The following is a 43463-nucleotide window of genomic DNA, read 5'->3' as shown; positions in this document are numbered from 1 at the left end:
GAAACCGCTCAGCGCCGATGGTAGTGTGGGAGTTCCCATGTGAGAGTAGGTCATCGTCAGGCACTTATCCCGGAAAAGCCCCGGCCTCATCAGAGGTCGGGGCTTTTCTCATTGGGGCGAGAAACGCTGGCGACGACCAGGCCTCGCGTGAAGGGACACTGAACCTCGCCCCTCGCCCCTCGCCCCTCGCCCCTCGCCCCTCGCCCCTCGCATCGCGCCTTGTCTCCACAAGGCGACAAAGAACCCTAGCGATCTGAACATCGATGCTGGTCGAGCACTTTCAGGGCGGCTAGGCTGGTGGGGCACGCAATCGGAAGGCGAATATCTCAGGAGGAGAGTTCCATGATGACCCAGCAGATTCTGCGCAAGCTCGCCATCGCCGGCTTTATCGGCATGACCGCCCTTGGCCTGGCGGCCTGTGAAGACGAGGGCCCGGCGGAGCAGGCCGGTGAGAACATCGACGAGGCCGTGGATCAGGCGGGGGAGTCGGTCGAGGAAATGGGTGATAGCGTCGAAGATGCCGCCGACGAGGCCGATTCGAACTACTAGGTTCGTCTCTCCCACGCGCATGACGCAAAAAAGGCCGGGCCGTTGCCCGGCCTTTTTGCGTTGTGGGCACTGCCAAGGTCGTGGCGTCTGGATTTCCGGCGCGGAGACAGTTCCGCTAGAATGGCCCTTTTTCCCGGCAGGGGCGCGTGCATGACCATTGGTGACCTGATCCGCCTGTTGAGTGATGGCGAATTCCATTCCGGCGAGCAGCTTGGCGAGCGGCTGGGGGTGTCCCGTGCCGCGGTCTGGAAGCAGCTGCGCAAGCTGGAGTCTTTAGGAATCCCCATGGAGGCGGTGAAGGGGCAGGGCTATCGCCTGGCCGAGCCGCTGGAGCTGCTCGATGGCGCCACCATTGTGGCCGGTCTCTCGCGCGAGGTGCGCCAGTATGTGAGCCGCCTGTTCGTCGAGGAGACGCTGCCGTCGAGCAACTCGTTTCTGCGCGAGCGATTCGGGCAGGGCGCGGGGCACGGTGAGATCTGCCTGGTGGAACAGCAGAGTGCCGGCAAGGGGCGTCGGGGGCGGACCTGGGTAACGCCCTGGGGGCGGACCCTGATGTTCTCGATCGGTTGGCGGGTGGAGTCCGGCGTGGCGGCCCTCGAGGGGCTCAGCCTGGCCGTCGGCGTCGTCCTTGCGCGAGTCCTGGAGCGCCACGGCGTTAGCCCTCGACTCAAGTGGCCCAATGACGTGCTGCTGGAGACGGCCTCGGGCGAGCTGGGCAAGCTGGCGGGCATCCTGGTCGAGGTCAGCGGGGATGCTGCGGGGCCCTGCGAACTGGTGGTCGGCATGGGTATCAACGTCGATCTGCCCAGGGACTTCCGGGCTGGCATCGAGCAGCCGGTGGCCGCGGTGCGCGATCAGGCCCCTGGACTGTCGCGCAATCAGCTGGCCGTGGAGCTTCTCAGCGATCTGATGCCGCTGCTGGCGAACTTCGAGTGCCAGGGGTTTGGTGCCTGGCAGGAGGCTTGGAACGCCAGGCACGCCTTCGCCGGCCGTGAGGTGGATATCATCCGCGGCGAGCGTCGCGAGCCGGCGATCGCCGAGGGCGTCGATGCCGCGGGCAACCTCTGGGTGCAAGGGGAGGGCGGACGCGAGCGTCTCGCCGGGGGCGAGATCAGCGTGCGGGGGCGTTAATGATCCTGGACCTGGACATCGGCAACACCCTGTCCAAGTGGCGGTTGAAGGATGCCGAGAGCAGCGAGATTCGCTCGCGCGGGGCGGTTTGGACCCGCGAGGAGTGGCGCCCCGGGGCCGATATTCCCGACCTGGACGTCGTGGAGGCGGTGAGAATCTCCAGCGTGGCGCGCAAGGCGGTGCTGGCCCAGACCGTGTCGCTGCTGCAGAAGCGGGTGAGCAACGTGCATGTGGCGCGTTCCGAGCCCGAGGCGCTGGGTGTCAGCAACGGCTATCGGGAGCCCGGCAAGCTGGGGGTGGACCGCTGGCTGGGCGTGCTGGCGGGCTATCAGCTGGCCGGCGGCTGTTGCTCGGTCGACTGCGGCAGCGCCATCACGGTGGATTTCGTGCTGCCGGGAGGGCGTCACTTGGGCGGCTACATCCTGCCGGGGCTGAGGCTGATGAAGGAAAGCCTCAAGCTCGGCACCCGAAACGTGTCGATCGACCCGGACAGCGAGGCCGATGCGCTCCTGGTACCCGGGACGCGAACGGTGGAGGCCGTCAATCACGGGATCTACATGGCGGCGGTGAGTGCGGTGAATCGCATCTACAGCGAGGTGTGTGATCGCGAGGGCGTGTCGCTGCCGCTGTTGCTGACCGGTGGGGATGCGCGGGTGGTGTCGCGGGGCGTACAGGTACCCCATGCGGTCTGGCCGGACATGGTCTATGGCGGCCTCGAGGCCTGCTTTCCGCTGACGGCCGCTGAGCGCGCCGGGCGGATGTCTGGGGCCCCGCTGGTGCCGCGCCGAGTACCGCTGGAAAAGATTCGTGCAGGGCTTGCGTTCTCCATGCTGCTTTGACACAATGCGTCGCGTTCTAGGGGAGCAGGCGTGCCGAGGCCGTTGCGTCTGCGTCGAGAAGATTGATAAAACAATCACTTGACACCAAGAACAGGGGCGGTAAAATGCTCCGCCAGTTGGAGGGGTTCCCGAGTGGCCAAAGGGAGCAGACTGTAAATCTGCCGCGAAAGCTTCGAAGGTTCGAATCCTTCCCCCTCCACCAGGTTTGGCCGCACTTGTCTAGGCAGGTGGTGGCAGCAAGAGCGGGCAGGCGGGCATAGTTCAATGGTAGAACCTCAGCCTTCCAAGCTGATGATGCGGGTTCGATCCCCGCTGCCCGCTCCAAGCTAGGTTTTGCTCATGTAGCTCAGGGGTAGAGCACACCCTTGGTAAGGGTGAGGTCGACGGTTCAAATCCGTCCATGAGCTCCACATTGAAAAGGCGAGCCAAGGCTCGCCTTTTCTCTTTCCCGAGTCGGCGTAGTCAAGGGTCGGCGAGGGGTTGTCAGGCAGGGCGGCATTCGCTATGATGGCGCCCGCTGTCGCTGAGGCCTCCCGCAAAGGGTGGTCGCGGAAGCAACAGGCCAGTAGCTCAATTGGCAGAGCAGCGGTCTCCAAAACCGCAGGTTGGGGGTTCGATTCCCTCCTGGCCTGCCAGTCTTCCCCAGGCTGGTAGGATTTCTTGTATCTTTCATGTTTCGATTGCCGCACCTTGAGGAGTCTCGTTTTCATGAAACATAACGCCGAGGTGCAGGAGACGCGCCACGACGGGCTCAAGTGGGCGGTTGTCGTCACTCTGCTGGTTCTTGCCGTGGTTGGTAATACTTACTTTGCCGACCAGGCGCTGCTGTATCGTGTGCTTGGTGTCGTCGTCCTGAGCGTGGCGGCGGCGCTGGTGGCGCTGACCACCACCAAGGGGCGTGAGCTGCTAGAGCTGGCTCGCAGCGCCAAGAAGGAAATTCAGCGCGTCGTCTGGCCGTCTCGTCAGGAGACCGTTCAGACCACCGCCATCGTGCTGGTGGCCGTGCTGGTCGTGGGCCTGGTCCTGTGGCTCATCGACACCCTTCTTGGCTGGGCCATGTCCAGCGTCATCGGTTAGGAGTCTTCATGTCCAAGCGTTGGTACGTCGTTCACGCCTACTCCGGCTTCGAGAAGCATGTCATGCGCTCGCTTATCGAGCGTGTGAAGATGTATGGCATGGAGGATCGCTTTGGCGAAATCCTGGTGCCGACCGAAGAAGTCGTCGAGATGCGTGACGGCAAGCGCCGCAAGAGCGAGCGCAAGTTCTATCCCGGCTACGTGCTTGTCGAGATGGAAATGGATGACGAGACCTGGCATCTGGTCAACGAGACCCCGCGCGTCATGGGGTTTATCGGCGGCACCAAGGAAAAGCCGGCGCCGATCACCCAGCGGGAGGCCGATGCCATCCTGAGCCGGGTCAAGGATGGCACCGACAAGCCGCGCCCCAAGACGATGTTCGAGCCGGGGCAGTCCGTGCGCGTCATCGACGGCCCGTTCGCCGACTTCAACGGCGTGGTCGAGGAAGTCAACTACGACAAGAGCCGTCTGCAGGTCAGCGTGCTGATCTTCGGTCGCGCCACGCCGGTCGAGCTGGAGTTCTCCCAGGTCGAGAAGGAATAGAGTTTCGCGTCAGACGATTTTTCATGACGGCCGCCGAGAGCGGCCGTCTTAACCGGGGAGCCGCAAGGCGCTATCACCCATCTGGAGTAAATCATGGCCAAGAAAGTACAGGCTTACATCAAGCTGCAGGTTGCAGCCGGTAAGGCCAACCCGAGCCCCCCCGTGGGCCCCGCGCTGGGTCAGCACGGTGTGAACATCATGGAGTTCTGCAAGGCGTTCAACGCCGAGACCCAGAACATCGAGCCGGGTCTGCCGACTCCCGTGGTCATCACCGTCTACTCCGACCGCAGCTTCACCTTCGTCACCAAGACGCCGCCCGCCGCCGTCCTGCTGAAGAAGGCCGCTGGCATCAAGTCCGGCTCTGGTGAGCCGAACAAGAACAAGGTCGGTACCGTGACCCGTGCGCAGCTCGAAGAGATCGCTCAGGCCAAGGAGCCGGATCTGACCGCTGCCGATCTCGACGCCGCGGTGCGTACCATTGCCGGTAGTGCCCGCAGCATGGGCCTCAACGTGGAGGGCCTCTGATCATGGCTAAGCTTACCAAGCGCGCTCAGCAGATTCGCGAGAAGGTCGACCCGAACAAGGCGTACTCCCTCGATGAGGCCGTGGCCCTGCTCTCCGAGCTGTCCACCGTCAAGTTCAAGGAGTCGCTGGACGTCGCCGTCAATCTGGGCGTCGATCCGCGTAAATCCGACCAGGTCGTGCGTGGCGCCACCGTCATGCCGAACGGTACCGGCAAGGACGTGCGCGTAGCCGTCTTCACCCAGGGTGCCAACGAGGAAGCCGCCAAGGAAGCCGGTGCCGACATCGTCGGCATGGACGACCTGGCCGAGCAGGTCAAGAAAGGTCAGCTCGACTTCGACGTGGTCATCGCCTCGCCGGACGCCATGCGCGTCGTCGGCCAGCTGGGTCAGATCCTCGGTCCGCGCGGCCTGATGCCGAACCCGAAGGTCGGCACCGTGACCCCGGACGTGGCCACCGCCGTCAAGAACGCCAAGGCCGGTCAGGTGCGTTTCCGTACCGACAAGAACGGCATCATCCACGCCACCCTCGGCAAGGTCGACTTCGACGCTGACGCGATCCGCGGCAACCTCGAAGCCCTGATCGCCGACCTGAAGAAGCTCAAGCCGAGCACTTCCAAGGGCGTGTATTTCAAGAAGATCAGCCTGTCCACCACCATGGGCCCGGGGCTGACCGTCGACCACGCGGCGTTCGTGTAACGCCTCGCTCGACACCGAGCAAGAACTTTGCGGTCCCCGTGCGCGGTTTCAACGCCGGCGGGGCACCGTCAAAGACCGCAGGCGCCGCCTCGTTGCCGAGGCGGCTTAATCGTCCCTCGGGGCCGCCTGCGCAGATGGTGTGGCCGCCAGATTTCTGGTGAGCACCATCACCCAGGACCCCCGGCAAGCGGCCTTCCGGCCCGCCGGGGGAGATGGTAACCACCGGAACTCTCTGCGGAGATTCCGGCACGAAGGAGTGATCACCGTGCCACTAGCACTCGAAGGCAAGAAGGCCATTGTTGCCGAGGTCAGTGAAGCGGCCAAGGATGCTCTCTCCGTCGTCGTTGCCGACTCTCGTGGCGTCTCGGTCAGCAAGATGACCGACCTGCGCAAGCAGGCCCGCGAGAATGGCGTGCAGATCCGTGTTGTCCGCAACACCCTGGCACGCCGCGCCCTCGAAGGCACCCAGTGGGAGTGCCTGAACGAGTCTTTCGTGGGTCCGACTCTGCTGGCCTTCTCCACCGAGCACCCGGGCGCTGCCGCCCGTCTGTTCAAGGAGTTCGGCAAGACCGAAGAAGACTTCGAAGTCAAGGCGCTGGCATACGAAGGCGAGTTCATCCCGGCGAGCGATCTCGACCGCCTGGCAACCCTGCCGACTTATGACGAGGCCATCGCGAAACTGATGTCCGTCATGAAGGAGGCTTCTGCCGGCAAGCTGGTTCGTACTCTCGCCGCGCTGCGTGACCAGAAGGAAGGCGAGGCCGCCTGAACGGCGAACTCGACCTCCTCTCGCGAATCGAATATTGAATCACCGAGTCATCGGTCCGCCGAGGCTCCCGCAAAGTTAGGAACGTGAAAATGGCACTGACCAAAGAAGACATCATCAACGCCGTCGCCGACATGTCCGTGATGGAAGTCGCCGAGCTGATCGAAGCGATGGAAGAGAAGTTCGGCGTGACCGCCGCGGCTGCCGTCGTCGCTGGCCCGGGTGGCGGTGAAGCCGCTGCCGCCGAAGAGCAGACCGAGTTCGACCTGGTCCTGACCGCTGCCGGCGACAAGAAGGTCAACGTGATCAAGGCCGTCCGCGAGATCACCGGTCTGGGCCTGAAGGAAGCCAAGGGTGCCGTCGACGGCGCACCGGCTACCCTGAAGGAAGGCATGTCCAAGGAAGATGCCGAAGAAGCCAAGACCAAGCTGGAAGAAGCCGGCGCGAGCGTGGAGCTCAAGTAATCCTTGTGCCCACGGCTTCACGCGCTGCGTAAGCTTCCATGGCTGGTGGCGGGACACCCGCTGCCGGCCTTTTTCTGTTGTCGCTAGGCGGTACGCCCTCCGGGCCTCCGCCAGCCGAATTCCGACGGCGAGCCTCCCTCCGGGGGCTTGCCGTCAGCGCCTGACGGAGCCGCGTCCGTCGGGTGGCGCCGACACGCATCGGTCACCCATGGTGAACAAGCTGGGGAATACAGATGGCTTACTCATACACTGAGAAAAAACGCATCCGCAAGGATTTCGGCAAACTGCCCCAAGTGATGGATGTGCCTTACCTGCTGGCCATCCAGCTTGATTCCTATTACGACTTTCTCCAGCAGGATCGCTCACCCGAGGAACGCCTCGACCTCGGCCTGCATGCCGCCTTCCGGTCGGTCTTTCCGATCGAGAGCTTCTCCGGCAATGCTGCGCTGGAATATGTCAGCTACCGTTTCGGGACTCCGGCCTTCGACGTCAAGGAGTGCCAGCTGCGTGGCGTCACCTATTCGGCTCCCCTGCGCGTCAAGGTCCGTCTGATCATCTACGACAAGGATTCGTCGAACAAGGCGATCAAGGACATCAAGGAGCAGGAAGTCTACATGGGGGAAATCCCCCTGATGACCGAGAACGGCACCTTCGTGGTGAACGGTACCGAGCGCGTCATCGTTTCCCAGCTGCACCGCTCCCCGGGCGTGTTCTTCGATCACGACAAGGGCAAGAGCCACTCCTCCGGCAAGCTCCTGTATTCCGCCCGGGTGATTCCCTACCGCGGTTCCTGGCTGGACTTCGAGTTCGATCCCAAGGACAACGTCTTCGTTCGCATCGACCGTCGCCGCAAGCTGCCGGCCACGGTGCTGCTGCGCGCGCTGGGCATGAGCGCCGAGGAGATCCTCGACGAGTTCTTCGATACCAGCACCTTCCACATCGAGAAGCGCGGCTTTTCCGTGGAGCTGGTGCCGTCGCGGCTGCGCGGCGAGACCGCGACCTTCGACATCAAGGATGGTGACGGCAACGTCATCGTCGAGGAAGGTCGTCGCGTCACCCAGAAGCACATCCGCCAGCTGGAGAAGGCCGGCCTCGAGCGTCTCGAAGTGCCGATGGACTACCTGTTCGGCAAGGTCCTGGCCAAGGATCAGATCGATCCGAACACCGGCGAGCTGATCTGCGCCTGCAACACCGCGATCACCCCGGAAGTGCTGGAGGCCGTGGGTCAGGCCGGCCTGACGCGTCTGGAAACGCTGTACACCAACGATCTGGACTGCGGCCCGTTCGTCTCCGACACCCTCAGGCTGGATACCACCGGTTCCCAGCTCGAGGCGCTGGTCGAGATCTACCGCATGATGCGCCCCGGCGAGCCGCCCACCAAGGAAGCCGCCGAGACGCTGTTCAACAACCTGTTCTTCACCGAAGACCGCTACGACCTGTCCGGCGTCGGTCGCATGAAGTTCAACCGTCGCCTGCGTCGCGAGCAGGACGAGGGCGCCGGCGTCCTCGATCAGCGCGACATCCTCGACGTGCTCGGCGAGCTGATCAACATCCGTAACGGCTTCGGCGACGTCGACGACATCGACCACCTGGGCAACCGCCGCATCCGTTGCGTCGGTGAGATGGCCGAGAACCAGTTCCGTGTGGGTCTGGTGCGCGTCGAGCGTGCGGTCAAGGAGCGTCTCTCCATGGCGGAGAGCGAAGGCCTGATGCCGCAGGATCTGATCAACGCCAAGCCGGTGGCCGCGGCGGTGAAGGAGTTCTTCGGCTCCTCCCAGCTGTCGCAGTTCATGGACCAGAACAACCCGCTGTCCGAGGTGACGCACAAGCGCCGCGTCTCCGCCCTCGGCCCGGGCGGCCTGACCCGCGAGCGTGCCGGCTTCGAGGTGCGTGACGTTCACGCCACCCACTACGGCCGCCTGTGCCCGATCGAGACCCCGGAAGGTCCGAACATCGGCCTGATCAACTCGCTGGCCACCTACAGCCACACCAACAGCTACGGCTTCCTCGAGACGCCGTACCGCAAGGTCGTGGACGGCCAGGTGACCGACGACGTGGTGCATCTCTCCGCGATCGAGGAGGGCGACTTCGTCATCGCCCAGGCCTCGGCCACCGTGGACGAAGGCGGCAAGCTGGTCGACGACCTGGTGCAGGTCCGTCACCGCGGCGAGACCACCTTCATGCGCCCCGAGCAGGTCACCCTGATGGACGTCTCGCCGCGTCAGGTGGTGTCCGTCGCCGCGGCCCTGATCCCGTTCCTCGAGCACGATGACGCCAACCGCGCCCTGATGGGGGCGAACATGCAGCGTCAGGCCGTGCCGACCCTGCGCGCCGAGAAGCCGCTGGTCGGTACCGGCATGGAGCGTTTCGTGGCCCGTGACTCCGGCGTCTGTGCCGTGGCGCGTCGCGGCGGCGTGATCGACTCCGTCGATGCCAAGCGCATCGTGGTGCGGGTCAACGAGGACGAGATCATCGGCGGCGAAGCCGGCGTCGATATCTACAACCTGACCAAGTATCTGCGCTCGAACCAGAACACCTGCCAGAACCAGCGCCCGATCGTGCGCCCCGGTGACCGCGTGGCGGGTGGCGACATCCTGGCCGACGGCCCGTCCGTCGACATGGGCGACCTGGCCCTGGGCCAGAACATGCGCATCGCCTTCATGCCGTGGAACGGCTACAACTTCGAGGACTCCATCCTGCTCTCCGAGCGGGCCGTCCAGGAAGACCGTTTCACCACCATCCACATCCAGGAGCTGACCTGCGTCTCCCGCGACACCAAGCTGGGCGCCGAGGAGATCACCTCCGATATTCCGAACGTCGGCGAGTCCGCGCTCGGCAAGCTGGATGAGGCCGGCGTCGTCTACATCGGTGCCGAGGTCGGCGCGGGCGACATCCTGGTCGGCAAGGTCACGCCCAAGGGCGAGACCCAGCTGACGCCGGAGGAGAAGCTGCTGCGTGCGATCTTCGGCGAGAAGGCGTCCGACGTGAAGGACACCTCCCTGCGTGCCCCGACCGGCATGAAGGGCACCGTCATCGACGTGCAGGTGTTCACCCGCGACGGCGTGGAGAAGGACTCCCGCGCGCTCTCCATCGAGCAGCAGCAGCTCGACGAGGTGCGCAAGGATCTCCAGGAGACCTACCGCATCGCCGAGGACGCGACCTTCGAGCGCCTGCAGCGCACCCTGGCCGGCCAACCGGTCAACGGCGGGCCCAAGCTCAAGAAGGGCGACGTGCTCAGCGACGAGTACCTTGAGGAGCTGCCGCGTCAGCAGTGGTTCAAGCTGCGCATGCAGGACGAGAGCCTCAACGAGCTGCTGGCCCAGGCCGACGAGCAGCTGGAGACCCGTCGCAAGGAGATGGACGAGCGCTTCGAGGACAAGAAGCGCAAGCTCACCCAGGGCGACGACCTCGCGCCGGGCGTGCTGAAGATCGTCAAGGTCTACCTCGCCATCAAGCGTCGCCTGCAGCCGGGCGACAAGATGGCCGGCCGTCACGGTAACAAGGGTGTCATCTCGGCGATCATGCCGATCGAGGACATGCCGTTCGACGACAACGGCGAGCCGATCGACGTGGTGCTGAACCCGCTGGGTGTGCCGTCGCGGATGAACGTCGGTCAGATCCTCGAGACCCACCTGGGCATGGCCGCGCGCGGCCTCGGGGTGAAGATCGAGCACATGCTGCGCGACGCCCGCGACCAGCAGGTGGCGCAGATCCGTGAATTCCTGGGCAAGGTCTACAATACCGAGTCGAGCACTCGGGTCGAGGATCTCGACTCGCTGTCCGACGACGAGGTGATCGCGCTGGCCAAGAACCTCAAGGCGGGCGTGCCGATGGCCACGCCGGTCTTCGACGGCGCTCGCGAGCAGGAGATCAAGCACCTGCTGACCCTGGCCGACCTGCCGGATTCCGGTCAGATGACCCTCTACGACGGTCGTACCGGCGACGCCTTCGATCGCCCGGTCACCGTGGGTTACATGTACATGCTGAAGCTCAACCACCTGGTGGATGACAAGATGCACGCGCGTTCCACCGGCTCCTACTCCCTGGTGACCCAGCAGCCGCTGGGCGGCAAGGCGCAGTTCGGTGGTCAGCGCTTCGGGGAAATGGAGGTCTGGGCCCTGGAAGCCTATGGCGCCGCCTACACCCTTCAGGAAATGCTCACCGTCAAGTCCGATGACGTGGAAGGCCGCACCAAGATGTACAAGAGCATCGTGGATGGCGACCACACCATGCAGGCGGGCATGCCGGAATCCTTCAACGTGCTGGTGAAGGAAATCCGTTCGCTGGGCATCGATATCGAACTGGAGAGCTGAGGCTGCCGCTAGGCGCTTCGCAGTAATGACGGTCCGCGGGGGCGTGCGCGCCCCCGCCCATGACAACTCCGCAACGGAGCCGACCCATGAAAGATTTGGTGAAAGTCCTCAAATCGCAGTCTCAGTCCGACGAGTTCGACGCGATCAAGATCACGCTGGCGTCGCCGGACATGATTCGCAGCTGGTCCTTCGGCGAGGTCAAGAAGCCCGAGACCATCAACTATCGTACCTTCAAGCCGGAACGTGACGGCCTGTTCTGCGCCAAGATCTTCGGCCCGGTGAAGGATTACGAGTGCCTGTGCGGCAAGTACAAGCGGATGAAGCATCGCGGCATCATCTGCGAGAAGTGCGGCGTGGAGGTCACCAAGGCCGCCGTGCGCCGCGAGCGCATGGGTCACATCGAGCTGGCCAGCCCGGTCGCGCACATCTGGTTCCTGAAGTCGCTGCCGTCCCGCATCGGCATGTTCCTGGACATGACCCTGCGCGACATCGAGCGCGTGCTGTACTTCGAGAGCTTCATGGTCGTCGACCCGGGCATGACCACCCTCGAGCGCGGCCAGCTGCTCAACGACGAGCAGTACTTCGAGGCCCTCGAGGAGTTCGGCGACGACTTCGACGCCCGCATGGGTGCCGAGGCCGTCCAGGCCATGCTCAAGGACATCGATCTCGAGGAAGAGATCGAGCGTCTGCGCGAGGAGATCCCGCAGACCAACTCCGAGACCAAGATCAAGAAGCTGTCCAAGCGCCTGAAGCTGCTGGAGGCCTTCCAGGGCTCCGGCAACGATCCGGCGTGGATGGTCATGGAAGTGCTGCCGGTGCTGCCGCCGGACCTGCGTCCGCTGGTGCCGCTGGACGGCGGTCGCTTCGCGACCTCCGACCTGAACGACCTGTACCGTCGCGTGATCAACCGCAACAACCGCCTCAAGCGGCTGCTCGATCTCAATGCGCCGGACATCATCGTGCGCAACGAGAAGCGCATGTTGCAGGAAGCGGTCGACGCCCTGCTCGACAACGGCCGTCGCGGCCGGGCCATCACCGGCTCCAACAAGCGTCCGCTGAAGTCGCTGGCCGACATGATCAAGGGCAAGCAGGGTCGTTTCCGTCAGAACCTGCTGGGCAAGCGTGTCGACTACTCCGGCCGCTCGGTCATCACCGTGGGTCCGACCCTGCGTCTGCACCAGTGCGGCCTGCCGAAGAAGATGGCGCTCGAGCTGTTCAAGCCGTTCATCTACTCCAAGCTGCAGGCCAGCGGCCAGGCGTCCACCATCAAGGCCGCCAAGAAGATGGTCGAGCGCGAGCTACCGGAAGTGTGGGACATCCTCGCCGATGTCATCCGCGAGCATCCGGTGCTGCTCAACCGCGCCCCGACCCTGCACCGTCTCGGCATCCAGGCCTTCGAGCCGCTGCTGATCGAGGGCAAGGCGATCCAGCTGCACCCGCTGGTGTGTGCCGCCTACAACGCCGACTTCGACGGCGACCAGATGGCCGTGCACGTGCCGCTGACCCTGGAGGCGCAGCTCGAAGCCCGTGCGCTGATGATGGCCACCAACAATGTGCTGTCACCGGCCAACGGCGAGCCGATCATCGTGCCGTCCCAGGACGTGGTGCTGGGTCTGTATTACATGACCCGCGAGAAGATCAATGCCAAGGGTGAAGGCATGGTGTTCTCCGACCTCAACGAGGTCGAGCGCGCCTTCGGTACCCAGAGCGTCGACCTGCACGCCCGCGTCAAGGTTCGCCTCGACGAGGTGGTCGTGGACGAGGAGACCGGCGAGAAGAGCGAGACCCGCAAGATCTACGACACCACCGTGGGTCGTGCGCTGCTGTTCCGCATCCTGCCCGAGGGCGTGTCCTTCGAGCTGATCGATCAGCCGATGAAGAAGAAGGCGATCTCCCAGCTGATCAACGAGGTGTATCGCTGCGCCGGCCTCAAGCCCGCGGTGATCTTCGCCGACCAGCTGATGTACACCGGCTTCCGCATGGCCACCTGGTCCGGCGCCTCCATCGGCGTCAACGACTTCGTCATTCCGGACGCCAAGGCCGAGATCGTCGAGGCGGCCGAGGAAGAGGTCAAGGAGATCGAGGACCAGTTCTCCTCCGGTCTGGTGACCGCGGGCGAGAAGTACAACAAGGTCATCGACATCTGGGCCCGTGCCAACGACCAGGTCGCCAAGGCGATGATGACCGGCATCTCCAAGGAGAGCGTGATCGACCGCGAAGGTAACGAGGTCGAGCAGGACTCCTTCAACAGCGTCTTCATCATGGCCGACTCCGGCGCCCGTGGTAGCGCCGCCCAGATCCGCCAGCTGGCGGGCATGCGTGGCCTGATGGCCAAGCCGGACGGCTCGATCATCGAGACCCCGATCGTCGCCAACTTCCGTGAAGGCCTGAACGTTCTCCAGTACTTCATCTCGACCCACGGCGCGCGTAAGGGTCTGGCGGATACCGCCCTGAAGACCGCCAACTCCGGTTACCTGACCCGTCGCCTGGTCGACGTGGCCCAGGACATGGTCATCACCGAGGCCGACTGCGGCACCGAGAACGGCCTGACCCTGCACCCGGTCATCGAAGGCGGCGACATCATCGTCTCGCTGGCCCAGCGCGTGCTCGGCCGCGTGGTCGCCCAGGACGTCATCGACCCCGAGAGCGAGGACGTGCTGATCCCGCGCGGCACGCTGCTCGACGAGGCCTGGTGCGCCGAGCTCGACACCATGGGCGTCGACGAGATCGTGGTGCGTTCCGCGATCAGCTGTGACACCAGCCACGGCGTGTGCTCGACCTGCTACGGTCGCGATCTGGCGCGTGGCCACCAGGTCAACGTCGGCGAGTCCGTGGGCGTCATCGCCGCCCAGTCGATCGGTGAGCCGGGTACCCAGCTGACCATGCGGACCTTCCACATCGGTGGTGCGGCTTCTCGTGCCTCCGCGGTGGATAGCGTTCAGGTCAAGCACGGCGGCAAGGTGCGCCTGCACAACATCAAGCACGTGGAGCGCGGCGACGGCAAGCTGGTCGTGGTCTCCCGCTCCAGCGCCCTGGCCGTCGCCGACGAGCACGGCCGCGAGCGCGAGTACTACAAGCTGCCCTATGGTGCCGAGCTGTCCGTCAAGGACGGCGAGACCGTCGACGCCGGCCAGACCGTGGCCAAGTGGGATCCGCACACCCACCCGATCATCGCCGAGGCCGAGGGCAAGGTGCAGTACGCGGACATGGACGAGGGGCTCACCATCCACCGCAGTGTGGACGAGATGACCGGCCTGTCCTCCATCGAGGTGATCGAGTCCGCGGCGCGCCCGATGGCCGGCCGCGACAAGCGCCCGATGATCCTGCTGTCCGACGAGGCCGGCAAGCCGGTGACCCTGGCCAACTCCGACACCCCGGTGCAGTATCTGCTGCCCGGCAACGCGATCGTGACCGTCGATGACGGTTCCAAGATCGGCGTCGGCGAGGTGGTGGCCCGTATCCCGGTGGAAGCGACCGGTAACAAGGACATCACCGGTGGTCTGCCGCGCGTGGCCGATCTGTTCGAGGCGCGCAAGCCGAAGGAGCCGGCGATCCTGGCCGAGATCAGCGGTACCGTCAGCTTCGGCAAGGAGACCAAGGGCAAGCGCCGTCTGGCGATCACCCCGGAAGCCGGCGATCCGTTCGAGATGCTGATCCCGAAATGGCGTCAGATCGCGGTGTTCGAAGGCGAGAACGTCGAGAAGGGCGAGGTGATCTCCGACGGTCCGAGCAACCCGCACGATATCCTGCGTCTGCTCGGCATCGCCGAACTGGCCAAGTACATCGTCGCCGAGGTGCAGGACGTCTATCGTCTGCAGGGCGTGGGCATCAACGACAAGCACATCGAAGTGATCGTGCGTCAGATGCTGCGCAAGGTCGAGATCACCGACGCCGGCGATTCCGACTTCATCCCGGGCGATCAGGTCGAGCTGGTGCGGGTGCTGGAACAGAACGCCGCCCTCGAGGCCAGCGACAAGTTCCCGGCCAAGTATCAGCGTCTGCTGCTGGGTATCACCAAGGCCAGCCTGGCCACCGAGTCGTTCATCTCCGCGGCCTCCTTCCAGGAGACCACGCGGGTGCTGACCGAGGCGGCGGTCACCGGCAAGCGTGACTACCTGCGCGGCCTGAAGGAAAACGTGGTGGTGGGACGTCTGATCCCGGCCGGTACCGGCCTGACCCATCACGCGGAGCGCCGCCGCAAGCGTGAAGACGCCGAACGCGTGCTCCAGCCGTCGGCCTACGACGTCGAGCAGGAACTGGGCGCCCAGCTCACCGCGCTCGATTCGGACGACGACGAGATCTGACGTCGATCGTCGGCGCGGCGCCTCTCGGGGCGCCGCGCTTGACGGTGGATGGCGTCAGCCATTAGAATGCGCAGCCTTTAACAGTGGGGCGGGTGCGCCCGCGCCGCTGTAGAAGGAGCGCAAGTCAGGAAGCGAACGGCTACTCGCTTCCGCCAAGGCAACCCATTTGGAGCGATAAATGGCTACCATCAATCAGCTCGTGCGCAAGCCGCGCAAGCGCCAGGCCGCCCAGAGCGACGTGCCTGCGCTGCAGGCCTGCCCGCAGAAGCGCGGCGTCTGCACCCGCGTTTACACCACCACCCCGAAGAAGCCGAACTCGGCTCTCCGTAAGGTCTGCCGCGTGCGCCTGACCAACGGCTTCGAGGTCTCTTCCTACATCGGCGGTGAAGGCCACAACCTCCAGGAGCACTCCGTGGTCCTGATCCGTGGCGGCCGAGTGAAGGACCTTCCGGGTGTCCGTTACCACACCGTCCGCGGTGCTCTGGATACCTCCGGCGTCCAGAACCGTAAGCAGGGTCGTTCCAAGTACGGTACCAAGCGCCCGAAGGCCTAAGCCTCCGCGCAGCGTTACCGGCTACGGCCACACCAGAACATCGATATTGACACGGTCTGATAAGAGTAAGGTCGAGCGCCCCAAGCGTCGTCTCGGGTTTACCTGAAGGACCCTTCGGAAGAGGGCTTATCATGCCTAGAAGAAGAGTTGCGGCCAAGCGCGAGATCCTCCCGGATCCCAAGTTCGGATCCGAGCGCCTGGCGAAGTTCATGAACCACCTGATGATCAGCGGCAAGAAGTCCGTAGCTGAGCGCATCGTCTATGGTGCGCTGGACCGGGTTGCCGATCGCTCCAACGAAGAGCCGCTGGAAATCTTCGACAAGGCGCTGGAAACCATCCAGCCGATGGTCGAGGTGAAGTCTCGCCGCGTTGGCGGTGCGACCTATCAGGTGCCGGTCGAAGTGCGTCCGTCTCGCCGTCAGGCGCTGGCCATGCGTTGGCTGGTGGACGCCGCACGTCGTCGCGGTGAGAAGACCATGGTGCAGCGTCTGGCTGGCGAAATGCTGGATGCCGCCGAAGGCAAGGGTTCGGCCGTCAAGAAGCGTGAAGACGTGCATCGCATGGCAGAGGCCAACAAGGCCTTCTCTCACTACCGCTTCTAAACCGCACCGCCAACCAACGGGAGTTACATCGTGGCTCGCAAGACTCCGCTCAAGCGTTACCGCAACATCGGTATCGTGGCCCACGTCGACGCCGGTAAGACTACCACTACCGAGCGTATCCTGTTCTACACCGGTCTGTCCCACAAGGTCGGCGAGGTCCATGAGGGCGCCGCCACCATGGACTGGATGCAGCAGGAGCAGGAGCGTGGCATCACGATCACCTCCGCGGCGACCACCTGCTTCTGGCAGGGCATGAACAAGCAGTTCGATGAGCACCGCATCAACATCATCGACACCCCCGGACACGTCGACTTCACCATCGAAGTCGAGCGTTCGCTGCGTGTGCTCGACGGTGCGGTCGTCGTGCTGTGCGGTTCTTCCGGTGTGCAGCCGCAGACCGAGACCGTCTGGCGTCAGGCCAACAAGTACGAAGTTCCGCGCATGGTGTTCGTCAACAAGATGGACCGCGCCGGTGCCGACTACTTCATGGTCGTCGATCAGCTGAAAGACAAGCTGGGCGCCAACGTCGTGCCGATCCAGATCAACTGGGGCGCCGAGGACGACTTCAAGGGCGTGATCGACCTCATCCAGATGAAGGCCATCCTGTGGGATGAAGCCAACTACGGGATGAACTACGACCTGGTCGACATTCCCGCCGAGCTCCAGGCCAAGGCCGAAGAGTATCGCGAGCACATGGTCGAGTCCGCCGCCGAGGCCTCCGAAGAACTGATGGAGAAGTACCTCGAGGAAGGCGACCTGTCCGCAGAGGACATCAAGGCCGGCCTGCGTCGTCGTACCCTCGACAACGAGATCGTGCTGGTCACCTGTGGCTCCGCGTTCAAGAACAAGGGCGTGCAGGCGGTCCTGGACGGCGTGATCGAGTACATGCCGTCTCCGACCGAGGTCAAGGCCATCGAGGGCGAGCTGGACGACAAGGACGGCACCATCGCGACTCGTGAAGCCGACGATAGCGCGCCGTTCGCCGCTCTGGCGTTCAAGATCGCCACCGACCCGTTCGTCGGTACCCTGACCTTCATCCGCGTCTACTCCGGCGTGCTGAAGTCAGGCGACAGCGTCTACAACTCCGTCAAGCAGAAGAAGGAGCGCGTCGGCCGTATCGTGCAGATGCACTCCAACTCCCGCGAGGAGATCAAGGAAGTTCTGGCCGGCGACATCGCCGCCTGTATCGGCCTGAAGGACGTCACCACCGGTGACACCCTGTGCGATCTGAACGACAAGATCGTGCTGGAGCGCATGGAGTTCCCGGATCCGGTGATCTCCGTGGCCGTCGAGCCGAAGTCCAAGGCCGACCAAGAGAAGATGGGCGTCGCCCTCGGCAAGCTGGCCCAGGAGGATCCGTCCTTCCAGGTCAAGACCGACGAGGAAACCGGCCAGACCATCATCTCCGGCATGGGCGAGCTGCACCTGGACATCATCGTTGACCGCATGCGTCGCGAGTTCAAGGTGGAGGCCAACATCGGCAAGCCGCAGGTGGCCTACCGCGAAACCATCCGACAGAGCGTCGAGCAGGAAGGCAAGTTCGTTCGCCAGTCCGGTGGTCGCGGTCAGTACGGTCACGTCGTCCTGCGCATCGAGCCGTTGACGGCCGAGGACAAGGGCGAAGATGAAGAAATGAACTTCAAATTCGCGTCCGAGATCGTCGGTGGCGTGGTTCCGAAGGAATACGTGCCGGCCGTCGAGAAAGGGGCCTATGAGCAGCTCCAGAACGGTGTCATCGCGGGCTACCCGATGATTGACGTCAAGGTTACGCTGTTCGACGGTTCCTACCATGACGTGGACTCTAACGAGACCGCGTTCAAGGTCGCCTCTTCCATGGCGATCAAGGAAGGCGCACCCAAGGCCAAGGCCGTGCTGCTCGAGCCGGTGATGAAGGTCGAAGTCGTGACTCCCGAAGAATTCATGGGGGATGTCATGGGCGACCTGAACCGTCGCCGTGGTCTGGTCCAGGGGATGGATGACTCGCCCGCCGGCAAGGTCATCCGCGCCACCGTTCCGCTGGCTGAGATGTTCGGTTACGCAACCGACCTCCGTTCTCAGACCCAGGGTCGCGCAAGCTACACCATGGAGTTTGCGGATTACGAAGAGGCGCCGTCCAGCGTCGTTGAAGCCGTCATCAACCAGAACGGTTAACCGTTAGCTAACGTAAAGAGGTCATAGCAGTGGCTAAGGAAAAATTCGAACGTTCCAAACCGCACGTCAACGTCGGCACCATCGGTCACGTCGACCACGGCAAGACCACGCTGACTGCGGCCCTGACTCGCGTGTCTGCAGAAGTTTTCGGTGGCGACGCTCGTGCGTTCGACTCCATCGATAACGCCCCGGAAGAGCGTGAGCGCGGCATCACCATCGCCACCGCTCACGTCGAGTATCAGTCCGAAGATCGTCACTACGCTCACGTCGACTGCCCGGGTCACGCCGACTACGTCAAGAACATGATCACCGGTGCCGCCCAGATGGACGGCGCTATCCTGGTCTGCTCTGCCGCCGACGGCCCCATGCCGCAGACTCGCGAGCACATCCTGCTGTCTCGTCAGGTCGGCGTGCCGTACATCGTCGTGTTCCTGAACAAGGCCGATATGGTCGACGACGAAGAGCTGCTCGAGCTGGTCGAGATGGAAGTTCGCGAGCTCCTGAACGAGTACGACTTCCCGGGTGACGACACCCCGATCATCACCGGTTCCGCCCTGATGGCCCTGGAAGGCAAGGACGACAACGGCATGGGTACCACCGCCGTTGCCAACCTGATCAAGGCCCTGGACGCGTACATTCCGGAGCCGGAGCGTGCCATCGACCAGCCGTTCCTGATGCCGATCGAGGACGTGTTCTCCATCTCCGGTCGCGGTACCGTTGTGACCGGTCGTGTCGAGCGCGGCATCATCAAGTCCGGCGAAGAAGTCGAGATCGTCGGCATCAAGGACACCACCAAGACTACCGTCACCGGTGTCGAGATGTTCCGCAAGCTGCTCGACGAAGGTCGTGCCGGCGAGAACATCGGCGCCCTGCTGCGCGGCACCAAGCGTGACGACGTCGAGCGTGGCCAGGTCCTGGCCAAGCCGGGCACCATCACCCCGCACACCAAGTTCGAGGCCGAGGTGTACGTGCTGTCCAAGGACGAGGGTGGTCGTCACACTCCGTTCTTCAAGGGCTATCGTCCGCAGTTCTACTTCCGTACCACCGACATCACCGGTACCTGTGAACTGCCGGAAGGCGTCGAGATGGTCATGCCGGGCGACAACGTCAAGATGGTCGTCAGCCTGATCGCTCCGGTCGCCATGGACGAAGGTCTGCGTTTCGCCGTTCGTGAAGGCGGTCGTACCGTCGGCGCCGGCGTCGTGGCCAAGATCGTCGAGTAAGCTTTTCGCTGATCGAGCGATCGAAGGGGGCTCCTTGCGGAGCCCCCTTTCTGCGCACCGTCACGAGGGGTTTGACTCTCGCTGGCGGCGCGCCTATAATGCGCATCCTTTGAATGCGTGGGTTGACGGCTCGCGCCGTCAAGATCCATTGGAGTTTAGGGCAAATGCAGAACCAGAAGATTCGCATTCGGTTGAAGGCCTTCGACCACCGCCTGATCGACCAGTCCGCCGCGGAGATCGTTGATACCGCCAAGCGTACCGGCGCCCAGGTGCGAGGTCCGATTCCTCTGCCGACCAATCGCGAGCGCTACACCGTGCTGATCTCTCCGCACGTGAACAAGGACGCCCGTGATCAGTACGAGATTCGTACTCACAAGCGTGTGCTCGATATCGTCGAGCCGACCGAGAAGACCGTCGATGCCCTGATGAAGCTCGACCTCGCCGCCGGCGTGGACGTGCAGATCAAGCTCGACTGATACCACACTAGACACTCGCGGCCCAGCGCCTGTCAGAACACCGCAGGCAGCAGCCGCCGCGCCGGGATGGCGCCACACAACGTGCTAGTGGAATGCTCTGGAAAGGGCAGCCATAGCGGGTGACAGCCCCGTACACTATAGGAGACGTAGTAATGACTATCGGTTTGGTCGGTAAAAAGGCCGGGATGACCCGTGTCTTTACCGAAGACGGCGCCTCTGTGCCCGTGACCGTGATCGAGGTTGAGCCTAACCGCGTGACTCGCGTCAAGTCCGTCGAATCCGACGGCTACGCCGCGATTCAGGTGACCACCGGCTCCCGCAAGGCCAAGCATCTCTCCAAGGCCCAAGCCGGCCAGTTCGCGAAAGCCGGCGTCGAGGCCGGTCGTTCGCTGATGGAGTTCCGCCTGGCAGAAGGCGTCGAGGCTCCGGAAGTGGGCGGCGAACTCACCGTATCCCTCTTCGAAGCTGGTCAGAAGATCGACGTGACCGGTTCCTCCAAGGGTAAGGGTTTCCAGGGCGCCGTGAAGCGCTGGAACTTCCGCACCCAAGACAACAGCCACGGTAACTCCCTGGCCCACCGTGCACCGGGTTCCATCGGCATGTGCCAGACCCCGGGTCGCGTGTTCAAGGGCAAGAAGATGGCCGGTCAGCTCGGCAACGAGCGCTGCACCGTCCAGAGCCTGGAAGTCGTCCGTGTCGACGCCGAGCGTAACCTGCTGCTGGTCAAGGGTGCCGTGCCCGGTGCCACCGGCAGTGATGTCATCGTGCGCAGCGCCGTCAAAGCAGGCTGAAGGGGAACTTACCGATGAATCTGAATCTTGCAGGTGCTGGCGGCACCGTCGAAGTCGCCGAGTCCACCTTTGGCAAAGAGTTCAACGAAGCACTCGTGCACCAGGTCGTCACTGCCTATCTGGCCGGTGGTCGTCAGGGTACCCGTGCCCAGAAGAACCGTTCCGACGTCAGCGGCGGTGGCAAGAAGCCGTGGCGCCAGAAGGGCACCGGTCGTGCCCGCGCCGGTACCATCCGCTCGCCGATCTGGCGTGCCGGCGGCGTGACCTTCGCGGCTCGCCCGCAGGACTACACCCAGAAGGTCAACCGCAAGATGTACCGTGCGGCCATGCGCTCGATCCTTTCCGAGCTCGTGCGCCAGGAGCGTCTGGTGGCCGTCGACGCCTTTGCCGTCGAAACCCCCAAGACCAAGCAGCTGGTTGCCAAGCTCAATGAGCTGGGTCTGGAGAAGGTGCTGATCGTCACCGAAGAGGTCGACGAAAACCTGTACCTCGCCGCCCGCAACATCCCGAACGTGGATGTCGTGGACGTCGCTGCCGCCGATCCGGTGAGCCTGGTCGCCTTCGACAAGGTCCTGGCCACCGTCTCCGCTCTGCGTAAATTCGAGGAGAAGCTGGCATGAACCAGGAACGTGTATTCAAGGTGCTGCTGGGTCCGCACGTGACCGAGAAGGCCGCCATGGCCGCCGAGCGCAACCAGTACGTGTTCAAGGTGGCAAGCGACGCGACCAAGCCCGAGATCAAGACCGCCGTGCAGGAGCTGTTCGGCAAGAAGGTCGACCGCGTTCAGGTGCTGAACGTCAAGGGCAAGACCAAGCGCACCGCGCATGGCACCGGTCTCCGTAAAGGCTATCGCAAGGCGTACGTCACCCTGGCCGCCGGCGAGACGCTCGAAGACTTCTCTGGCGCCGAGTAAAGGCAGGAGCACGGATCATGGCAATCGTCAAGACTAAACCTACTTCCGCCGGTCGTCGCCACGTCGTCAAGATCGTCGGCGAGGAACTGTACAAGGGCCGCGCCTACGCGCCGCTGCTCGAAAAGCAGTCCAAGTCCGGTGGCCGTAACAACCACGGTCGCATCACCACCCGCCACGTCGGCGGTGGTCATCGCAACCACTACCGGATCATCGACTTCAAGCGCACCAAGGATGGCGTTCCCGCCGTCGTCGAGCGTCTGGAGCACGATCCGAACCGTAGCGCCCACATCGCGCTGCTGAAGTACCTGGACGGCGAACGCCGCTACATCATCGCCCCGCGCGGTGTGCAGGCTGGCGACCGTCTCGAGTCCGGCGTGAACGCAGCGATCAAGAAGGGCAACGCCCTGCCGCTGCGCAACATCCCGCTGGGTTCCACCGTGCACTGCATCGAGCTCAAGCCCGGCAAGGGCGCCCAGCTCGCGCGCAGCGCCGGCACCAGCGCCCAGCTGGTGGCTCGCGAAGGCAACTACGCCACCCTGCGTCTGCGCTCCGGCGAGATGCGCAAGGTGCTGGCCGAGTGCCGCGCGACCCTGGGCGAGGTGAGCAACTCCGAGCACAGCCTGCGTCAGCTTGGCAAGGCCGGTGCGAAGCGCTGGAGAGGCGTGCGCCCGACGGTTCGCGGCGTGGCCATGAACCCGGTGGATCACCCGCACGGTGGTGGTGAAGGCCGCACCAGCGGTGGTCGTCATCCGGTGTCTCCGTGGGGTATGCCCACCAAGGGCCACAAGACCCGCAAGAACAAGCGCACCGACAAGCTGATCGTCCGTCGCCGCAAGGCCCGGAAGTAAGATCCCACGCCAAGACATTAAGAGGTAACGGCTGTGCCACGTTCACTGAAGAAAGGTCCTTTTATTGACCTTCATCTGCTGAAGAAGGTTGAGACTGCAGTGGAGAAGGGCGAGCGCAAACCGATCAAGACCTGGTCGCGCCGCTCCATGATCCTGCCCAATATGGTCGGGCTCACCATTGCGGTCCATAACGGTCGCCAACACGTCCCGGTGCACGTCTCCGAGGAAATGGTTGGCCACAAGCTGGGCGAATTCGCTGCCACCCGCACCTATCGCGGTCATGCGGCGGACAAGAAAGCCAAACGGTAAGCCGAGAGAGGATTAGAGATGGAAGTCACAGCAAAGCTGCGTGGCGCTAGCTTATCCGCCCAGAAGGCCCGTTTGGTGGCTGACCAGGTGCGCGGTAAGCCGGTCGCCGAAGCACTCGACCTGCTGACCTTCTCCCCGAAGAAGGCAGCCAAGCTGGTCAAGAAGGTGCTGCAGTCCGCCATCGCGAACGCGGAAGAAAACAACGGCATGGATATCGACGAGCTGCGTGTCTCGACCATCTGCGTCGATGAGGGCATGACGCTCAAGCGCATCCGTCCGCGCGCCAAGGGCCGTGCGGATCGCATTCTGAAGCGCACCTGCCACATCACCGTCAAGGTAGCCGAGAAGTAGGAGTCGACCAGATGGGTCAGAAAGTCAATCCGACAGGCATTCGCCTGGGTATCGTCAAGGACCATACCTCGGTCTGGTATGCCGAGCGCGGCGCCTATGCCGATAAGCTGAACAACGACCTCGAGGTGCGTAGCTTCCTGGAAGAGCGTCTGAAGAACGCCTCCGTGAGCAAGATCACCATCGAGCGTCCGGCCAACAACGCCCGCGTGACCATTCACACCGCCCGTCCGGGCATCGTGATCGGCAAGAAGGGCGAGGACGTCGACAAGCTGCGTCGCGAAGTCACTCAGATGATGGGCGTGCCGGTTCACGTCAACATCGAGGAAGTTCGCAAGCCGGAGCTGGACGCCCAGCTCGTCGCGCAGAACATCGCCGGCCAGCTCGAGCGTCGCGTCATGTTCCGTCGCGCCATGAAGCGTTCCGTCCAGAACGCCATGCGCCTCGGTGCCGGCGGTATCAAGGTGCAGCTCTCCGGCCGTCTCGGCGGTGCCGAGATTGCCCGCACCGAATGGTATCGCGAAGGTCGCGTGCCGCTGCACACCCTGCGTGCGGACATCGACTACGCCACCTACGAAGCCAAGACCACCTACGGCATCATCGGTGTCAAGGTCTGGGTCTTCAAGGGTGAAATCCTCGGGGGCATCGAGGAGGTCCGCGCCAAGGCCAAGCAGCCGCAGAGTGCGCCCTCCAAGAAGAAAGGTTCCAAGTAAGGGGAGAGCGAGTCGATGTTACAACCCAAGCGTTTGAAATTCCGCAAGGTGCAGAAGGGCCGCAACCGTGGCCTGGCGCATCGCGGTAGCAAGGTGAGCTTCGGCGAGTACGGCCTGAAGGCCACTGGTCGCGGTCGCGTCACCGCCCGTCAGATCGAAGCCGGCCGTCGTGCCATCACCCGTCACGTCAAGCGTGGCGGCAAGATCTGGATCCGTGTCTTCCCTGACAAGCCGATTTCCAAGAAGCCTCTGGAAGTCCGGATGGGTAAGGGTAAGGGCTCTGTCGAGTACTGGGTCGCTCAGATCCAGCCCGGCCGTGTCCTGTACGAGATCGAAGGCGTTTCCGAGGAGCTGGCTCGCGAGGCATTCGCCCTGGCTGCCCAGAAGTTCCCGGTCTCCACCACCTTTGTGAAACGGACGGTGATGTGATGAAAGCCCAGGAAATTCGTGAAAAGTCCGCAGAGCAGCTCCAGGAGCAGCTCCTCGAACTCCTCCGCGAGCAGTTTAACCTGCGCATGCAGAAGGCCACCGGCCAGCTCAGCCAGACCCATCTGCTCAAGCAGGTTCGTCGGGATATCGCCCGCGTGAAGACTGTGCTCAACGAGAAGGCAGGTGTCTGAGATGGCCGAAGAGAAAAAAGCCCGTACGCTCACCGGCAAGGTGGTGAGCGACAAGATGGACAAGTCCATCGTTGTGATGATCGAGCGTCGTGAGCGCCACCCGATCTACGGCAAGTACGTTAAGCGCTCCACCAAGCTGCACGCCCATGACGAGGCGAACCAGGCCAAGGCCGGCGACACGGTCTCCATCGAGGAGTGCCGTCCGCTCTCCAAGAAGAAGGCCTGGACCCTGGTCGAAGTTCTCGAACAGGCCAAGGGTTGATCGGCAAACGCCAGTCGAACCAGTGCAGTCAGTTTAGGTTTGGAGAAAACCGATGATTCAGACTCAGACAATGCTGGATGTCGCCGACAACAGCGGGGCGCGCCGGGTGCAGTGCATCAAGGTGCTCGGTGGTTCACACCGCCGTTATGCCCGCGTCGGTGACGTCATCAAAGTCACGGTGAAAGAAGCCATCCCGCGTGGCAAGGTCAAGAAAGGCCAGGTCCTCAAAGCGGTGGTCGTTCGCACCCGTAGTGGCGTCCGTCGTAATGACGGTTCGCTGATCCGCTTCGATGGAAATGCGGCGGTTCTGTTGAACAACACCAACGAACAGCCGATCGGTACCCGGATCTTCGGTCCGGTGACCCGTGAGCTTCGCACAGAGAAGTTCATGAAGATCATTTCCTTGGCGCCTGAAGTGCTGTAAGGAGCGAGGCGGATATGCAAAAGATCAAACGTGACGACGAAGTCGTCGTCATCGCCGGGAAGGACAAGGGCAAGCGTGGCACCGTGAAGCGCGTCCTCAAGGACGACCGCTACATCGTGTCCGGTGTGAACATGATCAAGCGTCACACCAAGCCCAATCCCATGGCGGGTAATCAGGGCGGTATCGTCGAGCGCGAGGCTCCGATTCACGCGTCCAACGTGGCCATCTTCAACCAGGAGACCGGTAAGGCAGATCGCGTCGGCGTCCAGGTTCAGGAAGACGGTACCAAGGTACGTATCTACAAGTCGACGCAAGCGCAGATCGACGCCTAACGCGAGTCGGGTAGCAAAATGGCGAACTTGAAAGAACGTTATCAGAACGAGGTGATGGCTAAGCTGCAAGAGCAGTTCAGCTACGCCAACGTGATGCAGGTGCCCCGGATCACCAAGGTGACCCTGAACATGGGCATCGGCGAAGCGACCAGCGACAAGAAGCTGATCGACAACGCCATCGGTGACCTGGAGAAGCTCTCCGGTCAGAAGCCGCTGGTGACCAAGGCACGCAAGTCCATCGCGGGCTTCAAGGTGCGTGAAGGCTGGCCGATCGGGATCAAAGTGACCCTGCGCTCCGAGCGCATGTGGGACTTCCTCGATCGCCTGGTGAATATCGCGATCCCCCGCGTTCGTGACTTCCGTGGTCTCAACCCGAAGTCCTTCGACGGTCGTGGCAACTACTCCATGGGGGTGCGTGAGCAGATCATCTTCCCGGAGATCGAGTATGATAAGATCGATCGTATCCGTGGTCTGGATGTCACCATCACCACCACCGCCAACACCGATGAAGAAGGTCGTGCGCTGCTGAGCGCGCTGAACTTCCCGTTCAAGAAATAAGGGTGGGATCATGGCAAAGAAAAGCATGGTAGAGCGCGAAGAGAAGCGCGCCCAGCTGGTGGAGAAGTATGCCGCCAAGCGCGCTCAGCTCAAGGCGATCATCCAGGACGTGAACGCTTCTGACGAAGAGCGCTTCGATGCGCAGCTCAAGCTGCAGTCGCTGCCGCGTGACTCCAGCCCGGTGCGCCAGCGCAACCGCTGCCGCGTCACTGGCCGTCCGCACGGCTACTACAACAAGTTCGGCCTCGGCCGTAACAAGCTGCGTGAAGCCGCCATGCGTGGCGACGTGCCCGGACTCAAGAAGTCCAGCTGGTAACGCCACGTAGAATCATCAGGAGCGCAACGTAAATGAGCATGCAAGACACTCTGGCGGATATGTTCACCCGTATCCGCAATGCGCAGATGGCCACCAAGGAGACGGTTTCCATGCCGTCCTCCAAGCTCAAGGTCGAGGTGGCCCGCGTGCTGAAGGAAGAGGGTTATGTCACGGACTACGCGGTTAGCGAAACCGCCAAGCCGGAACTGACCGTGACCCTCAAGTACTTCGAAGGCAAGCCGGTCATCGAACATCTGCAGCGGGCCTCCAAGCCGTCTCTGCGCAGCTACAAGGGCAAGGACTCCCTGCCCAAGGTTGCCGAGGGCCTGGGTATCGCGATCGTCACCACCTCCAAGGGTGTGATGACCGACCGCGCGGCCCGCCAGGCCGGTGTCGGTGGTGAAGTCATCTGCACCGTATTCTAGGAGTTTGGAATGTCACGCGTAGCCAAATATCCGGTTAAAGTGCCCGCCGGCGTCGAGCTCAAGCTCGATGGCGACCAGCTGTCCGTCAAGGGCAGCCAGGGCGCGCTGTCCATGACCGTTCATCCCGACGTGGTGATCGCTCAGGAAGAAGGTCAAGTGACCTTCCAGCCGAGCGAATCCGCCAAGAGCTGGGCGATGGTCGGCACCACCCGTGCCCTGGTTCAGAACCTGGTCACCGGTGTTTCCGAGGGCTTCACCAAGACCCTCGAAATCAATGGCGTCGGTTATCGTGCCCAGGCCAAGGGCCAGACGCTGAACCTGACACTGGGCTTCTCACACCCGGTCGACTACGAACTGCCTGAAGGTGTCTCGGCCGAAACGCCGAAGAACACCACCATCGTGCTGAAGAGCGCGGACAAGCAGAAGCTCGGCCAGGTTGCCGCGGAAATTCGCGCCTACCGTCCGCCCGAACCCTACAAGGGCAAGGGTATCCGGTACGGCGACGAGCAAGTCCGCCGCAAAGAAGCCAAGAAGAAGTAAGGCAGGGTTATGAACGCGAAGAAAGAATCTCGTCTCCGTCGTGCCCGCCGCGCTCGCGCCAAGATCCGCGAGCTGGGCGTGTATCGCCTGTGCGTCAACCGTACCCCGCGTCACATCTACGCGCAGATCATCTCGCCGGATGGTGGCAAGGTCCTGGCCAGCGCTTCCACGCTGGACAAGGCCCTGCGCGAGGGTGCGACCGGCAACGTCGACGCCGCCTCCAAGGTGGGCGCACTGATTGCCGAACGCGCCAAGCAGGCTGGCATCACCCAGGTGGCCTTCGATCGTGCCGGTTTCAAGTACCACGGTCGTGTCAAGGCCCTGGCCGACGCCGCTCGTGAAGGCGGCCTGGAATTCTAAAGGGTTTTACGATGGCGAAGAACGAACAGCAAAGCGGCGATCTGCAGGAAAAGCTCGTGCAGGTCAACCGTGTCGCCAAGGTGGTCAAGGGTGGCCGGATCTTCGGCTTCACCGCTCTGACCGTCGTCGGCGACGGTAATGGTCGTGTTGGCTTCGGCCGCGGCAAGGCACGTGAAGTGCCGGTCGCGATCCAGAAGGCCATGGACCAGGCGCGTCGCAACATGGTCAAGGTCAACCTGAAGGGTGGCACTCTGCAGTACCCGGTCAAGGCCCGTCACGGTGCCTCCAAGGTGTACATGCAGCCGGCTTCCGAGGGTACCGGCATCATCGCCGGCGGCGCCATGCGCTCCGTGCTGGAGCTGGCCGGCGTCCATGACGTCCTGGCCAAGTGCTACGGCTCCACCAACCCGGTGAACGTGGTGCGGGCGACCGTCAATGGTCTGGCCTCCCTGCAGTCGCCGGAAGACGTGGCCGCCAAGCGCGGTCTGTCAGTCGAAGCGATCACGGGGTGAGCACCATGGCAGCTACGATCAAGGTTACCCAGACCCGCAGCACCATCGGCGTGCTGGCCAAGCACAAGGCCACCATGAAGGGCCTCGGCCTGCGTCGCATCGGTCACACGGTCGAACTGGAAGACACCCCTGCCGTTCGCGGCATGATCCACAAGGTCAACTACCTTGTGCGTGTTGAGGGAGAGTAATCCATGAAACTCAATAGCCTGAGCCCGGCCCCGGGCTCCAAGCACGCTGAAAAGCGCGTCGGTCGTGGCATCGGCTCCGGTCTGGGCAAGACCGGTGGCCGTGGCCACAAGGGCCTCAAGTCGCGCAGCGGCGGCAGCGTGAAGCCCGGCTTCGAAGGCGGTCAGATGCCGCTGCAGCGTCGTCTGCCGAAGTTCGGTTTCACCTCCGCGAAGTCGATGGTCTCCGAAGAGGTCCGCCTGGGCGAACTGGCCCGGGTCGAGGGTGAGGAAGTCACCCTGGAAACCCTCAAGCAGGCCAACGTGCTGAAGGACGCCACCCAGTATGCCAAGGTGATCCTTTCCGGCGAACTGAACAAGGCGGTCACGGTCCGCGGTCTCAAGGTCACCAAGGGTGCCCGTGCCGCGATCGAAGCCGCTGGCGGCAAGGTAGAGGACTAAATGGCCAAGTCAGGAAACATGCCGGCGATGGGCAGCGGTCTGAGCGAACTCTGGGCGCGTCTGCGCTTCGTGCTCCTCGCTATCGTGGTCTACCGTATCGGTGCCCACATCCCCGTTCCCGGTATCAATCCTGACCAGCTTGCTGCCTTGTTCAGGGAGCAGCAGGGCACCATCCTGGGCATGTTCAACATGTTCTCCGGCGGTGCCCTGGAGCGCATGAGCATCTTCGCGCTCGGCATCATGCCGTACATCTCCGCGTCGATCATCATGCAGCTGCTGACCGCCGTCTCGCCCCAGCTGGAACAGCTGAAGAAGGAGGGCGAGGCCGGTCGTCGCAAGATCAGCCAGTACACCCGCTACGGCACCGTACTGCTGGCACTCGTCCAGGCCACCGGCATGTCGGTGGGCCTGGCGAGCCAGGGTATTGCCTACACGGCCGACTTCAGCTTCTACTTCACCGCCGTCGTCACCTTCGTGTGCGGGGCGGTGTTCATGATGTGGCTGGGCGAGCAGATCACCGAGAAGGGCATCGGCAACGGCATTTCGCTGCTGATCTTCTCGGGCATCGTCGCCGGTCTGCCGGGGGCCGTGGGCCAGGCCTTCGAACTGGCCCGTAATGAAGGCGCATGGAACGTGCTGCCGCTGCTGGCCTTGTCCCTTCTGGGCATCGCTACCGTGGCCTTCGTGGTATTCATCGAGCGCGGCCAGCGCCGCATCACGGTGAACTATCCGCGTCGCCAGGTCGGCAACAAGATGTACGCCGGCCAGAGCAGCTATCTGCCGCTCAAGGTCAACATGGCGGGCGTGATTCCGGCGATCTTCGCCTCGAGCATCCTGCTGTTCCCGGCATCGCTGGGGCAGTGGGTCGGTGCCGGGGACGGCATGGAGTGGCTGCAGCGTGCTTCCCAGGCTCTCGGCCCGGGTCAGCCGCTGTACATCTTGCTTTTCGCGGCAGCGGTGGTATTCTTCTGCTTCTTTTACACAGCGCTGGTCTTCAACCCCAAGGACGTCGCCGACAACCTCAAGAAGTCGGGGGCCTTCCTTCCGGGCATCCGCCCCGGCGAGCAGACCGCTCGCTACGTCGACAAGGTCATGAGCCGTCTGACCCTGTTCGGTGCCCTCTACATCACCGTCGTTTCCCTGATGCCCCAGTTCCTGATCGTGGCCTGGAACGTACCGTTCTTCTTCGGCGGTACTTCGATGCTGATCGTGGTGGTGGTCATCATGGACTTCATGGCTCAGGTGCAGTCGCACCTCATGTCGCATCAATACGATTCGGTGATGAAGAAGTCCAACCTGAAAGGCTACGGCAGCGGCGGCATCATGCGCTGAGGGCGCCGCTGATGAATTGGCGCGCCGCGAGCTGAACCGTTGGCTCGCGACGCGAGCCAACAATGGAGATGGAACGATGAAAGTTCGAGCTTCCGTGAAGAAAATGTGCCGTAACTGCAAGATCATTCGTCGCAATGGCGCCGTGCGCGTCATCTGCAGCGAACCGCGGCACAAGCAGCGCCAGGGCTGATCCCCTGACGCTGCACTAAACCGGGTGCCGGCATGCCCCTTGCCCTTCGCAGGGTAAAGGGGTATGCTGTTGCGCCTTTTGTAGATGATTAATCGAGCAAGCCGCTCAAATTTCGGAGTAAGCTGATGGCCCGTATTGCAGGCGTCAATATCCCGGACAACAAGCATGCGGCGATCTCGCTGACCTATATCTTCGGGATTGGCCGTACTCGCGCCCAGGAAATCTGTGTCGCGGCCGGCATTGCACCGACTACCAAGATCCAGGAGCTGTCTTCCGACGAAGTCGACACCCTGCGTTCCGAAGTCGGCAAGTACACCGTTGAAGGCGATCTTCGTCGTGATGTGACGCTGAACATCAAGCGTCTCATGGACCTGGGTTGCTATCGTGGTCTGCGTCATCGCCGTGGTCTGCCGCTGAACGGTCAGCGGACCAAGACCAATGCGCGCACCCGTAAGGGTCCGCGTAAGCCGATTCGCAAATAACACGCACGTTCTGCGTAACGACAGGAATTGACATCAACATGGCTAACCCGCGTAGCAACCGTAAAAAGGTTAAAAAGCAGGTAGTGGATGCCGTCGCGCATATCCACGCCTCTTTTAACAACACGATCATTACGATCACAGACCGCCAGGGCAACGCCCTCTCCTGGGCGACTGCCGGTGGTTCGGGTTTTCGTGGTTCTCGCAAGAGCACCCCGTTCGCTGCTCAAGTGGCAAGCGAACGTGCAGCGACCGCTGCAGCCGAGTATGGTGTGAAAAACGTCGACGTGCTGGTCAAAGGCCCCGGTCCGGGCCGTGAATCCGCCGTGCGTGCACTGAATGCCGCCGGCTTCCGCGTGCAAAGCATCACCGACGCGACGCCCATTCCGCACAATGGCTGCCGTCCGCCGAAGAAACGCCGCGTTTAAGGAGACAGATTCATGGCTCGTTATATTGGACCGAAGTGCAAACTGTCTCGTCGTGAAGGCACCGACCTCTTCCTGAAGAGCGGTGTCACTCCCTTCGAGAAGAAGTGCAAATCCGAGCAGATCCCGGGTGTGCACGGCCAGCGTCGTCAGCGGATTTCCGACTACGGCTTGCAGCTTCGCGAGAAGCAGAAAGTACGCCGCATGTACGGCGTGCTCGAGAAGCAGTTCCGCAACTACTACAAGGAAGCGGCCCGCCTGAAGGGCGCGACCGGTGAGCTGTTGCTGCAGCTTCTCGAATCCCGACTGGACAACGTCGTCTACCGCATGGGCTACGGCGCCACTCGTTCCGAGGCCCGCCAGCTGGTGAGTCACAAGGCGATCGCCGTCAACGGCAAGACCGTCAACGTGGCTTCCTACCAGGTCAAGCCCGGTGACGTGGTCTCCGTCCGTGAAAAGGCCAAGAACCAGGCGCGTATCCAGAACGCTCTGGGCATCGCCGCCAACCGTGGCGATGTGGCCTGGGTCGAGGTCGATGCCAAGAAGATGGAAGGCACTTTCAAGGCTCTGCCTGAACGCGGTGACCTGTCTGCCGACATCAATGAGCAACTGATCGTCGAGCTGTACTCGAAGTAAGCGGCGATCGCCGCGCCGCCCTCCCCGCGGGGTGGGCGGCCTTCAGTACCGAGTATCCGTTTGGCAGCCTGAAAGGTATTCATCATGCAGCGTTCAGTGACAGAGTTTCTCCGTCCTCGCGACATCAAGGTCGAAGAGATCAACGCGCACCACGCGAAGATCGTGCTCGAGCCGTTCGAGCGTGGCTTCGGCCACACTCTGGGCAATGCTCTGCGTCGCATCCTGCTCTCGTCCATGCCCGGCTGTGCCGTGGTAGAGACCGAGATCGCCGGTGTCGATCACGAGTACAGCGCGATCGAGGGCGTCCAGGAAGATGTCATCGAAATCCTCCTGAACCTCAAGGACGTGGCGATCAAGATGCACAGCCGCGACGAGGCGGTGCTCTCGCTGAACAAGCAGGGCCCGGCCATCGTGACCGCGGGTGACATCGCCCTCGACCACGACGTCGAGATCGTCAATCCCGAGCACGTCATCGCGCACGTCAACGAGGGCGCCGAGCTGAAGATGCAGCTCAAGGTGGCCCGCGGCCGCGGCTATGAGCCGGCGGACGTCCGTGGCGACGCCGACGACGAGTCTCGTGCCATCGGCCGCCTGCAGCTGGATGCGACCTTCAGCCCCGTGCGTCGGGTTTCCTATACCGTCGAGGCCGCGCGTGTCGAACAGCGCACCGACCTCGACAAGCTGATTCTCAATCTGGAAACCGACGGCACCCTGGATCCGGAAGAGGCGATCCGTCGCAGCGCGACTATCCTGCAGGAGCAGCTGGCCGCGTTCGTCGACCTGGAAGCCGACAAGGAACAGGAAGTGGAAGAGGAAGAGGATCATATCGATCCGATCCTGCTGCGCCCCGTAGACGATCTCGAGTTGACCGTCCGCAGCGCCAACTGCCTGAAGGCCGAGAACATCTACTACATCGGGGACCTGATCCAGCGCACCGAGGTGGAGCTGCTGAAGACCCCGAATCTCGGCAAGAAGTCCCTGAACGAGATCAAGGACGTGTTGGCCGCCCGTGGTCTGTCCCTGGGTATGCGGCTGGAAAATTGGCCGCCCGCTAGCCTGAAGGACGACAAGGCCTCCGCGTGAGCGTCGACTCGAGTCCCAGTTTGGTAAGGAATCACAACCATGCGTCATCGTAAGAGTGGTCGTCATCTGAATCGCACCAGCTCGCACCGCCAGGCCATGTTCAAGAACATGAGCGTGTCGCTGGTCGAGCACGAGGTGATCAAGACAACCCTGCCCAAGGCCAAAGAGCTGCGTCGTCACATCGAGCCGCTCATCACTCTGGCCAAGCAGGACAGCGTCGCCAACCGTCGTCTGGCCTTCAGCCGCACCCGCTCCAAGGAAGCGGTCGGCAAGCTCTTCAACGAGCTGGGTCCGCGTTACGCCAATCGCCCGGGCGGCTACGTCCGCGTGCTCAAGTGCGGTTTCCGCGCTGGCGACAACGCCCCCATGGCCTACGTCGAACTGGTCGACCGTCCGGTCGTCGAGGAAGCCGCCGAGGATTGATCCTCGCGCGCGACCTCACGGTCCGGCACCAAACCGGCTCCCCTCGGGGAGCCGGTTTTTTTATGTCGCTATTTTTTTATGTGTCCGGGGCCGCTGGATCAGAAACGGTAGCTGTAGGCCACCACCGGCCCTTCGTAGATGACCTCGTCGAGGAAGTCGCTGTCGTCGAGCCGCCACTTCATGTAGCGATAGCCCGCCGTCACGCTGCTGCTCCCCCAGGCGTACTCGGCGGCGGTGAAGGCCTGCAGGCTGACCTCGGTGCTGCCGGTGCCGACGTCGACGATGAAGGGCGTGGACCAGTGGGGCGTGAAGCTGTAATGGCCACGCAGGCCGAAGGTGGCGTCGGTGAGGTTGTCCTCGGTGTCGAAGCGCCGGGCACTTTCGTCGGTGGCCACGGTGAGCTCGGTCTCGAAGCGGGTGTAGCGGAGACCGCCGGTGCCGTAGACGGACCAGTTCGCGTCGCGATACCACTGATGGCCGATGAAGGCGTGAGCCATGACCGTCTTGGTGGTGAAGTCCAGCGCCGTCTCGATGGACTCAGCCCCCTCGGGCTCCCCGCTTTCCACCGGCACGTCGACGTCGGCGTCCTTGCCGATGTCGGCGTAGAGGCCGTCGAAGCCATAGAGCCAGGGGCCGCGGCGATACACCAGCGTGCCCATCAGGCCGAACTCCAGATTCTCCATCACTGTCTGGCGGCTGGTCTCGAGGCGCGTGCCGCCCTTCAGCGTCTGGTCGACGTCGGTGCCCCACAGGTAGAGCGAGGCCGTGGTCCCATCGGCCTGGGCCTGAGGCGCCGCCAGGGCCAGGCATAGCGCCGCTCCGCTCAGCAGCCGCGTGGCGGTCCGGACGGGCGTACGGGAGGTGACGAGAGGCATGGGCGGTCTCCAGAGACGAAGAGGCGGAAGAGGGGCGTCTCTGGAAAAGCTAGCAGATTCTGCCCCGTTCGCCGCCGATCGCTCGGATCGGCGGCGAACGACGCGGTCAGGCGGGAGTGATATCTCGCGCGGCGGAGGCCGCGCGCTCCAGCAGCGGTTGCAGGAAGCGGCCGGTGTGCGAGACCTCCTGACGGGCGACCTGTTCCGGCGTGCCTTCGGCGATGATACGCCCGCCGCCGGAGCCGCCCTCGGGGCCGAGGTCGATCAGCCAGTCGGCGGTCTTGATCACGTCCAGGTTATGCTCGATCACCACGATGGTGTTGCCGTGATCGCGCAGGCGGTGGAGCACCGTCAGCAGCTGGCGGATGTCCTCGAAATGCAGGCCGGTGGTGGGCTCGTCGAGGATGTAGAGGGTCTTGCCGGTGTCGCGCTTGGCCAGCTCGCGGGCCAGCTTGACGCGCTGGGCCTCGCCGCCGGACAGCGTGGTGGCGCTCTGGCCCAGGCGGATGTAGGACAGGCCGACGTCCATCAGCGTCTGCAGGCGGCGGGCGATGGCCGGCACCGGGCTGAAGAATTCCAGCGCCTCCTCGACGGTCATCTCCAGCACCTCGTCGATGCTCTTGCCCTTGTACTGCACCTCCAGGGTCTCGCGGTTGTAGCGCTTGCCCTTGCAGACGTCGCAGGGCACGTAGATGTCCGGCAGGAAGTGCATCTCCACCTTGATCATGCCCTCGCCCTGACAGGCCTCGCAGCGCCCGCCCTTGACGTTGAACGAGAAGCGGCCGGGCTTGTAGCCGCGCGAGCGCGCCTCCTGGGTGCCGGCGAACAGCTCGCGGATCGGTGTGAAGATGCCGGTGTAGGTGGCCGGGTTGGATCGCGGCGTGCGGCCGATCGGGCTCTGGTCGATGTCGATCACCTTGTCCAGGTGCTCGAGGCCCTCGATGCGGTCGTGGGCCGCCGGGGTCAGCGCCGTGGCGCGGTTGAGCTCGCGGGCGGCGATCGGCATCAGCGTCGAGTTGATCAGCGTCGACTTGCCGGAGCCGGAGACTCCGGTCACGCACACGAACAGCCCCAGCGGCAGCGTCAGGGTCACGTCCTGCAGGTTGTTGCCGCGGGCGCCGTGCAGCACCACCTGCTTCTCGGGGTTGCCGGGGATTCGCCAGGGCGGTACCTCGATGCGCTTCTCGCCGGACAGGTACTGGCCGGTCAGTGAGTCCGGCGTGGCCATGACCTGCTCGGGCGTGCCCTCGGCCACCACCCGGCCGCCGTGGACGCCGGCACCGGGCCCGATGTCGAGCACGTGGTCGGCGGCGCGGATGGCGTCCTCGTCGTGCTCGACTACGATCACGGTGTTGCCCAGGTCGCGCAGGTGCTCGAGGGTGTGGAGCAGGCGGTCGTTGTCGCGCTGGTGCAGACCGATGGAGGGCTCGTCGAGGATGTACATCACCCCGACCAGGCCGGCGCCGATCTGGCTGGCCAGGCGGATGCGCTGGGCCTCGCCGCCGGACAGGGTCTCGGCGCTGCGTTCCAGGTTGAGGTAGTCGAGCCCGACGTTGACCAGGAACTCGAGGCGCGCGCGGATCTCGTTGAGGATCTTCTCGGCGATCTCCCCCTTGCGACCCGGCAGCGTCAGGGCCTGGAAGTAGGACAGCCCCTCGCCGATCGGCAGGCGCACCACGTCGGGCAGGGTCCGGTCGTCGATGTAGACGTGGCGCGACTCCTTGCGCAGCCGCGAGCCGTGGCAGGTCGGGCAGGGCTGCACGGCGATGTGGCGGGCCAGCTCCTCGCGCACCGAACTGGACTCGGTCTCGCGGTAGCGGCGCTGCATGTTGGGCAGCACGCCCTCGAAGGGATGCTCGCGGGTGACCTTGCGGCCGCGGTCGTTGACGTAGTGGAAGGCGATGTCGTCGTTGCCGCTGCCGTGCAGGATGACCTCGCGTTCGTGGCGGGCCAGGTCCTGCCAGGGCGTCTCCAGGGTGAAACGGTAGTGGTCCGCCACCGCCTGGAGCTGATTGAAGTAGTAGACGCTGCGCCGGTCCCAGCCCTTGATCACGCCCTCGGCCAGCGACAGCTCGGGATGGCTGATCAGCTTGTCCGGGTCGAAATACTGCTGCACGCCCAGGCCGTCGCAGCTCGAGCAGGCGCCGGCCGGGTTGTTGAACGAGAACATCCGCGGCTCGAGCTCGGAGATCGAGTAGCCGCACACCGGGCAGGCGAAGCGCGAGGAGAAGGCGAGGTCCTCGCGCTCGCCGTCCATGAAGTGGATCACCGCGGTGCCGTCGGCTAGCCCCAGGGCGGTCTCGAAGGACTCGGCCAGGCGCTGTTCCAGGCCCTCGCGGACCTTGATGCGATCCACCACCACGCTGATGTCGTGCTTCCTGTTCTTGTCGAGCGGGGCGATATCGTCGAGCTCGAGCACCTGGCCGTCGACCATGGCGCGCACGAAGCCCTGGGCGCGCAGCTCGGCCAGCAGCTGCAGGTGCTCGCCCTTGCGGCCGCTGACCACCGGGGCCAGCAGCATCAGCTTGCTGCCCTCGGGCAGGGCCAGCACCTGATCGACCATCTGCGAGATGGTCTGGGCCTCGAGATCCTCGCCGTGCTCGGGGCAGCGCGGCGTGCCGGCGCGGGCGAACAGCAGGCGCAGGTAGTCGTAGATCTCGGTGATGGTACCCACGGTGGAGCGCGGGTTGTGGGAGGTCGATTTCTGCTCGATGGAGATCGCCGGCGACAGGCCCTCGATGTGGTCGACGTCGGGTTTTTCCATCATCGACAGGAACTGTCGGGCATAGGTAGAGAGCGACTCAACGTAGCGCCGCTGGCCCTCGGCATAGAGGGTGTCGAAGGCCAGCGACGACTTGCCGGAGCCCGACAGTCCGGTGACCACGATCAGCTTGTCCCGAGGCAGCTCGACGTCGATCTGCTTGAGGTTGTGGGTGCGGGCACCCCTGACCAGAATCCTGTCCATTCCTACCTCGTGGGCCGCGGCAAAAGATCGATTATACGGGCCCGGCCGGGAGTGCGGCAAAGTCGCCGGAGCGAGCGTTTCGTGTGCCGCCGCGAAGCGGTAGAATGTGCCTCCATCATCTCCAGGGCCCCGCGCCCTCCCTCAGAAGCACTGGAATCTCTATGTCCAAGGCCAGCTTACTGTTAGCCGCCGAGCGGCGAGCCATCGTCGGTCTGGCCGGGCTCTATGCCACGCGCATGCTCGGCCTGTTCATGGTGCTGCCCATCCTGGCGCTCAAGGCCGAGGAACTGATCGGCGCGACGCCGCTGCTGGTCGGGTTCGCACTGGGTATCTACGGCCTCACCCAGGCCGTGCTGCAGATCCCCTTCGGCCTGCTGTCCGACCGCATCGGGCGCAAGCCGGTGATCGCCGGCGGGCTGGTGCTGTTCCTGATCGGCAGCGTGGTGGCGGCCCAGGCCGACAGCATCGCCGGCATCATCCTGGGCCGCTGCCTGCAGGGCAGCGGCGCCGTGGCTGCAGCCATCATGGCGCTGCTGGCGGACCAGACCCGCGAGCAGGTGCGCACCGCCGCCATGGCCACCATCGGGCTGTCGATCGGCGTGGCCTTCGCGGTGGCGATGGTGCTGGGGCCGCTGGTGTCGTCGCACTTCGGGCTGTCCGGCGTGTTCTGGTTCACCGCCGGCCTGGCGGCGCTGGGGCTCGGCGTGCTGTGGAAGCTGGTGCCCCGGGCGCCGCAGCGGCGCGGGCACCAGGACGTGGGCATCGACCGCGGCCAGCTCAAGGGACTCGTCGGGCGCCTCGACCTGTGGCGGCTCAACGCCTCCATCTTCGGCCTGCACCTGATCCTGATGGCGATCTTCGTTGCCGTGCCGTTCCGGCTGGTCGACGCCGGCATCGCCGAGTCCCACCATGGCCTGGTCTATCTCGGCGTGATGGGCCTGTCCTTCGTGGCCATGGTGCCGCTGGTCATCGTCGCCGAGAAGCGCCGCAAGATGAAGCTGATGTGCCTGGGGGCCATCGGCGTCATCGTCGCCAGCCTGCTGGGGCTGGGCCTCGAGGGACACGGCCTGATGGGGCTGATCGGCTGGCTGTTCGCCTTCTTCACCTCGTTCAATCTGCTCGAGGCCACGCTGCCGTCGATGATCAGCAAGCTGGCGCCGGCCGGTGCCAAGGGCACCGCCATGGGACTGTACTCCACCAGCCAGTTCCTGGGCGCTTTTCTCGGCGGCGTGCTGGGCGGTTTCCTGTCGCAGCACTTCGGCCTGACGGCGGTGTTCCTCGGCGTGGCCGTGATCGGGCTGGCCTGGTTCGTGTTCATGCTCGGCATGACGCCGCCGCGCCATCTCTCTAGCGAGGTGGTGGCGCTGGCCGAGGAGCAGCAGGACGATGCCCTCGATGCCCTGATGGCGCGCTTCGCCGCCGTGGCCGGCGTCGAGGACGTGCTGGTGGTGCCCGAGGAGCGCCTGGCCTATCTCAAGGTCGACCGCGAGCGGCTGGATACCGAGGCCCTGTCGCGGCTGACCGGATCACGCTGATCGCGCTTCGTCGCTCGGCGGCGTCGAGGCGGGAACTCGCGTATAGTATCGGCATCGGTCTTTCGCGCGCCGGTCGTGGCCCGGCGCGTTCATCTACATGCATTCGAGCGTTCCGGGAGGCCGGGTTCGTCGCCGGGGCCTGCCCGGTGGTCCGCCTTCCGACAGAATCAAGGAGTCAACCATGGCCCGTGGCGTCAACAAGGTCATTCTCATCGGCAATCTCGGACAAGACCCCGAGGTGCGCTTCACCCCGTCCGGCACCGCCGTGGCCAACCTCAACCTCGCGACCACCGATACCTGGATGGATCGCCAGAGCGGCCAGCGCCAGGAGCGCACCGAGTGGCACCGGGTGGTGATGTTCAACAAGCTGGCCGAGATCTCCCAGCAGTACCTGCGCAAGGGCTCCCGGGTCTACGTCGAGGGCCGCCTGCAGACGCGCAAGTGGCAGGATCAGAACGGCGTCGACAAGTACTCCACCGAGATCGTCGCCAACGACATGCAGATGCTCGATTCGCGCAGCGGCGAGATGGGCGGCGGCCAGCCGGGTGGCTTCGGCGGCGGCCAGCCGCGCCAGCAGGGCGGCAACTATGGTCAGCCCCAGGGCGGTCAGCCGCAGGGCGGCGGCTTCGGCGGCCAGCAGCAGGGCGGCAACTATGGCCAGCCCCCGGGCGGTCAGCCCCAGCAGGGCGGCGGCTTCGGCGGTCAGCAGCAGGGCGGCGGTCAGCAGCAGGGCGGCGGTCAGCGCCCGGCCCCCCAGCCGGCCCCCAACCAGGGCGGCGGCCAGCAGCAGGGCGGCAACTTCGGCGCGCCGGATCCGGGCAGCTTCGACGACTTCGACGACGAGATCCCGTTCTAGGCTCGGCTCGTTCCCGGCGCTGTTGCACGACGCCCTGCCATGGCAGGGCGTTGTCGTTTCTATGTTGTCGTGTCTGCGTTGGCGCTGCGTGGTGGCGCAGGGACATCGTCACCGTCGATAACCGCTATGGTGGAGGGAGGTGCCGACAGGAGTCCTTGCCATGACACGATCTTTCCCGGGACGTTCGAGCCAGGCCAGCGTGTGGCTGGCCTTGGCGATGCTGCTGTGGCTGACGGGGTGCAGCCCCCTGCCGCCGTTGGAAGGGCGAAGCGAGACGCAGCAGCTGCCGGTAGCGCAGGCCCGGCAGACGGCGCTGGGCGAGATGGTGTCGCCGCTGGTGGCCCAGCATGACGACATCGACGGCTTCCACGCGCTGCGCAACGCGCGCGACGCCTTCGCGGCGCGGCTGCTGCTGGCCGAGTCGGCGGAGCGGACCCTCGATGTGCAGTACTACATCTGGCATGACGACATCACCGGCTCGCTGCTGTATCGCGCCCTGCTGGACGCGGCCGACCGCGGCGTACGGGTGCGCATGCTGCTTGACGACACCAACACCACCGGGCTGGACCACAAGCTGGCCGCGCTCGACGCGCATCCTAACATCGAGGTCCGGCTGTTCAATCCGTTCGTGATCCGCTCGCCGCGCTTCGTGGGCTACCTCACCGACTTCTCCCGCGCCAACCGGCGCATGCACAACAAGTCCTTCACCGCGGACAATCAGGCCACCATCATCGGCGGCCGCAACATCGGCGACGAGTATTTCGGCGCGGCCACGGACATGGCCTTCTCCGACCTGGACGTGCTCGCTATCGGCCCGATCGTGCAGGACGTCTCGAGCGATTTCGACCGCTACTGGTCGAGCCGCTCCGCCTATCCGGCCAGCCGCCTGATCGACTCGGCGGGTCGCGAGGGCACCGCGCGCCTCGAGGCGCAGCTCGACGAGCTGCTCGCCCAGCCCGAGGCTCGGGGCTATCTGCAAGCGCTGGAGGAGGAGCCGCTGATACAGCGACTGCGCGAGGGCCGGCTGCCGCTGATCTGGGCCGAGGCCAAGATGGTCAGCGACGATCCGGCCAAGGGCCTGGGCGAAGCCGACGACGAGGCGCTGCTGACCGGACGCATCCGTGGGCTGCTGGGGCCGCCGGAACAGGCGGTCTATCTGGTGTCGCCCTACTTCGTGCCGATGGACAAGGGCACTCGCCTGTTCACCGATCTGGAGGCCCACGGCGTCGACGTCACCATCCTCACCAATGCCCTGGAAGCCACCGACGTCGGGGCGGTGCACGCCGGCTATGCCAAGCATCGTCGCGAGCTGCTGGAGGCCGGCGTCAGGCTGTTCGAACTCAAGCGCCAGCCCGGCGCGCCGGGGCGCAGCGAGGCGGCGGGCCCCTTCGGCAGCAAGGGCGCCAGCCTGCACGCCAAGACCTTCTCCGTCGATGGAAAGCGTCTGTTCGTCGGCTCCTTCAACTTCGATCCACGCTCCGCGAAGCTCAATACCGAGCTCGGCTTCGTCATCGAGAGCCCCGAACTCGCCCAGGAGATGGCCGAGGTCTTCCGCGAAGACATCCCCGGCAACGCCTACGAGGTGCGCCTCGACGACAACGACGACCTGGTGTGGCTGGAGCGCACCGACGACGGCACGATTCGTCACCACAGCGAGCCCAACGTGGGGCTGCTGCGGCGCGGCTGGGTGACGTTCATCTCGGTGCTGCCCATCGACTGGATGCTGTAGCGCAAGGCGGCAGACCGCGGGGGCGCGGTCTGCTCGAACGACGGGGCCGGGCCATGCCTGGCCCCGTGTCTTTGGGCGCTTGCGCTGGCCGGCGGCGTGCCGCCGCTGCCATGACGGCGGGCGGTAATGGTATAGTGGCGCGATTGCCGACGGAGGGGCGTCCTGTTTCAGGATGCCCCTCCGTCATGGGTTCCAAGATGGTCGCCGTCTGGTGAGTCGTGGTCGCCGCGATCCCGACGCCCAGCCCCGAGGAGTCATCGTGAAGCTGCTGATCCTGGACGCCGGACACTGCCTGAGCCTCGCCATGGCGCGCGAGGCCAATCGCCGCACCGACGTGACACTGGTCATCGAGCCGGGCCTGTCGCCGGAGCGCCTCGACGAGGTGCGCCCCGATGCGCTGCTGATCCCGCCGCTGTCGCGCCCGCTCACCGACGCCCCGGCCGCCGTGACCGCCCACGCCGAGGCCGTGGAGGCCTGCATGATGGCCTGTCGCGAGCGGGACGTGCCGCTGGTGTGGTGCGTGTCCGATCAGCTCTACGAGGACGGGCACGAGGAGCCCATCGACGAGCACGTGGTGCCCGCGCCCCGCGACGAGGGGCTGCGGCGCCTGGTCGCCACCGGCGAGCGCATCCGCGCCGAGCTGCCGCGCCATCTGATCGTGCGCCTGGGGCCGCTGTTCGCTCTGGAAGGCGGCCACGCCTGGCTGGGCGAGCTGCTCGATACCCTGGTCAGCGGCAACGAGCTGCGCGCCGAGAACGACGTCATCTTCTGCCCGACCTCCGCCGATTCGGTGGCCATGGCGCTGATCGGCATGCTCCAGCAGCAGGGCTGCGGCGCCGATGCCTGGGGCAGTTACCATCTGGCCGGCACCGAGCCGGTCAGCGCCTACACCTTCGTGTCGATGGTACGCACCCAGCTGGCTACCCGCCTCGAAGGGCAGGGCGAGACGGTCGAGCTGGGCGGCGTCAAGGCGCTCAGCCATCACCATGACCAGCCGCTGCGCCGAGTGCTGAACTGCCGGCGGGTGCTCGACGTCTTCGGCGTTCACCAGAAGCCCTGGCGGCTCGAGGTGGGGCGCATGCTCGACATCTGGTGCCTGGCGCGCGACGACGATGCCCGCCCCGCCGAGGAGACCCGCGAGACATGAGCGTGATCCGCAGCATCATCTTCTATATCGGTTACTTCATTGCCATGCTGGTGTGCGGCGTGCTGTTCTTGCCGCCGGCGCCGCTGCTGCCGCTGCGTTCGCGCTATCGCCTGCTCAATCTCTACAACCACTTCATCATCGCCTGGTTCCGGTTGGCTTGCGGGGTGCGCTACGAGATCCGCGGCCGCGAGCGGCTGCCCGAGGGCCCCTGCGTGCTGTTGTCCAACCATCAGAGCGAATGGGAGACCGTCTACCTGCAGCTGCTCAAGCCGCCGGTGTGCACGGTGCTCAAGAAGGAGCTGCTGAGCATCCCGATCTTCGGCTGGGGGCTGCGGCTGCTGCACCCCATCGCCCTGGACCGCTCCAAGCCGGCCCGGGCCATGAAGCAGGTGCTGACCCAGGGCAAGGCCCGCCTCGAGGAGGGACTCTCGGTGCTGATCTTTCCCGAGGGCACGCGGGTCGAGCCCGGCAAGCGCCGCCGTTACAACAAGAGCGGGGCGGTGATCGCCTGCCGCGCCGGCAAGCCGGTGGTGCCGGTGGCGCACAACGCCGGGGAACGCTGGCCGGGCCGCCACTGGGTCAAGCGTCCCGGGCGGCTGACGCTGGTGGTGGGCGAGCCGATCGAGACCGTTGGCCGCACCCCGGAAGAGGTGCTGGTCGAGACCGAGGCCTGGATCGAGG

50 protein-coding genes and 4 tRNA genes (1 of these 54 running past the window's edge) are annotated in these 43463 nt (G+C 64.3%); 52 read left to right on the top strand and 2 right to left on the bottom strand.

Annotated elements, in window-relative coordinates; translation table 11 throughout:
• Positions 1 to 342 precede the first annotated feature (342 nt).
• The 47 genes from MYL53_RS16030 to rplQ all read left to right on the top strand — a co-directional run bounded on the left by MYL53_RS16030 (position 343) and on the right by rplQ (position 33675).
• A complete protein-coding gene (locus MYL53_RS16030; RefSeq protein ID WP_345740390.1) occupies positions 343 to 549 on the top strand; it encodes a hypothetical protein in 207 nt (68 codons plus the stop codon).
• Positions 550 to 699: 150 nt separating this feature from the next.
• Entirely contained in the window at positions 700 to 1680 is a 981-nt protein-coding gene (locus MYL53_RS16025; RefSeq protein WP_247854957.1) for a biotin--[acetyl-CoA-carboxylase] ligase, read from the top strand.
• A complete protein-coding gene (locus tag MYL53_RS16020; RefSeq protein WP_247854954.1) occupies positions 1680 to 2519 on the top strand; it encodes a type III pantothenate kinase in 840 nt (279 codons plus the stop codon). Before MYL53_RS16025 ends, MYL53_RS16020 begins: the two co-directional genes overlap by 1 nt.
• Positions 2520 to 2637: 118 nt before the next feature.
• A tRNA-Tyr gene (locus MYL53_RS16015) sits at positions 2638 to 2721 on the top strand.
• A 48-nt stretch (positions 2722 to 2769) separates the two neighbouring features.
• Positions 2770 to 2843, top strand: a tRNA-Gly gene (locus MYL53_RS16010).
• An 11-nt stretch (positions 2844 to 2854) separates the two neighbouring features.
• Positions 2855 to 2929, top strand: a tRNA-Thr gene (locus MYL53_RS16005).
• A gap of 149 nt (positions 2930 to 3078) precedes the next feature.
• A tRNA-Trp gene (locus MYL53_RS16000) sits at positions 3079 to 3154 on the top strand.
• 73 nt (positions 3155 to 3227) lie between these two features.
• Positions 3228 to 3596, top strand: coding sequence for a preprotein translocase subunit SecE (gene secE, locus MYL53_RS15995; RefSeq protein ID WP_247854953.1), 369 nt, complete (start codon positions 3228 to 3230; stop codon positions 3594 to 3596).
• An 8-nt stretch (positions 3597 to 3604) separates the two neighbouring features.
• Complete coding sequence (nusG, locus tag MYL53_RS15990) at positions 3605 to 4138, top strand: transcription termination/antitermination protein NusG (protein WP_016856431.1); 534 nt, start codon at positions 3605 to 3607, stop codon at positions 4136 to 4138.
• 93 nt (positions 4139 to 4231) lie between these two features.
• Positions 4232 to 4663: a 50S ribosomal protein L11 gene (gene rplK, locus MYL53_RS15985; RefSeq protein WP_247854951.1), complete on the top strand. Its 432-nt coding sequence runs from the start codon at positions 4232 to 4234 to the stop codon at positions 4661 to 4663.
• Between the two features lie 2 nt (positions 4664 to 4665).
• Positions 4666 to 5358, top strand: a complete 693-nt coding sequence (gene rplA / locus MYL53_RS15980; protein WP_247854949.1) for a 50S ribosomal protein L1 — start codon at positions 4666 to 4668, stop codon at positions 5356 to 5358.
• A 265-nt stretch (positions 5359 to 5623) separates the two neighbouring features.
• Complete coding sequence (rplJ, locus tag MYL53_RS15975) at positions 5624 to 6127, top strand: 50S ribosomal protein L10 (protein WP_247854947.1); 504 nt, start codon at positions 5624 to 5626, stop codon at positions 6125 to 6127.
• An 89-nt stretch (positions 6128 to 6216) separates the two neighbouring features.
• The gene (rplL, locus tag MYL53_RS15970) at positions 6217 to 6588 is read left to right on the top strand and encodes a 50S ribosomal protein L7/L12 (protein WP_247854945.1); all 372 of its coding nucleotides are present in this window, start codon (positions 6217 to 6219) and stop codon (positions 6586 to 6588) included.
• Between the two features lie 233 nt (positions 6589 to 6821).
• Positions 6822 to 10901: a DNA-directed RNA polymerase subunit beta gene (gene rpoB, locus MYL53_RS15965; RefSeq protein WP_247854942.1), complete on the top strand. Its 4080-nt coding sequence runs from the start codon at positions 6822 to 6824 to the stop codon at positions 10899 to 10901.
• Between the two features lie 86 nt (positions 10902 to 10987).
• The gene (rpoC, locus tag MYL53_RS15960) at positions 10988 to 15205 is read left to right on the top strand and encodes a DNA-directed RNA polymerase subunit beta' (RefSeq protein WP_247854939.1); all 4218 of its coding nucleotides are present in this window, start codon (positions 10988 to 10990) and stop codon (positions 15203 to 15205) included.
• 178 nt (positions 15206 to 15383) lie between these two features.
• Positions 15384 to 15758 (top strand): 30S ribosomal protein S12, encoded by a 375-nt coding sequence (rpsL, locus tag MYL53_RS15955; protein WP_247854937.1) that lies wholly within the window; start codon positions 15384 to 15386, stop codon positions 15756 to 15758.
• Positions 15759 to 15889: 131 nt separating this feature from the next.
• Positions 15890 to 16360: a 30S ribosomal protein S7 gene (gene rpsG, locus MYL53_RS15950; protein ID WP_016856423.1), complete on the top strand. Its 471-nt coding sequence runs from the start codon at positions 15890 to 15892 to the stop codon at positions 16358 to 16360.
• 30 nt (positions 16361 to 16390) lie between these two features.
• The gene (fusA, locus tag MYL53_RS15945; protein ID WP_247854936.1) at positions 16391 to 18511 is read left to right on the top strand and encodes an elongation factor G; all 2121 of its coding nucleotides are present in this window, start codon (positions 16391 to 16393) and stop codon (positions 18509 to 18511) included.
• A 29-nt stretch (positions 18512 to 18540) separates the two neighbouring features.
• A complete protein-coding gene (tuf, locus tag MYL53_RS15940) occupies positions 18541 to 19734 on the top strand; it encodes an elongation factor Tu (protein ID WP_247854935.1) in 1194 nt (397 codons plus the stop codon).
• 164 nt (positions 19735 to 19898) lie between these two features.
• On the top strand, positions 19899 to 20210 hold the full coding sequence (rpsJ, locus tag MYL53_RS15935; protein WP_010626466.1) for a 30S ribosomal protein S10: 312 nt from the start codon (positions 19899 to 19901) through the stop codon (positions 20208 to 20210).
• Positions 20211 to 20362: 152 nt separating this feature from the next.
• Positions 20363 to 21001 (top strand): 50S ribosomal protein L3, encoded by a 639-nt coding sequence (gene rplC / locus MYL53_RS15930; RefSeq protein WP_247854934.1) that lies wholly within the window; start codon positions 20363 to 20365, stop codon positions 20999 to 21001.
• A gap of 14 nt (positions 21002 to 21015) precedes the next feature.
• The gene (gene rplD, locus MYL53_RS15925) at positions 21016 to 21621 is read left to right on the top strand and encodes a 50S ribosomal protein L4 (RefSeq protein ID WP_247854933.1); all 606 of its coding nucleotides are present in this window, start codon (positions 21016 to 21018) and stop codon (positions 21619 to 21621) included.
• Positions 21618 to 21914, top strand: a complete 297-nt coding sequence (gene rplW / locus MYL53_RS15920; protein WP_035596350.1) for a 50S ribosomal protein L23 — start codon at positions 21618 to 21620, stop codon at positions 21912 to 21914. Before rplD ends, rplW begins: the two co-directional genes overlap by 4 nt.
• Before the next feature lie 17 nt (positions 21915 to 21931).
• Positions 21932 to 22762, top strand: a complete 831-nt coding sequence (gene rplB, locus MYL53_RS15915) for a 50S ribosomal protein L2 (protein ID WP_247854932.1) — start codon at positions 21932 to 21934, stop codon at positions 22760 to 22762.
• 33 nt (positions 22763 to 22795) lie between these two features.
• The gene (gene rpsS / locus MYL53_RS15910; RefSeq protein WP_026068605.1) at positions 22796 to 23071 is read left to right on the top strand and encodes a 30S ribosomal protein S19; all 276 of its coding nucleotides are present in this window, start codon (positions 22796 to 22798) and stop codon (positions 23069 to 23071) included.
• A gap of 18 nt (positions 23072 to 23089) precedes the next feature.
• On the top strand, positions 23090 to 23422 hold the full coding sequence (gene rplV / locus MYL53_RS15905; protein WP_016856415.1) for a 50S ribosomal protein L22: 333 nt from the start codon (positions 23090 to 23092) through the stop codon (positions 23420 to 23422).
• An 11-nt stretch (positions 23423 to 23433) separates the two neighbouring features.
• Positions 23434 to 24132, top strand: coding sequence for a 30S ribosomal protein S3 (gene rpsC, locus MYL53_RS15900; protein WP_016856414.1), 699 nt, complete (start codon positions 23434 to 23436; stop codon positions 24130 to 24132).
• Between the two features lie 15 nt (positions 24133 to 24147).
• Complete coding sequence (gene rplP / locus MYL53_RS15895; protein ID WP_035596358.1) at positions 24148 to 24561, top strand: 50S ribosomal protein L16; 414 nt, start codon at positions 24148 to 24150, stop codon at positions 24559 to 24561.
• Positions 24561 to 24752 carry a 50S ribosomal protein L29 gene (rpmC, locus tag MYL53_RS15890; RefSeq protein ID WP_035596360.1) on the top strand — a complete coding sequence of 64 codons (192 nt, stop codon included), beginning with the start codon at positions 24561 to 24563 and terminating at the stop codon, positions 24750 to 24752. The genes rplP and rpmC overlap by 1 nt, the downstream gene beginning before the upstream one ends.
• Before the next feature lies 1 nt (position 24753).
• Complete coding sequence (rpsQ, locus tag MYL53_RS15885; RefSeq protein ID WP_247854963.1) at positions 24754 to 25014, top strand: 30S ribosomal protein S17; 261 nt, start codon at positions 24754 to 24756, stop codon at positions 25012 to 25014.
• Between the two features lie 52 nt (positions 25015 to 25066).
• On the top strand, positions 25067 to 25438 hold the full coding sequence (rplN, locus tag MYL53_RS15880) for a 50S ribosomal protein L14 (protein WP_016856410.1): 372 nt from the start codon (positions 25067 to 25069) through the stop codon (positions 25436 to 25438).
• 14 nt (positions 25439 to 25452) lie between these two features.
• A complete protein-coding gene (rplX, locus tag MYL53_RS15875) occupies positions 25453 to 25770 on the top strand; it encodes a 50S ribosomal protein L24 (protein WP_035596367.1) in 318 nt (105 codons plus the stop codon).
• 18 nt (positions 25771 to 25788) lie between these two features.
• Positions 25789 to 26328 carry a 50S ribosomal protein L5 gene (gene rplE, locus MYL53_RS15870; RefSeq protein WP_035596369.1) on the top strand — a complete coding sequence of 180 codons (540 nt, stop codon included), beginning with the start codon at positions 25789 to 25791 and terminating at the stop codon, positions 26326 to 26328.
• A 10-nt stretch (positions 26329 to 26338) separates the two neighbouring features.
• Positions 26339 to 26644, top strand: coding sequence for a 30S ribosomal protein S14 (rpsN, locus tag MYL53_RS15865; protein WP_247854930.1), 306 nt, complete (start codon positions 26339 to 26341; stop codon positions 26642 to 26644).
• Between the two features lie 32 nt (positions 26645 to 26676).
• A complete protein-coding gene (rpsH, locus tag MYL53_RS15860) occupies positions 26677 to 27069 on the top strand; it encodes a 30S ribosomal protein S8 (RefSeq protein WP_247854928.1) in 393 nt (130 codons plus the stop codon).
• A 9-nt stretch (positions 27070 to 27078) separates the two neighbouring features.
• Positions 27079 to 27609, top strand: coding sequence for a 50S ribosomal protein L6 (gene rplF / locus MYL53_RS15855; protein WP_247854927.1), 531 nt, complete (start codon positions 27079 to 27081; stop codon positions 27607 to 27609).
• Between the two features lie 9 nt (positions 27610 to 27618).
• On the top strand, positions 27619 to 27969 hold the full coding sequence (rplR, locus tag MYL53_RS15850; RefSeq protein WP_097790609.1) for a 50S ribosomal protein L18: 351 nt from the start codon (positions 27619 to 27621) through the stop codon (positions 27967 to 27969).
• An 11-nt stretch (positions 27970 to 27980) separates the two neighbouring features.
• Positions 27981 to 28481: a 30S ribosomal protein S5 gene (rpsE, locus tag MYL53_RS15845; RefSeq protein WP_247854926.1), complete on the top strand. Its 501-nt coding sequence runs from the start codon at positions 27981 to 27983 to the stop codon at positions 28479 to 28481.
• Between the two features lie 5 nt (positions 28482 to 28486).
• Positions 28487 to 28669: a 50S ribosomal protein L30 gene (gene rpmD / locus MYL53_RS15840; RefSeq protein WP_016419098.1), complete on the top strand. Its 183-nt coding sequence runs from the start codon at positions 28487 to 28489 to the stop codon at positions 28667 to 28669.
• A 3-nt stretch (positions 28670 to 28672) separates the two neighbouring features.
• Entirely contained in the window at positions 28673 to 29107 is a 435-nt protein-coding gene (gene rplO, locus MYL53_RS15835; RefSeq protein WP_247854924.1) for a 50S ribosomal protein L15, read from the top strand.
• Positions 29108 to 30439 (top strand): preprotein translocase subunit SecY, encoded by a 1332-nt coding sequence (gene secY, locus MYL53_RS15830; RefSeq protein ID WP_247854923.1) that lies wholly within the window; start codon positions 29108 to 29110, stop codon positions 30437 to 30439.
• 76 nt (positions 30440 to 30515) lie between these two features.
• The gene (gene rpmJ, locus MYL53_RS15825; protein WP_008959154.1) at positions 30516 to 30629 is read left to right on the top strand and encodes a 50S ribosomal protein L36; all 114 of its coding nucleotides are present in this window, start codon (positions 30516 to 30518) and stop codon (positions 30627 to 30629) included.
• A 125-nt stretch (positions 30630 to 30754) separates the two neighbouring features.
• Positions 30755 to 31111 (top strand): 30S ribosomal protein S13, encoded by a 357-nt coding sequence (gene rpsM, locus MYL53_RS15820; protein WP_183389486.1) that lies wholly within the window; start codon positions 30755 to 30757, stop codon positions 31109 to 31111.
• 38 nt (positions 31112 to 31149) lie between these two features.
• A complete protein-coding gene (rpsK, locus tag MYL53_RS15815) occupies positions 31150 to 31536 on the top strand; it encodes a 30S ribosomal protein S11 (RefSeq protein ID WP_013331014.1) in 387 nt (128 codons plus the stop codon).
• 12 nt (positions 31537 to 31548) lie between these two features.
• Entirely contained in the window at positions 31549 to 32169 is a 621-nt protein-coding gene (gene rpsD, locus MYL53_RS15810; RefSeq protein ID WP_183389485.1) for a 30S ribosomal protein S4, read from the top strand.
• Positions 32170 to 32253: 84 nt separating this feature from the next.
• Complete coding sequence (locus MYL53_RS15805) at positions 32254 to 33252, top strand: DNA-directed RNA polymerase subunit alpha (RefSeq protein ID WP_247854922.1); 999 nt, start codon at positions 32254 to 32256, stop codon at positions 33250 to 33252.
• Positions 33253 to 33291: 39 nt separating this feature from the next.
• Entirely contained in the window at positions 33292 to 33675 is a 384-nt protein-coding gene (rplQ, locus tag MYL53_RS15800; RefSeq protein WP_247854920.1) for a 50S ribosomal protein L17, read from the top strand.
• 98 nt (positions 33676 to 33773) lie between these two features.
• On the opposite strand, the gene MYL53_RS15795 is transcribed toward rplQ, so the two are convergent.
• Together MYL53_RS15795 and uvrA are read right to left on the bottom strand one after the other, a co-directional pair.
• Complete coding sequence (locus MYL53_RS15795; protein WP_247854919.1) at positions 33774 to 34550, bottom strand: hypothetical protein; 777 nt, start codon at positions 34548 to 34550, stop codon at positions 33774 to 33776.
• Positions 34551 to 34656: 106 nt separating this feature from the next.
• A complete protein-coding gene (gene uvrA / locus MYL53_RS15790) occupies positions 34657 to 37515 on the bottom strand; it encodes an excinuclease ABC subunit UvrA (RefSeq protein ID WP_247854918.1) in 2859 nt (952 codons plus the stop codon).
• A gap of 161 nt (positions 37516 to 37676) precedes the next feature.
• On the opposite strand from uvrA, the gene MYL53_RS15785 reads away from it, so the two are divergent.
• The 5 genes from MYL53_RS15785 to MYL53_RS15765 form a co-directional block, all read left to right on the top strand.
• Positions 37677 to 39050: an MFS transporter gene (locus MYL53_RS15785; protein WP_247854917.1), complete on the top strand. Its 1374-nt coding sequence runs from the start codon at positions 37677 to 37679 to the stop codon at positions 39048 to 39050.
• A gap of 181 nt (positions 39051 to 39231) precedes the next feature.
• Entirely contained in the window at positions 39232 to 39906 is a 675-nt protein-coding gene (gene ssb / locus MYL53_RS15780) for a single-stranded DNA-binding protein (protein ID WP_247854915.1), read from the top strand.
• Between the two features lie 160 nt (positions 39907 to 40066).
• Complete coding sequence (locus tag MYL53_RS15775; RefSeq protein ID WP_247854913.1) at positions 40067 to 41635, top strand: phospholipase D family protein; 1569 nt, start codon at positions 40067 to 40069, stop codon at positions 41633 to 41635.
• Between the two features lie 259 nt (positions 41636 to 41894).
• Positions 41895 to 42782, top strand: a complete 888-nt coding sequence (locus MYL53_RS15770) for a sugar nucleotide-binding protein (RefSeq protein WP_247854911.1) — start codon at positions 41895 to 41897, stop codon at positions 42780 to 42782.
• Positions 42779 to 43463 carry the 5' portion of a lysophospholipid acyltransferase family protein gene (locus tag MYL53_RS15765; RefSeq protein WP_247854910.1) on the top strand. The gene runs 83 nt beyond the window's last position, so the window shows 685 of its 768 coding nt (coding positions 1-685); the start codon lies at positions 42779 to 42781; its stop codon lies beyond the right edge, outside the window. Before MYL53_RS15770 ends, MYL53_RS15765 begins: the two co-directional genes overlap by 4 nt.

The sequence above is a fragment of the Halomonas getboli genome, from assembly GCF_023094245.1.
Taxonomy (GTDB): domain Bacteria; phylum Pseudomonadota; class Gammaproteobacteria; order Pseudomonadales; family Halomonadaceae; genus Halomonas; species Halomonas getboli.
Note: the sequence above shows the minus strand (reverse complement) of the source record. Positions and strands in the feature narration are given on the sequence as shown.

What these genes read in the sequence shown, in the direction of transcription:
- MYL53_RS16030 (WP_345740390.1), top strand. Translation starts at nt 343, where the DNA reads ATGATGACCCAGCAGATTCTGCGCAAGCTCGCCATCGCCGGCTTTATC.
- MYL53_RS16025 (WP_247854957.1), top strand. Translation starts at nt 700, where the DNA reads ATGACCATTGGTGACCTGATCCGCCTGTTGAGTGATGGCGAATTCCAT.
- MYL53_RS16020 (WP_247854954.1), top strand. Translation starts at nt 1,680, where the DNA reads ATGATCCTGGACCTGGACATCGGCAACACCCTGTCCAAGTGGCGGTTG.
- secE (WP_247854953.1), top strand. Translation starts at nt 3,228, where the DNA reads ATGAAACATAACGCCGAGGTGCAGGAGACGCGCCACGACGGGCTCAAG.
- nusG (WP_016856431.1), top strand. Translation starts at nt 3,605, where the DNA reads ATGTCCAAGCGTTGGTACGTCGTTCACGCCTACTCCGGCTTCGAGAAG.
- rplK (WP_247854951.1), top strand. Translation starts at nt 4,232, where the DNA reads ATGGCCAAGAAAGTACAGGCTTACATCAAGCTGCAGGTTGCAGCCGGT.
- rplA (WP_247854949.1), top strand. Translation starts at nt 4,666, where the DNA reads ATGGCTAAGCTTACCAAGCGCGCTCAGCAGATTCGCGAGAAGGTCGAC.
- rplL (WP_247854945.1), top strand. Translation starts at nt 6,217, where the DNA reads ATGGCACTGACCAAAGAAGACATCATCAACGCCGTCGCCGACATGTCC.
- rpoB (WP_247854942.1), top strand. Translation starts at nt 6,822, where the DNA reads ATGGCTTACTCATACACTGAGAAAAAACGCATCCGCAAGGATTTCGGC.
- rpoC (WP_247854939.1), top strand. Translation starts at nt 10,988, where the DNA reads ATGAAAGATTTGGTGAAAGTCCTCAAATCGCAGTCTCAGTCCGACGAG.
- rpsL (WP_247854937.1), top strand. Translation starts at nt 15,384, where the DNA reads ATGGCTACCATCAATCAGCTCGTGCGCAAGCCGCGCAAGCGCCAGGCC.
- rpsG (WP_016856423.1), top strand. Translation starts at nt 15,890, where the DNA reads ATGCCTAGAAGAAGAGTTGCGGCCAAGCGCGAGATCCTCCCGGATCCC.
- rpsJ (WP_010626466.1), top strand. Translation starts at nt 19,899, where the DNA reads ATGCAGAACCAGAAGATTCGCATTCGGTTGAAGGCCTTCGACCACCGC.
- rplC (WP_247854934.1), top strand. Translation starts at nt 20,363, where the DNA reads ATGACTATCGGTTTGGTCGGTAAAAAGGCCGGGATGACCCGTGTCTTT.
- rplD (WP_247854933.1), top strand. Translation starts at nt 21,016, where the DNA reads ATGAATCTGAATCTTGCAGGTGCTGGCGGCACCGTCGAAGTCGCCGAG.
- rplW (WP_035596350.1), top strand. Translation starts at nt 21,618, where the DNA reads ATGAACCAGGAACGTGTATTCAAGGTGCTGCTGGGTCCGCACGTGACC.
- rplB (WP_247854932.1), top strand. Translation starts at nt 21,932, where the DNA reads ATGGCAATCGTCAAGACTAAACCTACTTCCGCCGGTCGTCGCCACGTC.
- rplV (WP_016856415.1), top strand. Translation starts at nt 23,090, where the DNA reads ATGGAAGTCACAGCAAAGCTGCGTGGCGCTAGCTTATCCGCCCAGAAG.
- rpsC (WP_016856414.1), top strand. Translation starts at nt 23,434, where the DNA reads ATGGGTCAGAAAGTCAATCCGACAGGCATTCGCCTGGGTATCGTCAAG.
- rplP (WP_035596358.1), top strand. Translation starts at nt 24,148, where the DNA reads ATGTTACAACCCAAGCGTTTGAAATTCCGCAAGGTGCAGAAGGGCCGC.
- rpmC (WP_035596360.1), top strand. Translation starts at nt 24,561, where the DNA reads ATGAAAGCCCAGGAAATTCGTGAAAAGTCCGCAGAGCAGCTCCAGGAG.
- rpsQ (WP_247854963.1), top strand. Translation starts at nt 24,754, where the DNA reads ATGGCCGAAGAGAAAAAAGCCCGTACGCTCACCGGCAAGGTGGTGAGC.
- rplN (WP_016856410.1), top strand. Translation starts at nt 25,067, where the DNA reads ATGATTCAGACTCAGACAATGCTGGATGTCGCCGACAACAGCGGGGCG.
- rplX (WP_035596367.1), top strand. Translation starts at nt 25,453, where the DNA reads ATGCAAAAGATCAAACGTGACGACGAAGTCGTCGTCATCGCCGGGAAG.
- rplE (WP_035596369.1), top strand. Translation starts at nt 25,789, where the DNA reads ATGGCGAACTTGAAAGAACGTTATCAGAACGAGGTGATGGCTAAGCTG.
- rpsN (WP_247854930.1), top strand. Translation starts at nt 26,339, where the DNA reads ATGGCAAAGAAAAGCATGGTAGAGCGCGAAGAGAAGCGCGCCCAGCTG.
- rpsH (WP_247854928.1), top strand. Translation starts at nt 26,677, where the DNA reads ATGAGCATGCAAGACACTCTGGCGGATATGTTCACCCGTATCCGCAAT.
- rplF (WP_247854927.1), top strand. Translation starts at nt 27,079, where the DNA reads ATGTCACGCGTAGCCAAATATCCGGTTAAAGTGCCCGCCGGCGTCGAG.
- rplR (WP_097790609.1), top strand. Translation starts at nt 27,619, where the DNA reads ATGAACGCGAAGAAAGAATCTCGTCTCCGTCGTGCCCGCCGCGCTCGC.
- rpsE (WP_247854926.1), top strand. Translation starts at nt 27,981, where the DNA reads ATGGCGAAGAACGAACAGCAAAGCGGCGATCTGCAGGAAAAGCTCGTG.
- rpmD (WP_016419098.1), top strand. Translation starts at nt 28,487, where the DNA reads ATGGCAGCTACGATCAAGGTTACCCAGACCCGCAGCACCATCGGCGTG.
- rplO (WP_247854924.1), top strand. Translation starts at nt 28,673, where the DNA reads ATGAAACTCAATAGCCTGAGCCCGGCCCCGGGCTCCAAGCACGCTGAA.
- secY (WP_247854923.1), top strand. Translation starts at nt 29,108, where the DNA reads ATGGCCAAGTCAGGAAACATGCCGGCGATGGGCAGCGGTCTGAGCGAA.
- rpmJ (WP_008959154.1), top strand. Translation starts at nt 30,516, where the DNA reads ATGAAAGTTCGAGCTTCCGTGAAGAAAATGTGCCGTAACTGCAAGATC.
- rpsM (WP_183389486.1), top strand. Translation starts at nt 30,755, where the DNA reads ATGGCCCGTATTGCAGGCGTCAATATCCCGGACAACAAGCATGCGGCG.
- rpsK (WP_013331014.1), top strand. Translation starts at nt 31,150, where the DNA reads ATGGCTAACCCGCGTAGCAACCGTAAAAAGGTTAAAAAGCAGGTAGTG.
- rpsD (WP_183389485.1), top strand. Translation starts at nt 31,549, where the DNA reads ATGGCTCGTTATATTGGACCGAAGTGCAAACTGTCTCGTCGTGAAGGC.
- MYL53_RS15805 (WP_247854922.1), top strand. Translation starts at nt 32,254, where the DNA reads ATGCAGCGTTCAGTGACAGAGTTTCTCCGTCCTCGCGACATCAAGGTC.
- rplQ (WP_247854920.1), top strand. Translation starts at nt 33,292, where the DNA reads ATGCGTCATCGTAAGAGTGGTCGTCATCTGAATCGCACCAGCTCGCAC.
- MYL53_RS15795 (WP_247854919.1), bottom strand. Translation starts at nt 34,550, where the DNA reads ATGCCTCTCGTCACCTCCCGTACGCCCGTCCGGACCGCCACGCGGCTG.
- uvrA (WP_247854918.1), bottom strand. Translation starts at nt 37,515, where the DNA reads ATGGACAGGATTCTGGTCAGGGGTGCCCGCACCCACAACCTCAAGCAG.
- MYL53_RS15785 (WP_247854917.1), top strand. Translation starts at nt 37,677, where the DNA reads ATGTCCAAGGCCAGCTTACTGTTAGCCGCCGAGCGGCGAGCCATCGTC.
- ssb (WP_247854915.1), top strand. Translation starts at nt 39,232, where the DNA reads ATGGCCCGTGGCGTCAACAAGGTCATTCTCATCGGCAATCTCGGACAA.
- MYL53_RS15775 (WP_247854913.1), top strand. Translation starts at nt 40,067, where the DNA reads ATGACACGATCTTTCCCGGGACGTTCGAGCCAGGCCAGCGTGTGGCTG.